Below are 56,301 nucleotides of genomic sequence, written 5' to 3'. Positions count from 1 at the left end.
CCAAGGTCGCCCCACATTTCGGCAGTCGAGAGATCTTTCTGGCGGCGCTTCTAGGTATCATCCTTGTCGTGCTGGCCCACCGAGGGCAGATCATGGCTGCCGGCATGATGGCCTGTTTCGGCATTCTTCTGGCGACCATCGGTCTTGAGCCCGTGAACTATTCTCAGCGCTTTACCTTTGGGCAGAGCTGGCTGAGTTCGGGCATGAATGTGATCGTTGTAGTTCTGGGACTATTTGCTCTCAGCCAGGCGTTCCTGTTGTTGCTTGAACGTGACCATGCACCTGATGCTGCCAAGGTTGAGGGGAATCTGTTTGGCGGTGTGAAAGAGCTGATGGGGCACAAACGTGTGGCCTCTGTCTCGGCCAGCTTTGGGGTGCTGATGGGCATGATCCCCGGCGTGGGCGAATTCACCGCTCAGTTCCTATCCTATACCTACGCCCAGAAAACCTCGAAAAAGCCCGAGCTGTTTGGAAAAGGTTCTCCGGAAGGTCTGGTAGCCTCGGAAACCGCCAACAACGCCGTGCCTGCCGCTGCAATGATACCGCTGCTGGCGCTTGGTATCCCCGGCGAGGCGCTTACGGCGATGATGTTGTCGGTGTTCTATGTGCACAACGTTCTGCCCGGTCCGCAGCTATTCGAGCAGCAGATGGACTTTGTTGTCGCGATCTATATCGCACTTCTGGTGCTGAACGTATTGGTGCTGGGCTTCTTGATGGTGTCGACCAATAAGCTGCTCAAGGTGGTGCAGATCCCGACACGGTTCCTGGGCGTGTTGATCCTGACGCTTAGCTTTGTCGGCGTGTACTCCCTGCGTAACTCGTTCACCGACTGTGTGATTGCCTCGGGGTTTGGGGTTCTGGGTCTGATCCTCAAGCGTCTGAACCTGCCGATTGTGCCGATCATTCTGGGTATGGTTCTGGGTGGCATCATGGAGACCAAGCTGCGTACCGCGATGCCACGGCTGAAAACGCCACTCGATATGATCGACCGGCCGATCTCATTCATTATCTTCAGCATTATCGTGGCGGTTCTGATTATCCACGTCCGGGTGCTGGTTATCGAACACCGCAAAAGGAACCAGTCTGATGGCGATGACGCAGACCGACTTGAACGCACTACGCGCTGAGGTCATCCCCCCCAAAGGCCACTTCATCGACGGCCAAATGACCGATGCCGCTAGCGGCGCTCGCCTTGATGTGATCTCGCCCATTGACGGGCAGGTGATAACAACGCTGGCCGCCGGTGGTGCGGAGGATGTCAATCGTGCAGTCACTGCCGCCCGCCGCGCTTTCGACAGGCGCGTCTGGGCCGGCCAGCCACCTGCTGCCCGGAAAAAGGTGCTGCTGCGTCTGGCCGAACTGATCGAACGCGAAGCGCTGGCGCTTGCTGTACAGGGTGTGCGTGACAATGGCACCGAGATCGGCATGGCCTTCAAGGCGGAAAGCGGCTCGGCCGCAGGAACCTTCCGCTATTATGCCGAGGCGATCGATAAGGTTTATGGCGAGGTCGCACCAACGGCAGAGAATGTTCTGGGTCTTGTCCATCACGAACCGGTGGGCGTTGTGGGCGCAATCCTGCCGTGGAACTTTCCTTTGATGATCGGCGCTTGGAAGATCGCGCCAGCGCTGGCAACCGGTAACTCGATTGTTGTGAAACCCGCCGAAAGCGCCTCGCTCTCTATTCTGAGACTGGCGGAACTGGCCGTCGAGGCTGGCGTGCCCGAAGGCGTGTTCAACGTCGTAACCGGCAAAGGTTCGGTGGTGGGCGAAGCCATTGGCCTGTCGATGGAAGTGGATGTTTTGGTCTTTACCGGATCGGGCGGCGTGGGTCGCCGTCTGTTGGAGTATTCGGCCCGCTCGAACCTTAAGCGGTGCTATCTGGAACTGGGCGGAAAATCCCCCAACATCGTGTTTGCCGACGTCAAAGATTTGGATCACGCTGCCAAAGTGTCGGCGAACGGTATCTTCCGCAACTCGGGGCAGGTGTGCGTAGCCGGGTCACGGCTGGTGGTTGAGCGTTCGATCCATGATCAATTTGTCGATGCGCTGATCCGTCATGCGCGTAAGCTGACAGTTGGTGATCCTCTGCATCTGTCATCGGATGTGGGCGCGGTACACTCCAAGGTGCAGCTGGAGCAGGATCTAGGATTCGTTGATAAGGCACTGGCCGAGGGCGCTGATCTGGCGCTTGGCGGCAAACGCATTCTCGAAGAGACCGGCGGGTTTTATATGGAACCGACGGTGATGACGAACGTCGGCCGCAACGACACCCTGAACCAACAAGAAGTATTCGGCCCCGTGCTGGCGGTGACCCCGTTTGATACCGAGGAACAGGCCGCCGATCTGGCGAACTCCACTGTCTACGGATTGGCGTCGGGGCTCTGGACCGCAGACCTGAGCCGGGCGCATCGCATGATCCGGTCCATTCGCGCTGGTGTTGTGCATGTGAACACCTATGGCGGCTCGGATGGCACAGTACCTCTGGGTGGTGTGGGGCAGTCCGGCAATGGTCACGACAAGAGCCTTCACGCATTGCATAAATACGTCGATCTGAAATCGGCCTGGATACAGCTCTGACAAAGATCGGGCAGGGAGGAACACATGAGCGACAAGACAATCCTGATCGTCGGCACATATGACACCAAGGATGATGAGCTGAACTATCTTGCAGATTGCATCCGGGGGCAGGGCGGGCAGGTTTTGTCCATGGATGTGAGCGTGTTGGGTGACCCGTCTGCGCCCACCGACTATTCCAAACATGATGTCGCCGAAGAAGGTGGATCATCGATTGCCGAAGCAATTGCTTCGGGTGACGAAAACACTGCAATGCAGATCATGGCGCGCGGATGCGCTGCATTGGTTGCGCGTCTGTATGATGAGGGGCGGTTTCACGGGATCATCATACTGGGTGGCTCCATGGGTACTGACCTTGCGCTTGATGCCACTGCAGCGCTGCCGTTGGGAGTGCCGAAATTCATCGTCTCCACCGTCTCGTTCTCCCCCTTGATGCCGCCCGCACGTCTGGCAGCGGACGTGCAAATGATCCTGTGGGCCGGGGGACTCTACGGGTTGAACTCGGTGTGTAAATCTTCGCTGTCTCAGGCGGCTGGTGCGGTGTTGGGTGCGGTTCGAGCGGTGGAAAGGCCGCAAAGTGACAAACCGCTTATCGGTATGACATCGCTGGGCAAATCTGCCCTGAAATACATGGTGCCACTGAAGCCTGCTCTTGAGGCGCGGGGTTTCGAAGTAGCGGTGTTTCATGCCACAGGCATGGGCGGTCGCGCGTTTGAGAGCCTTGCAGCGCAAGGTGCATTCGCCTGTGTGATGGATTTCTGTACGCAGGAACTGGGCAATCATATCCACGGATCCCGTATTTCAGCCGGGGCGGATCGTTTGACGAATGCGGGACTGGCAGGAACCCCGCAGATCGTGGCACCCGGCTGTTATGATCTGGTTGATATCGTCGGCTGGGACGATCTGCCCGAGAAATGGGTCAATCACCCACGTCATGATCACAACCGGTTGATCCGATCGATCGTTCTGAACAATGAAGAACGCCGTGCCGTGGCGCAGGCGCATTCCGAGCAGATGGCGAAATCACAGGCACCAACGACTCTGATCATGCCTTTGGGTGGATGCGGTGAGTGGGACCGCCCCGGTGAAGATCTGAACGACCCCGAAGGTCTGGAGGTGTTCATGCAAGAGCTTCGGAAGACCTGCCCGGAAAATGTCTCAAGGGTCGAGCTGGATTGTCACATCAATGATGCGGCATTTGCTGAACAGGCACTGGCAATTTTTGATCAATGGATTGCTGATGGGGTCGTGCGCACTTCCCCGTGAGCAGGTTTGCCCTATCGGACGCGCGCGGTCAGCGATTGAGATCGTTGAAAGGGCAGACATCATTTTCGAATGGTACGTGCCGTCGGCGAAATGACCACTCTTCATTGACTATGGGTTCGCTGATGCGGTCCATACGAAAATGGCGGAAGTCGTTTCGGGCAGGATCCCATGCCACGAGATACCACAGAGGCGGCAGGATCAGCATCGCCTGCGGTTCCACCTCGCGGTGTGAAATCACGCCTTTGGCGTCACGATAGCTAAATCGCAAATGACGCCGTTGCAGGAACGTCGTCTCAAATGCGGGCAACAATGCGGGGTCGATCGAACCCAGATCCCCGATGTCCTGTTTGGGGGATAGCTGTCCGACATGCAGGCAATCCAGAATACTGCGCAGATCCTTGACTTTATCAGCAGGCAGGGCCTTTTCGATTTTTGCTAGCCCGGCATCGGCGAGGTCGGAAAAGGGTAAGGTGCGCGCCGCTCGCATTGCCGCGACGCTGATGAGAAGTGCGAAGACTTCGGTCACTGACAGACGTGCCGTGGTCTGAACGGATTGCGGGTCAAGCTGCAGGCCACCACCCCGGCCGCATTCGGAATGGATAACAAACCCCTGATCCCGGAGAGAACTGATATCGCGCAGAACCGTGCGTCTCGATGCGCCGACCGCGTTGGTCAGCTCGTCTACAGTCGACGTTCCCTGACGCCGCAGGGTACGAACAATCTCTTCTTGGCGGGACCGAATATCCATTTTCAGCAATCCAGATATATGGTGACAGATTGTGACACCGTTTCTTTCTATATGCGAGGTCATCGATTACTCAGCAAGGAGAAACAGCATGACACATCAGGATCGGATTACAGCTAAAACATCAGAGCACACGCCGGTCATCGTCAATCCATCGCATCTTCACGATCCGACGCCCAACGGTTACAGCACCGCGGTGATCACCCCGATTTCCGGTCGTTTGGCTTTTATCTCGGGGCAGGGCGGACAGGACGAAACCGGTGCGCTGTCTCCGGATTTCGATGTTCAGGTTGCTCAGGCCTATACCAACCTGAGGACGGTGATTGAAGCACTCGGTTCGGACGTCTCCCGGGTGGTTAAGCTTACGGTGTATGTGGTTGACCATGACATGTCGAAGTTGGCGACGTTGACCAAGCATGTCGTGGGGATGTTTGGAGACACACTACCAGCACAGACGCTGGTCCCGGTGCCGAAACTCGCGATTGATCCCATGTTGTTCGAGGTCGAGGCCGTAGTCGCCTTGGACTGATTGCACGATGGCGGCCTGTGGGGTGTCCTTGGTGACGCCCCATAGTTTGCACAAATTGAAAGACGCCCTAGATATCATGCAATGTATTGTAATCACTAAGATGTAGAGGCCAATCGGGTGCGGGCGGGTCGATCAGGCAAGAAATTGCGCAATCATCAAATCACAATGCCTGCAGCGGGCCTTTTACGAACCAGCTGTCTCAGATATGAGGGAACAAGCGCCTGCGGAGCATCGCCGGCCTTCAAATTTCGCGTAAGCAATTGGGAGCCAGTAATGTTGTTTCGTCGCTTCGCTTTTGCGGCACTGTTCGCCACTGCGATCCCGGCTGTTGCCTTGGCGCAGTCCGCAGAACAGCCTTCGCCTGATCTTTCGGTCGAGCTAAACACGGTTGAGGATATCGACAGGGGTTGCCTGTTGACGTTTTTGGTATCGAATAAAACCGAAGTGACGATCGAAGACGTCATGTTTGAGATTGTGGTGTTCGATGCCTTGGGAAGTGTCCAGAAATTGGTGACCTATAATATGGGTGAACTACCGGTTGACCGGCATCGTGTACGTCAGTTTGTTCAACCAGATACGACTTGCGACAACATGGGTCGTTTGCTGATAAACGATACCGGTACCTGTCTTGTGGATGGCACAGAAAGCGAAATTTGCAGTGATGCGCTGTCGCTGAGCAGCCGGGTAGATGTGGAGCTCTTCAGATGAACCCACTTGTTTCACTCCGGGAAATCCTTGCGCTGGGCGGGCCGGTCGTTGCAATTCTGATTGTTATGTCAGTGCTGACACTTGCAGTCGCTATATACAAGCTCTGGCAGTTTGCGGCCTGTGGTGTCGGTCGGCACCGCGTGCTTTCCGATGCACTGGCAGCCTGGGATGCGGGTGACCGAGGCGCGGCGCGTGCACGCCTTGAACAAAGCAGCAGCTATCTTGCTCCCATCGTGGGGGCAGCGATGGATGCGTATGATACGCCCGGCATTGATGATCGGTTGGATGCCGAGGCAGGGCTAGCGCTTGCGGGGCTAGAACGCGGTTTTCGTCTGCTCGACACCATTGCACAACTTGCGCCATTGCTTGGTTTGTTCGGCACGGTTATCGGGATGATCAATGCATTCCAGAGCCTTCAGTCAGCGGGCTCTTCGGTTGATCCATCCCTGTTGGCAGGCGGTATCTGGGTTGCTCTGGTTACCACTGCTGTGGGGCTTGCGGTCGCCATGCCGACCTCGATGGTTCTGTCTTGGTTCGAAAGCCGAACGGCGCGCGAAAGGGTGTTTGCGGATAAAGCACTGCGCACCATTCTGGTGCCAGGCCAGTCACTCAACAAAGCGGCGGGCGCTGAAGGCCACTCAGCCGCGCCTGAGCATGCGTAACAAAGCGCCCTTTGTCCGGCGTCCAATGTCGATGACACCTCTCATCGACGTAATCTTTTTGCTTTTGCTCTTCTTCATGCTGTCGTCGACGTTTTCAAAGTTCGGTGAAATCGAACTGGGAAGCGCAACATCCGGGGCCGCGTCATCTGACACACCTGCTGAGCGTGCCTTTGTGCAACTGGGCGCGGATCGACTGATGCTGAACGGCACCCCAATAACGCTGGAGGAGTTAGAGGCGCAGGTCGAGACTGGTCAGGTTATTGTCAGCCTCGACGAGGAGACATCGGCACAGCGATTGGTGGATCTTTTGGTTCGGTTGCGCGGGCGCGACGGGCTGACGGTCACGGTGCTGGAGTGAGCAGATGATCCGCTATCTTCGCCCACGCCGCAAACGCGATTCAACAATCCCTCTGATCAACGTCGTATTCCTGATGCTGATCTTCTTTCTGATCGCGGGTACGGTTGCGCCACCCCTCGATCCTGATCTGGATCTTGTCGATACCTCCGAGCTTGCGGGTCGTGAGCCGCCGGACGCTCTGGTCCTGCATCAGGACGGAACTTTGAGCTTTCGGGGCCTGCCGACCGATCCTGATACATACATGATTGGTCACGGTACGGGCCCGGTGCGGATCGTTCCTGACCGGAATGCTTCCGGCCCTCGTTTGGTTGAAATCACAAGCGCTCTCCGCCGATTGGGTGCTTCTTCGGTGTTTCTTGTGACCCGGCAGGCTCTGGAATGATCCGGAAGTCCGCCTTTGTTGCGATTTTAGCCATCGTGCTGTCGCTGGTGGTGCATCTTTTGGCTCTTAGTACCACTTCGTCGGGTCTGGCCGAGAGGTCTTCTCAACAGGCCAAGCCGAACACAGTCGAATTGAACAACACCTTTGAAGATCTTGCCGAAACGCCTGCCGAGCCAGTCGAGCCCGAACCCGCCGAGGTGCCGGAGCCAGAGCCGCCTGTTGAAACTCCGCCAGAACCTGAACCGGCTGAAATTCCTACAAGTGAAGCGTTGGTCGCATCACCGGATCCGCAACGCGTTTATGCCCCTGATACAGGGTCCGCTCCGATTGTTCAGCCAGAAGCGCCCGAGCCTCAGCCGTCAGAGCCAGCAGATCAACCGGATGCCGAGGAACAGGCCAGCGACAGTGCAACTGAGACACCCCCGGCCGAAACTGGCGAGGTCGTTGAAATACCCGAAGGTGACCCAGACGCAATTCCGCCTGCCACGGCCCCTGAGCCAGAGGCGCTTGCAGCTTTGCCTGCTACCGAAGCCCCTCCGGTCCCCGTTGTTCCGCTCGAAAATGAGGCAGTTGATCCCGAAATTCCTGACGCATCAACTGAACCTGAGACAGAAGCATCGGAGCAGGCGGTGGTCTCTTCTATCCGTCCACGTCTTCCGGAACGCCCGCCGTCAACAGAACCACAGGGTGCATTTTCAGGTTCAAAAAAGTTTGATGATCTGCGCTTTCCTCAAGAGGTGATTGAATCGCCACTGCGCGCCTATCAGCGAGAGGGTCTTGATGCCTTCAAGAAAAGAACGGGCCGAACTGCGTCGGGGGGGCGCGGGCCCGGTAACTCGGACGTCACGAACTATGCTGGCGAGGTGCTTGTCCATTTGAACCGGACCCCGGTTGTTTATGTGTCGGCCCGGGGGTTTGCTCAGGTGTTCTTCGAAATCAATCCTGACGGTACCTTGGCCTGGGTTGATGTTGTCGACAGCTCGGGTTCGGCGGAGATTGATCGTGCTGCGAAGGATCAGGTTCGCAGAGCATCTCCCTTTCCACCGCCGCCGGGCGGTGTGAGTCGTAAACTGTCGTTCTTCTACCAAAAGTGACTGGAACCAGTTGTCGCTAGTCTCGGTCCGACCGGAATGAAAAGTGCCTGGGAGTTATTGACTTCACGTCATTGGCGACTTGGTTTCAGCAAGGCAATAAAAAGCTGAAAATTGCTCTCTTGGCAGAACGATATTCCAATTGTTTGCCGAAATGTACGTAGGCATTGGCCTGGATCAACAAATTATCACACGGGCAAGATAACTTGTGCCGGACAGATTCTAAAACTCAGTCGGGTAACGACCAAAAATGAGATATCACAACAAACCCTATGACCAGCTCAAGGTCGGCGACAGCGCCGAGCTAAGACGGATTTGCACAGAGGATGATTTCTTCGTGTTTGCGTCAAACTCGGGCAATCACAATCCACTCCATCTGGCCAATGAAGATGGCGACGGGGATACCGTGAACGAAGCCATCGCGCCGGCGATGTTCGTTGGGGCGCTGATCTCGGCGGTGCTTGGTAACATCCTTCCCGGCGCGGGCACCTTGTATAAATCGCAGAGTTTCGAGTTCGTGGATCGTGCCCATGCAGGTGATGAATTATTGGCGCGGGTAACCGTTGCCCGGAAATGCGATAACCGCGAGGTTGTAATGGATACGGAAGTCATCCGTCCTGACGATGGCGCTGTAATCGTAACGGGTAATGCAGTTGTGATAGCACCGGAGAAAGAGCTTTCGTTCAGTGACATCGAAGTACCCGGTCTGGTGGTGCAGCGACACCGGCACTTTGATGCACTTGTGGATCGATCTCGTCCCCTGCCACCCATTGCCACCGCGGTGGTTGCGCCAGAGGAGCCGAATTCACTGGGTGGCGCCTTGCTGGCTGCGAAAGAGACGATAATTGATCCGATACTTGTCGGTGATCCCGACAAGATCCAAGCGGCGGCACATGAGATAGATTTGCCATTGGGAAATGCCGAGATCGTGCCGGTGCGGGATCACTTTGATGCCGCAGGTGTAGCTGTCGATCTGGTTGTCGAGGGGCGTGCCCAAGCCCTGATGAAGGGACATCTGCATACCGACGATCTGTTGCGCGCCGCTTTGCGCAAGGAGCACGGTCTTCGTGCGGGCAGGCGGTTCACTCATGTTTTCGTCATGGACGTGCCGGGACAGCCGCATCCTTTGCTGGTGACGGATGCCGCGATCAATATCGAACCTGATCTTGAGACAAAGATCGACATTACCCAGAACGCCATCGACCTGGCCATCTCAATCGGTATCGAGCCTCCGAAGGCCGGAATATTGTCAGCAGTTGAAACGGTGAACCCTGCCATCAGATCGTCGATAGATGCGGCGCTGTTGTCCAAGATGGCCGAGCGGGGTCAGATCCGAGGCGGGCTTGTGGATGGACCTTTGGCAATGGACAACGCGGTCAGTCTGGCCGCAGCCCGAACCAAGGGAATTGTATCCGAAGTGGCTGGCCGGGCGGATATTCTGGTGGTGCCTAACCTTGATGCCGGGAACATGCTGGCCAAGCAATTGACTTACATCGCGCATGCCGAAGGGGCAGGCGTTGTGCTGGGGGCTAAGGTGCCGATCATCCTGAACAGCAGGGCTGATGACGACAAGGCGCGGTTGGCCTCATGCGCGGTCGCGGCGTTGCACGCTGCCCGAATGGCGGAGCGGATCTGATGACCCATGTTGTGACCCTGAATTCGGGTTCGTCCTCTCTGAAATTTGGTTTGTTCTCGATGCAGGGGGACGAGCCCGAGGCGATATGTACAGGTGAAGTTGATCGCATTGGCAGCCCGGCTGCACATATTCAGGCGACGGCCTTGGATGGCCGGGACCTGATTGATGAAACGTCCGAGGCGATTGTAGATCACCACAGCGCGCTCGACCACGTTCTGGATCTGGTGGTTCGGCAGTTTCCGGGCGTTACCATTTCAGCCGTTGGACATCGCATCGTGCATGGCGGACCTGACAATGACGGCCCGGTTCTGTTGACACGGAACAGTCTGAAGGACCTTGAACGTTTCTCACCCTTTGCGCCGCTGCACCAGCCGTTCAACATCGCCGGAGCCCGCGCAGCGATGGAGCGGTTTCCGGACGCGGTTCAGATTGCGTGCTTTGATACTGCGTTTCATCGCAATCATCCGTGGGTTAATGACACCTTCGCACTGCCCGCCGAGTATTATGACATGGGAGTACGACGTTACGGGTTTCATGGGCTCAGCTATGATTACATTTCGAACCATATGGCCAAGAATGCGCCCCTGTTGCACAGCGGTCGCGTGATCGTTGCTCATCTTGGGAACGGGGCATCGATGTGTGGCATGATCAGCGGTCGTTCTGTCGGCTCGAGCATGGGGTTTTCGGCTCTGGATGGTTTGCCGATGGGAACCCGATGCGGGCAGCTGGATCCGGGCGTTGTCCTGTATCTGATGGAGCAAAAGGGCATGTCCGCCGACCAGATAACCCAACTGCTGTACCGCGAGTCCGGTTTGCTTGGGATGTCGGGTCTGTCAAATGATATGCGCACGCTCGAGAAAGCGGATACTCCGGCAACACGCAAAGCGATCAGCTATTTCAATTTCCGGGCACGCCGTGAACTGGGGGCGCTTGCCGCCGTTCTGGGCGGATTGGATGCGGTTGTGTTCACCGGGGGCATCGGTGAGAATTCGTCTCTGGTACGAGAGCGTATCTGTGCGGATATGGGATGGTTGGGGATTGAATTAGACCCCGACGCGAACGCCGACAGCGCACGGGTTATCTCAACCCAGCTCTCTCGGGTCCAGGTCATGGTTGTTCCGACGAACGAGGAACTGGTTATTGCGCGCGCTGCCGCGCAAATCTGTCGGTCGCCATCGAACTGCAGTGTTTCTGAACTGGAATTCAGCAGTCACATCTGAGCTAAAAAACCGGATTTGAAGACGATGCTGGCAGATAAGGACCTCGGGCCTTTCTGTCAGAAAAAATGCCCGCCTACGGGAATCCCCCAATTTCGCGCATCGGCGCTGCAGGCTATCTTGATCTTAACAGGGTCATTCCTGACCAACCACTTTCCCCGATGAGGGGCTGGCATCTTACCCCCTCAGCCGGCCCCTCAAAAACCTTCTGACATAAGAAAACTGGCCGTTGCCCAAAACAATTTTCGGATTGGGTTAATCCGTTCCTGCCAAGTATTGGCCAACAAGTGCAGGCAATTTGGCGCTGTCATCGTAACTGATAGTATGCGGAATTTCAGCTACTGGTGACTTGCGATACCCTTCTGTGAACAGCAGAAACGGTACCTCGGCGCGTTTGGCTGTTTCGGCATCTACTTCGCTGTCACCAACAAACAGTCTGGGCCCTGAGCAGCCCAACGCATCAAAAGTTTCGTTTAAATGCTTGGGGTTAGGTTTGCGGACGGACAGTGTGTCACCGCCAAAAACAACATCAAAGTGATGGGCGAGATGCAGTGCTTTCAACACATGGCGTGCCGGTTCTTCAGGTTTGTTGGTGCAGACACCAAGGCGGTGTCCCTGCCCGCGTAACTCTGCCAATGCTTCCATGACGCCGGGATAGGGCACGGTCTGATCACTGGATGCTTTGTTGTAGTGATCCAAGGTCAGCTTCGTCAGCTCACCATGGCGGTTCATGTCGATATCGCAATGGCGAATTGTTCGTTCAACCAGCTTGGGCAGGCCATTTCCAACGAATCGCCCGATAATGGTTTGAGGCAATGGCGCGTGCCCAACATCGCCCAACATGCGATTCACGGCTCCGGCGAGATCAGCAAGGCTGTCTACCAACGTACCATCAAGGTCGAATACGATTGCTGCTGACATCTATTTGCACGCCTCTACCACCTGTTTAACAAGGCGTAACTCATTCAAACTACAGGCGCAAATTGCAAGTTTCTGCGCAAGCAAAATCCAGGCCTTGACATACCTTACTATTTTAATCAGATTAAGCGATGAAACAACAGCCAACCCAATCCAGGGTCAGCCAGATCAGTGAATGCGAACAGATAAGGCGTTTCGCCTGAACAGCCCTGGAGATGTCCCGATGAACGCGCAGAACCCGAACCCCAGCCAATCCTATGCGGTTTCTATGCTTCCTTCCCACAAGGCCGAGGATCTGACTAAAGGTGGCAACCTGGCCCATATCGAGTTGGGCGACCAGCTTTACACTCTGCGCATCACCCGCGCCGGTAAACTGATCCTGACAAAATGAGCGCTCCAAACTCACGCGGCGGAGCTGCCGTCGGGCGGCTATCCGACCTGAGCCCATTGGAGGCGGGTGCAGTCATGTATCTGCGACTGTGGAGCGAAGGGGTCGACGGGCGGGCAGATGCGGCCAGCGATTTCGATATCGCGCTGGGCGCGGATCAGGGACGTGCAGCAATGCTGACACTTGATCGTTTGTGCTCGCTGTGTGCCCATCACGGACGCCGCCCGCTGGTACGTCATGGGCTTGGTTGTGCGTGTCTGGGTGCTGACGAGAACTGCTTTGCCCAGATGATCGCAGCCGCCTCGGAAGGTGCGCGCGAGGATGCCATGATGATGGCCTCGCTTATCGTACGCCCAGATTTCGCTCCGGCACTGGCGTCGCTTTCCGAAGAGCTTGGGCTTGCATTACGTCGAATGACAACCGCGATACCGCTGCCAACAACCGGGCACAAAACCCCCTCGACCGTGTTGCACTGACAGGAAGATCGCAAAACCCCGGCCCACAAGAGCCGGGGTTTAGTTTTAGCAGCAGCCACATCCTGCGTGATGGTGATCATGGTCACAGGCCAGGGCGGGTTCGAACGCCCCAACCTCGCTCAGAACATCGCGCAAGGCCCAAAGGATCATGTCAACGTCTTCGGCTTCGATGGTCAAAGGTGGCCTGATTTTAAGGATGTTGTCCTTTGGCCCCTCGCTGCCGATGAGAATGCGATGATCGCGCATCCGGTTCTTGACGTATTTGCAGATTTCGGTGCCTTCGGAGCCATCGGGATTAGTGAGCTCAACACCCAGAAACAGCCCCATGCCCCGCACATCGCCAACACAGCCGTACTCGGTTTCGATTTGGCGTAGACCGGCCATCAGGCGTGCACCCATCGCGCTTGCGTTGTCCTGCAGGCCTTCGTCATCAACAATATCCAGAACCTCTTTGCCGATACGGCAGGACAGGGTTGAACCGCCAAAGGTCGAAAAGAACTCGATCCCGTTGTTGAAACTGTCGGCAATCGCCTTGGTCGTGACCAGAACGCCCAGCGGGTGACCGTTTCCAATGGGTTTCCCCATGACGACGATATCCGGCAGTGCCCCCTGATGTTCGAAACCGAAGTAATATTCACCCAACCGGCCCAGGCCAGTCTGAACCTCATCGGCGATACAGACACCTCCGGCAGCGCGGATTTTCTCGTAGACCGCTGGCAGATACCCTTTGGGTGGAATGATCTGACCACCCACCGAAGGGAAGGTTTCAGCAATGAAGCCAGCAACACCCTGACCCCGTTCGCGAAGCGCTTCAATCGCCGGATCCACCAGATCAGCGAATTTTGACGCACGTTCCGGATCGTCGCGTTTGAACGATCCGCGATAGTCGTCTGCAACCTCCACCAGCTCGACCCAATCGGCCTTGCCAATTCCGCCCGGCTTGTTGAACTTGTAGGCCGAGATCGCCACCGCAGCATTGGTATTGCCGTGATAGCCATGATCAGGCGTTACGATCCCTTTCGCACCGGTATGAGCACGGGCCAGACGCAGAGCCAGTTCGTTTGCTTCTGTACCCGAGTTCACGAAAAAGCAGACCTCGAAATGATCGGGCAGCTTTGACAATACCTTGTCGGCAAACGCGGTTTGCGCCGGGTGCAGGTATCGGGTGTTCGAGTTCATACGCTTTAGCTGATCTGCAACAACAGCCTGAATTCGGGGATGAGCGTGACCCACATGCGGGACGTTATTGTAGGCGTCCAGATAGGGTCGGCCCCATTCATCAAACAGATGATGTTTCCAACCACGCACCAGCATGACCGGATCGTCATAGGTCAACGACAGATTTCCACCGAAATGGTCGTGCCGTCCCTGCAGGATCGCCTGCTTGTCCGTCGGGTGATAGAAAACCTTGTCATCTGGCAGGTTCAGCAGCGCCGCCGGGTTTGGGCAAACCGCGTGCCACAGATACATCTCATCCGGATCGCCAACGCCAGGCCAGTCAGCTTCCATTCCAACGGTCGTGAGCGCCAGTTGGAAATGTACATGCGGAGCCCAGCCGCCATTCTGGCTGGCATCCCCAAGCCGGGCAAAGGCCGCACCTTGTGCCACAGGGTCGCCGGGTTTCAGACGGTCGCAGACTTCTGGGTCCAGATGGCCGTAGAGCGTATAGAACGGATCACCTTCGGGCGTTTCGTGATGCAGGATCACGACACCGCCATAGTCGAGGTGACTGTCTCGGTTCTCGACAACTTCTACCCGGCCACTCATCGGCGCGTGTAGCACAGTGCCTGCCGGTGCGAACACGTCCACCGCCAGATGTACCGTCCGGCGATCGGATGCTTTCCATGGTCCCTTGCGGAATCCGGGCTCGGCATAGATGAGACGCGGCTCGCTGTAATAGCCCAGCCACAGACCATCGCCAAACTCTTCACCCACGCGCGCAGCCTCTTCCAACGGCATGTGGAACGGGTTTTGCGGCCACGTTGAGTTCTCAACTGACAGTGAGCCCATTGGAGTGTCGCTCAGGTCCTGTCCGAACATTTGGGCAAACTGACCACGGTGTTCGGAGAGATAGGCGTGTATGCGTTCAGCACCATCCGTCACCGGCAACCCACAGGCGGCTCGCAGGCGCGCGGGCATCAGGCCGCCATTGACCGATGTGTTCTCCAGAAAGCGCCAAGCCGGAGCCTGACTGATGGTTACATAAGGATCTTCGGGGTTTTCGATCGCCATCAGTGTCGAGTTCACGACGGAAACGGCCAGTCGCATGCGCAGAAGAGGCCAGATCAGGTCAACTTCTTCCGGTCGCAACCTGTTGGCTGCGTGATAACCACGTACCAGTGCAGTCAAGGCGCGCTCGGGCTTTGGATGATCCAGAACGATATAGGCCCCGGCGATGGCCAGATCGCAGATGCGTGGCGCTGCGCACATGTCGCCCAGGTCGATCAGGCCAGAGATGCTCTGCCGTTGCCCCAATTCGCCCTCGACAAGGATATTGTAGTCGTTGGCATCATTGTGGATGGCTTGTTTCGGCAGCTCGGTCAGCTTGCCGGATATCGCAGCAAACCCGTCGGCGATTTCCTGCAGCAAAGATCGTCTGTCGGGATCTGCAATCGCATCCAGCTTGTCATTGATCCAGCCAGCCTGAACGAGATCCCATTTGAAATCCGAGCGATGCAGGCCGTCATGCGAGAACCGTTCCAACGCGCGGCCAGTGGCGCCAAGAGTACGCCCCAGTTTCAGGATCAACTCTTCCCGTTTGGGGGCCGCTTTTGCGTAGCATTCCCCTGGCAGGCGTTCGAGCAACCAGACCAATCTGGTTTGGCCCGCCTCATCTTCGATGCCGGGCAGCAGATTTCCCTTCAGATCAGGAAACACCTTGGGAAATGGCAATCCAGGCGCTTCTGTCGCGATATGTTCAAGGGCTTTCACCTGCAGATCGACGAACTCAGCTTCGCAATCTGCCCGCATGACCTTTAGCACATAGTCCTGACCATTGGTTGCCTGAACCAGAAAGTTGAGGTCATATTCGCCATCCAGCCGCGTCAGCTTGGCTTCGTGACCCCAATGCCTGCGCAGGGCGCCTGCCCAGAATTCTGTCAAATCGCTCATCAGCCTGAGTGTCCTTTAGTCCAGCGCCCGCAGCCGTTTGATCAGCGAGGATGTGTCCCAACGCCCGCCGCCCAGTTTCTGCACGTCTTTGTAAAACTGATCGACCAACGCCGTGACCGGTAGCGAAGCGCCGTTTTCATTGGCTTCATCGAGGCAGATACCAAGATCCTTGCGCATCCAGTCCACTGCAAAGCCATAGTCGAAATGGTCGTCCAGCATGGTCTCGTGACGGTTTACCATCTGCCAGCTGCCAGCAGCGCCCTGACTGATGACTTCGACAACTGCGCGGCCATCCAGCCCTGCTTTTTCAGCGAAATGAATAGCCTCACTTAGACCTTGAACGACACCAGCGATGGCAATCTGATTGCACATTTTGGTCATCTGGCCCGCTCCGCTGTCGCCAATACGGCGGCAGACTTTCGAATAAACCTGCATCACTGGCTCGGCTTTGTCATAAGCCGCCTGATCGCCACCACACATGATCGAAAGCACTCCGTTTTCAGCCCCGGCCTGACCACCTGAGATCGGCGCGTCGACAAAATCGATGCCCTGCGCGGCGGCCGCATCGTATAACTCGCGTGTAACTTTTGCGGAAACTGTGGTGTGATCGACGAAAATTGCGCCCTTTGACATGCCCCCAAAGGCACCGTTTTCACCAGTGCAGATCATTCGCAGATCGTCGTCATTTCCAACACAGGCCATAACGAATTCTGCACCCTGTACCGCTTGTTCCGGTGTCATAGCCATCGCACCGCCATGTTGTTCAACCCAGGCTTCGGCTTTGGCTGCAGTGCGATTATAAACAGTGACTTCTTGACCCGCTGCCTGCAGGTGACTGGCCATGGGATAACCCATGACGCCCAGGCCAAGGAACGCGACTTTTGCCATTTGGTGATCCTCTCCGCTGTCCGGCCTCTCCCTCTGCTTTGCAGCAGGCCGGATTGTTCAGCAGAGACAAAGCAAAGCTGGGGCCAAAGGGCAACCCCGGGTCACGTTTTACGACCAAGATCCTGCTGAATTGGGTAATTCGGGCGATCATCGCCTGCACTGGCGTCAATCAGGTGGCTGAACTGTGCCACCGCCAAGTGTCTCTAAGGTCTCACTGCCCGCGAATGTTTCGCTCCATCAAATGCTGGTACAGGCGCGGGGACAGGCGATTGAGCCACCATGCAAGCCGTGCGACCCGTCCGACAGGTATGGATGGCTGCGATTTGTCCAGACCACGCAAAATGGTGGCTGCTGCATCTGCGGGACTCATTTCATCCATCCCGTCCGCCGCTGATCCCGGACGCGCCGTTCCATCTGCTTGCCTGTCGGCGTTGCCCGGATTGGTCGAAACAAAAGAAGGCGCCGCGAGATGGACCTGAACGCCATGCGGTTTTTCTTCTGATCGCAGCGATTTAAAGAACCCTTCCAAAGCGTGTTTGGACGCAGCATAAGCAGTACGATGATACAAGGGTGCAAATCCTGCCACCGAAGAGATCGCCAAATGGGTACCTTTGGATGCGCGAATTTCTGAAAGAAACGCACGCGCCATGGCGACGGCCGCGAAATAGTTGATCTCGAATACTTTGCGGTGGCTTGCATCATCAGACTGATCGAACCTGCAGATTTGCGTGATGCCTGCGTTGTATATAACCAGATTGATCGTTTCGCTCGTGGCGATGGTTTCTTCGACAGCGTTGGCCAGTTGATCCTGTTTGGTCAGGTCGCACGCGATCGGCAGCTGCGAGGGCGTTGCCGATAAACCTGACACGTCCAAGTCAAGCAACACAACGCGCCATCCGCGCGCTTGCAGCGCCGCTGACAAGGCCTGACCCAATCCGCCGGCTCCACCAGATATCACTGCTGTCTTCATAGGCCTGCCTGCTGCTTCCAGAGATCAAAAACTTCGGCGCTGGTCTTTTCGGGCGTATAGCCGAATTCGGATTTCAAAGCGGTATTGTCCAGAACAGGGCGGTATTGCAGAAACCTGACCTGTTCGGGGCCATAGCGCGACAACCCAAGCGGACGTGCGATCGAGAGGGCAGCCTTCAGCGACCAGGGCGGCAAGCGCAGAACGGACTTGTTCATAGCTTTGGCCAGATCACTGACACCAAGCGCTCCATCTCCGGCCACGTTATAGATGCCGGCGGGTCCGTCGGTCGCTGCACGTTTGAGAATGCGGGCCAAATCGCGGGTCCAAATGAAGACAAACGGGCTTTCACTACCTGACACCGCCAGTAGTCGGGGTTTGTGAAACAATGCCGTGATCTGGTTTTCTGTACCTTCGCCCAGCACCGTACCGACACGTAGAACAACCTGCTCGAGTTCTGGCGCAAGCTTTCGTGCCTCGGCCAGCAGCTCCTCGACTTGTCGCTTGTGATCTGAATAGGGAAACTCAGGGTTTCCGCGCAGAGGATCCTGCTCGCGCAACGGAACCCGGTTGTCGGCATGGTATCCATACGCGGCACCAGACGAGGTGACCACCAGCCGTCGGACACCATTGGCAATGGCCGCGTTTACGACCTTGCGCGTTCCTTCGACATCGACCGCATACGCAGTTTCGCGCCCCGTCTTCGGCGGAGGGGTGACGATCGATGCCAAATGCACGATGACGTCTGGCTTGACCTTCGAGATGACCCGTGCGGGTTCACCCGTTGTGACGTCCATCCGCAGATAGGTGACTTCATCCGGCAGGAAGTCCGGGCGATGCAGGTCGGTGGCAAAAACCTGGTGGTCTTTCAGCTCGGACAGAAGTGCGTGTCCTACCATGCCCGCAGCGCCGGTGATAAGGATACGTGTCATTGTGCAGCCTCGGTTCTGGCCATGACGGATGCCAACGCTAAGCCTGAGATCGCATGCCAGATTCCCCAGAACGCTGCGACCACGGCCATTCCCCCCAGCCCGTGGAAAAAGGCGAATATCAATACAAGCCCGAGGCCTGAATTCTGAATGCCCGTCTCAATGGTTACGGCGCGGCGGTCGTAAGGGGACAGCCGGGTCAGAGTGGCAACGACCCAACCGCCCCCCAGAGCCAATGCATTGTGAAGGATCACAAGCCCGGCGACAGCTCCGGCGTAGCTCAGGAAGAACCCCCAGTTGGCCGCCAGAGCGAGTATGATGAAGGCCACGAAGATGCCCATTGAAAGATATTGCAGCGGTACCCGCAGTCGCGCGGTCAGGTCCGGGCGGCGCTGGTTCAGAGTGACGCCCAGAACCAGTGGCAGGATCAGCATCAGCCCGACGATGATCGCGATCTGGACCGGATCGATTTGGGTTTGTTGCAGGATTTCCCGTGTTGGTGGATACAGCCCGCCCCAGAGGGCGATGTTGAACGGTGTCATGACAATCGCACCGACGGTGGCAAAAGCGGTCATTGAAACGGACAAGGCCGCATTCCCACCAGCCCGATGTGTGATGAAGTTCGAGATATTGCCGCCGGGACACGCCGCAACAAGGATCAGGCCCAGTGCAATCGACGGGCGTGGTGCAACAAGCCAGACCAGAGCAAAGGTCAAAGCGGGCAACACGACAAACTGAGAAACCAACCCGACAACAACAGGTTTTGGCGCTCGACGCAGGCGGTCAAAATCCCGAGGCGTGAGATCAATGGCAATCGAGAACATCACAATCGCCAAAATCGCGTTCAACAGCGTCAACGATGCGGGGCTGAAGTTCAGCGTAATCTCGTCGATGCCGGTCATGTCGCGGCTTTCCTGAACCGTTCGATCCAGCCGGTAACCGCTTTGCGATAGGTCGCTTTATCGACATAATAGGCCATGCGGGCGACCTTGAGGTAGTTCATGCCTCCGGTGGCGCGCTCATAGTTTTCTTGTTTTTTGACTTTCAGCTCAGCAGCGACGGGGCAGCCGTTCCGAATGCCTTTTATGTAGCGCGCCACCATTTCGGCCTGCTCGTGCCGTCCCTGCCAGCCCAATCCGGTTGCTTCGATCATGCCCAGAACGAACAGGTCATCGCGTTCCGGGTGCATGGAGTTGAGATAGAGATGAGGTGCATCGCCCTGCCAGTTCAGCAGGTTCGGGTCGATGAAGGGGTAATGCAGCTTGTATCCGGTTGCGGCGAGGATCATGTCGTAATCTTCGCTGCTGCCGTCTTTGAAATGGACCGTTTTGCCCTCGATCTTGTCGATGTCAGGCTGAATGCGCAAATCGCCGTGGCCCGCGTGATAAAGCACCAGAGAATTCACCACTGGGTGACTTTCGTAGAGCTTATAGTCCGGTTTGGGAAAACCGTATTTCTGCGGATCGCCGACGAACCAGCCAAGGATCAAGCTGTCGACTTTGCGTTTTAGCCACATAGGCAGGCGGATCATGCCCCCCATCGTGTCAGCAGGTTTGCCGAAGACATATTTGGGAACAAAGTAATAGCCGCGCCGCATCGACAAATCGCAAAGCTCTGCGTGGTGAATGGCGTCCACCGCAATGTCGCAGCCCGAATTTCCTGCGCCGACAACCAGCACCCGTTTGCCATCGAACTGACTGGGGTAGCGGTACTCTGACGCGTGGATCAGCTCGCCATCAAAGGTGCCGGGAAATTCCGGTATGTTGGGCTCGGACAGGGTGCCGTTGGCGATCAGAACTCCGGCAAATTCAGCTTCATGCTCACCTTCCTGATCGCGCCAGCTGACATGCCAGCCATCGCCGGGTGCACCCAGAGGAGAGACTTTGGTGACCTCGGTGTTGAACTTGTAGTGGTCGCGCAGTCCAAAGTTGTCTGCAAAGGCGCGAAAATAGTCGCGCATCGCACGATGAGATGGGTATTCAGCGACCGCATCCTCCATTGGGAAGTCGGCGAATTCGGTCATCCGCTTGGATGAGATCAGATGCGCCGTTTCGTACATGGTCGATTTGGGTCCATCGATGTCCCACAAACCACCCACATCCGAATGCAGCTCGAACCCCTGAAAGGGGATGCCCTGTTCTTTCAGAACCTTAGCCGCAGCCAGCCCCATTGGACCCGCCCCGATCAAGGCGAATGCCTCACGTGATTGTGTCATGAACCCTCCCCTGTTCTTGAGGTTTAAATTGAACGATCGTATAAAATAAGGCAAGATGAAAATTATGACTCTGAAAAACACCGAAAAACCAAGGAAAAGAGCGCCATCGCAGCGGTCACTGCAGACCAGGGCAAAGATTCTGGATGCGGCTGAAACCCTATTTGCGGAACGAGGATTCGAGGGGGCATCAATCCGCGATATTGCGGCAAAGGCGGGGGTGCAGGTCGGACTGGTGCAGCATCACGGCGGCACTAAAGAGGAGCTGTTTTATAAAACCGTTGCGCGTCGTGCAGACGAACTGGCCGGTCTCAGGATTGCGGCACTGACTGAGGCGAAAGCCAAAGGGGCGCTGACCGTGCGCCAAATTCTGGATTGTTTCATCAGACCCTATGTGACGCTGGCCGAGGCAGGTGGACCCGGATGGATGTCTTATGGGCGTCTGGTGGCACATGTTTCGGTCGATCCACGCTGGCGCGAAATTGCAGCCGAGTGTTTTGATCCGACGGCGCAAAGGTTCATCGCGGAGATTTCAGACTTGTATCCCGGCGTCGATCCCGCCTTGTTGGCAAGCGGGCAGATTTACTCTGTATCGGCTGTGCTGGCTCATCTGAACAGTGCTTGGCGAGTGGAAGCTTTGTCCAAAGGCGGAGAGTTGAGTGGCATCGATCAGCTTGTTGAATTTTGTACTGCGGGTATTGAGGCGATGGCTGCTTCTGCCCAGAACGACTGAGCCGAGGGCCTTTTATTGCCGCTTTAGCTGATCCAGCAACAATGTATTGTAGAGAGAGGGCGGCGATGTTCGTACGGCTTCTGGTGATGCGAAAAAACCAAACATCATAATGGCAATTGAAAACGCGCAGCCAACCAGTGCTATGGCGGCAACATTCAATGCTGATCGTAGCATGACAAACAAACCTTTTTTCTAAAATTACTTTCGGTATTGCGGATCATCGGGACTGATCATGCCCGCTTGGCCAGCTCTTGCTTAAGGCGCTCATTTTCGTTTTGTAGCTGAGCAAGTTGTTGCCCTAGTGTGTTAAGGTGGGGGCGCAGCTCAGCTTCGGTAAACCGGGGCGTAATATGGCGCGGACAATTCCAGTCTAGCGCTTCGACCCGGATGAGAACGGCGCGTTCTGCCGGAGCATCCGCGTCCTCCGGGTACAAGCTGGCTGCCGCAGTTTCACCTTCGGTGAACTCAACCCGCCCCAAAATCTTCAGGCGACGTTGGTTGGCATAGTCCATCAGGATCATTGCGATCCGATCGTTGCCGTCCAGATTTCCCCGAGAAATATACTGTTTGTTGCCAGAAAAATCGGCATATCCGATAGTGGTCGAACCCAGCACCTTCAGAAATCCGATCGGTCCGCCGCGATACTGTACATATGGCCACCCGGTTTCGGAAACGGTGGATTGATAGAACCCATCCCGCGCTTGGATGAATGCCTTTTCGGCGTCACCGATCTGATGACCCTGCTGTGGGCCGCCTGCAATGAACTTTGAATAGGACGCGGCTGAACCCATACGCTCCTGATGGGCGCGGACGGCTGGGGTAAAGGTCAGTTCGGAAAAAGCGCGGGGCATTGTGTGTCCTTTCAAAGATCCAGTTCAGACAGGCCGGGGTGGTCATCGGGGCGTGGCCCGAGCGGCCAGTGATACAGCCGTTCGCCTTCGGTAATCGGGAGATCGTTCAATGAGGCATGGCGATGCGCCATTCTGCCATCTTCGGCAAACTCCCAGTTTTCGTTGCCATAAGATCGGAACCACTGACCGCTGTCGTCGTGCCATTCATAAGCATAGCGCACCGCAATGCGGTTTCCTGAAAAGGCCCACAGTTCTTTGATCAGTCGATATTCCAGCTCCTTGTGCCATTTGCGGGTCAGGAAGGCATGGATGTCGGCGTGACCTGCCAGAAATTCTGCGCGATTCCGCCATCGGCTGTCATCAGTATAGGCAGGCGTAACGACATCCGGATCACGGCTGTTCCAAGCATTCTCAGCCATTCGTACTTTCTGAATAGCTGTTTCAAGCGTGAATGGAGGCAGGGGTGGTCGTTTCATCTTGGATCTTTCAGGTCAGTGAGGCGGCCAGAAGGGCCAGGGTTAAAAGCAGTGGAAGATACTGAGATGAAAATGGGTTGGGGTAACGGCGCATGGCTTTAATCCTGAGTGTACAGATCAGTAAACTTAAGCAAGTAAATGTACCGATCGGTTAACTTTTTCAAGTATCCTTCGGAAATTTCTTTGAAATTTTAGCTTTGCCTGTGATTAGACTGTTTGGATTCAATGGCTTGCATGGAGTCATTGCAACGTGTCGTTCGCAACAATATGTACTGATCAGTACACCAAGGAGCCGAATCATGCGCCCTAACAAACGAGATGAGCTGGTGCGAAAGGCGTTGCAGGTCTTTTATCGCGATGGATTTCACGCAACCGGCATGGACAAGCTTGTTGCTGAAACCGGGGTGTCAAAAACCTCGATGTACAAACATTTCCGCACCAAAGAGGAGCTTATTCTGGCAGCCCTGAGGTTGCGGGACGAAAACTTCCGCAACTGGTTTCTGCGCCGGATTGAGGAGCTTGCCGATACGCCTGCTGAACAACTGATTGCCAGTTTCGATGCGCTGAAAGAGTGGTTTGAGGAAGACAGTTTCCGGGGCTGCATGTTCATCAAGGCAGGCGCTGAATATCAGGATAAAGATCATCCCATTCATGTACAGGCCGCCGAACACAAGCGGGTTTTGTTAGAGTATTTCACAGAGCTCGCCCGCAACGCGGGCGCACGAAATCCCGAAAAGCTGGGTTGCCAGTTGCTGCTCCTGAAAGAGGGGGCAATCGTGACGGCGGTGCTGCTGAAAAGCTGCGATCCAGCACAGGATGCCAAAGAAGCCGCGCAGGTTCTGCTGGATAACGCACTGGCGTGACGGATCAAACCTAGCTGAAATCTGCAATTTACTGATTTTGTGGAAGACCTGAGCCGGTTTGTCCGTCCATTCATTGAGTTTAAAGAACGTTACGTTGCGAAGATGCTGGACGCCACGTCACACGGATTGGCTGGAATCGCGGTGAAAGGTAGCCTTCCGGTAACTTTAGATCGGAGACGAGATATGTCGCTTTTTTCCAGCACCGCCGCATGGGTTACTGACGAACACCGGATGTTTGCCGAGATGGCAGGCCGGTTCATGGATGATGAACTGGTTCCCAACATTGAAAACTGGGTCGACAATGGCGTTGTGGATCGGGATTTCTGGCACAAAGCAGGTGCAGCCGGTCTGATGGCTGGTGCCATTGACGAAGAATACGGCGGCGTTGGCGGTGGCATGGGCTTTGACTCGGTCACGATCTATGAGCAGACCTCTCGCGGGGATGCCGGTTGGGGATATGGCATCCAATCGATTGTGACCCATTACATCACCGCCTATGGCAGCGAGGACCAAAAGCAGAAATGGCTGCCTAAACTGGCATCCGGCGAAATGGTCGGTGCGATTGCTATGACCGAGCCCGGCACAGGGTCGGACCTGCAGGCTGTTCGGACGACAGCTGAAAAAGATGGTAACTCATATCGCATCAACGGCTCCAAGATTTTCATCACCAATGGACAGACTGCTGATCTGGTGATCGTTGTCGCCAAGACTGACAAAACTCAGGGTGCCAAAGGCGTTTCGCTGATTGCAGTCGAAACTGACGGTGCCGAAGGGTTCCGCCGAGGGCGAAACCTCAAGAAGCTTGGCATGAAGGCAAATGACACGGCCGAGCTGTTCTTTGAGGACGTCAAAGTTCCGATGACCAATCTTATCGGCCCGGAAGAGGGGCAGGGCTTTTATCAGCTGATGAAGCAGTTGCCCTGGGAGCGCCTGACAATCGGTATCATGGCGCTGGGCGCGATCGATTTTGCCATCGCTGAAACCGTGAAATACGTGCAGGAGCGCAAGGCTTTCGGTCAGCGCGTCATGGATTTCCAGAACACGCGGTTCAAACTGGCCGAGTGCAAGACCAAAGCCGAAGTTCTGCGCAGCTTTGTCAACGATTGCATCGCCAAGCTTGAGGCGGGCGAGTTGGACGCGGCAACCGCGTCGATGGTCAAGTACTGGGGTTCGGAAGTTCAGAACGAGGTCATGCATGAATGCCTGCAGCTCTTTGGTGGCTACGGCTTCATGATGGAATATCCCATCGCGCGTCTTTACGCGGATGCCCGGGTGCAGATGATCTATGGCGGAACAAACGAAGTGATGAAGGAGCTCATCGCACGCTCGATGGACATCTGAGGCAAAGTCCCTCGTATCATGCGCCACACGCGCTCTTTCGGCCAAGCTTCTGGGATGAAGCTTGGCCGATACTATTCAGGCTGATCAAGCTGCCCTTTCAACCATTTCAGAAATGACTTCAGTGGTTCCGACTCTGCCTGCCGTTGCGGCCAGACAAGATAATAGTCTCCAAGGCTCACTGGGGGGCCATCCCATGCAAGCACCAATCGTCCAATTTTAAGATCTTCGGTCACAAGATAGCTGGGCAGTAGTGCGACGCCCAACCCGTGAATGGTTGCCTGGATCATGGTCGAGAACTGATCAAACAACATGCCGCGAACGCCTTCAGCGGGCTGGCCCTGCGCCATGAACCATCTCTCCCACGCGTCCGGGCGCGTATCGAGATGCAGCAATGGCGCATCATGTAGCCAGTTTATGTCGCTGGTATTCTCCGGCAACAGATCGGGGGCACAGACCGGTAGAACCTCTTCCCGCATGATGGGCATATAGTTGACACCGGCCCAATCCTGCTGGCCAAAGTGGATTGCGGCATCGAAGGGCTCAGCCTCAAAATCAAATGGTTTGAGGCGTGTATTCAGGTTTACCGTCACCTCCGGGTGCCGACGGGCAAAATGCTGCAATCGGGGTGCCAGCCAGTGCATGCCGAACGCAGGCAAGATCGACAGATGCAGCGACCCGCCGGTTGGATTTGCCTTCAGCTTTAGTGATGCCTGCGCAAGTTGCTGCAGCGCCGATCTTGCGATTTCCACATACTCTTTTGCAGCCGGGGTTAGGTTCAGACGCATCTGTGTTCGCTGGATCAGTTCAACCCCCAACTGTTCTTCCATGGTCTTGAGCTGACGGCTGATTGCGCTTTGCGTTAGGGACAATTCCTCCGCCGCTGCTGAAGCACTGCCAAGTCTGTCCACAGCTTCAAGAGCCAGCAGAGACGAGATTGAGGGCAGAAACCGACGGGGCGCAATCATATGACTTATCCTCATACCTTTTGGATGGAATATCACTGGCAATTCGGCTTTTCCAGCGAGATACACACCATACCTGACCGTTACGCGGAGCTTGCGCCATGATCCTTCAGAACAGTGTTGATGAATTCCAGCGGGCCGAGCGGCTTGAAGGGATCGAGCTTTCCGAGATCGTGCAGATATCCGAGCACGCCGCAAGATTGCGTGTACAAGGTGTGGATGTCATTGCGCTCAGTACGGGTGAGCCTGATTTTCCCACACCGCCCCATGTGGTTGACGCGGCGCATCGCGCGGCGCTTGAAGGACAGACCAGATATCCAGCTACCGCTGGAACACCTGCTCTGCGAGCAGCCATCGCGGGTCAGGTCGGCGTAGAACCGGCAAATGTGATCGTGTCGACCGGAGCCAAACAGGTTCTGTCAGCCGCGTTCATGGCGACGCTCAATTCCGGGGATGAGGTGATAACCACGGCTCCGTTCTGGACCAGCTACGCGGATATGGTGAAGTTGGCTGGCGGTGTGCCCGTCGTATTGGATTGTCCTGTTTTACAGGACTTCAAGCTGACGCCTGAACAGCTGGAAAATGCGATCACACCAAGGACCCGCTGGCTGCTGCTGAATACACCATCGAACCCAACCGGCGCAGTATATTCTGAGGCTGAATTGCAGGCGCTGGGCAAGGTTCTGGAAAATCACCCACAGGTCTGGGTGATCTCGGACGAAATCTACCAGCACCTTACCTATGTGCCCTTCACGCCCTTTGTTAAGGCCGTTCCCGCCCTGACAAATCGAACGCTGATTGTGAATGGTGTGTCCAAGGCTTATTCGATGACCGGCTGGCGCATTGGCTGGGGGATTGGTCCTGCGCCCTTGATCAAGGCGATGGTGGCTGTACAGGGTCAAATCACATCAGGCGCCTGTTCCATCGCGCAGGCTGCAGCACTCGAGGCGATTACCGGTCCGCAAGAGTTACTGGCCAAACGTCGAAGCGAAATGCAAACGCGCCGGGATCTGGTCGTCGATGGACTAAACAAAGCCGGGCTTATCTGCGCGACACCGGACGGAGCCTTTTATGTATTCCCCAAGACACCCGCGCAAATGCCGGTCGATCATGAGTTCTGCCGGTATCTGCTGGATGAGGTAGGTGTTGCTCTGGTCCCCGGTCGTGCCTTTGGGATGCCGGGACATTTGCGCCTGTCCTTCGCCTATGCAACGGATAGCCTGACCGAAGGGCTTGCCCGCATCACACGCGCTGTTGCTGCGCTCTGAAACAATAATATTTAAAAAAGGCCGAGCCATGGACCGCGCCCAGATCGTTCACGAAAACTTCCTGACCCGCGTTGCAAAGCGTGATCTTCCTGAAGGTGTCCCGCCAACACCGGGCCTGAGTGATGCAGAAGCCGTTTCGCTCTATCGCTCACAGGTTCTCAGCCGTGCTTTGGATCGCACCAGCCGGGCCATGCAGAAGGCAGGGCAGGGTTTCTATACGATCGGCTCGTCGGGGCATGAGGGGATGGCGGCAGTTGCGCATGCGCTGCGCCCGACTGATATCGCGTTCCTGCACTATCGCGATGCGGCGTTTCAGATCGCGCGCGCAGAGCAAGTGCCCGGTCAGCAGATCGCTTGGGATATGTTGCTGAGTTTTGCCTGTTCAAAAGAGGATCCGACCTCGGGCGGGCGGCACAAGGTGCTGGGTTCCAAGGCGCTGACGATCCCGCCCCAGACCTCGACAATCGCCAGCCATCTGCCGAAAGCCGTCGGTGCGGCCTACAGCCTCGGCGCTGCGCGCCGGCATGATCCTGAACACCGGGAACTTCCCTCAGATGGGATTGCCATGTGTTCTTTCGGTGATGCTTCGGCCAATCACTCTACAGCACAAGGGGCGATCAATACCGCAGGCTGGACCAGCGTGCAGTCCACGCCATTGCCATTGCTGTTCGTGTGCGAGGACAACGGAATTGGCATTTCGGTGAAAACGCCGAAAGGCTGGATTCAGGCCTCGATGGAGCACCGACCGGGTATCCGGTATTTTCAGGCCAATGGTTTGGACATCTACGAAACTCATGCGGTCGCCAAAGAGGCCGCCGAATATGTCAGGACCCGTCGCAAGCCAGCCTTCCTGCATCTAAAAACCGTGCGTCTTTATGGTCATGCCGGGGCGGATGTGCCAACCACCTATCTGAGCAAGTCCGAGGTTGAAGCGGATGAAGCCAATGATCCACTGCTGCATTCAGTGCGCCTACTGGATCAGGCTGGTGCGTTGTCGCCGGATCAGGCCCTCAAGATTTATGAAGACACCTGCGCGCGCACGGATCGCATAGCTGCTGAGGCAGCATCCCGCCCGCATCTGGCAGATGCACAGGAAGTGATGGCCAGCCTGATCCCACCCAAACGCAATTGCAAGCCTACCAACGGCCCCAGCGCTGAGGCACGCGCCAGTACATTTGGCGGCGATATGCGCGCAATGGATGAGCCGCAGCCGATGAGCCGTCTGATCAACTGGGCGCTGACCGACCTGATGCTGGAGCATGGTGAGGTCGTCTGTATGGGCGAGGACGTGGGTCGCAAGGGCGGTGTTTATGGTGTCACGCAAAAGTTGCAGCAACGTTTTGGCCCCGACCGCGTGATCGATACGCTGCTGGACGAACAATCCATTCTGGGACTGGCCATCGGCATGGGCCACAATGGGTTCGTTCCGATCCCCGAGATTCAATTCCTTGCCTATCTGCATAATGCCGAGGATCAGATCCGGGGCGAGGCAGCGACATTGCCGTTTTTCTCGAATGGTCAATTCACCAACCCAATGGTGCTGCGCATTGCCGGGCTTGGCTATCAGAAAGGGTTTGGCGGGCATTTCCACAATGATAACTCGCTGGCAGTACTGCGCGACATCCCTGGCGTGATCATTGCATGCCCGTCCAATGGTGCGGATGCCGCCCAGATGTTACGCGAATGCGTGCGGTTGGCGCGGGAAGAGCAGCGGGTCGTTGTCTTTCTCGAACCAATTGCACTTTATCCGATGCGGGATCTGCACGAACCGCAGGATGCGGGATGGATGACAACCTATCCCTCTCCGGATCAGCGGATCGCGCTGGGCGAGGTTGGCGTGCATGGAGATGGTGCTGATCTGGCCATCGTGACATATGGCAACGGGCACTATCTGTCGAAGCAGGCGTTGCCAGAGCTTGAGGCGGCTGGTCTGAGCACCCGGATCATCGACTTGCGCTGGTTGGCGCCATTGCCAGCGGATGCGCTGCGGGCGGCCACCAAAGGATGTAAGCATGTGCTGATCGTCGATGAATGTCGGCGCACTGGTAGCCAGTCAGAGGCACTGATGGCCCTGTTCTGCGAAGAAGGTGGTGACACTCCGACCGCGCGTGTCGTGGCCGAGGATTGTTTTATCGCGACCGGACCAGCCTATGCTGCACCGCTGCCGTCGAAGGATGGCATTGTTGCCGCTGCACTGTCTTTGACCGGAGCAAAGAAATGACCCGAACAGCCGTCGTAATCTGCCCCGGGCGGGGAACCTACAACAAACCCGAACTGGGCTACCTCCATCGCCACCATCCTGCGCGCATGGATATGTTCCATCGATATGACGATATCCGAGCTGGAGAATCTCAGGAAACGGTCACCGCTCTGGACAGCGCCACGCGCTATACTGTCGGAAAGTACTCTCGCGGTGACGTGGCCTCGCCCCTGATCTATGCGGCATCCCTTGCCGATGCGCACGCGATTGCGGATGATATCGATGTGGTCGCGGTCACCGGGAACTCGATGGGTTGGTACATCGCGCTTGCCGCTGCCGGGGCGTTGAGCCCCGAGAACGGGTTTCGCGTGGTCAACACCATGGGCACGCTGATGCAGGAGCATCTGATCGGTGGGCAATTGGTTTATCCATTCGTGGATGATGACTGGCGGAACGATCCTGCGCGCAAAGCAGAACTTCTGTCGCACGTGGCACGTATCAACGCGTTGGAGGGGCACGATCTTGCGCTATCCATCGATCTGGGCGGTATGCTGGTACTGGCCGGGAATGAGGAAGGTCTAAAGGCCTTTGAGGCATCCCAACCCGTTGTGCAGGAACGTTTTCCGATGCGGCTGGCCAACCATGCGGCATTCCATACACGGCTGCAGGAGCCTGTTGCAAAGGAAGGGCGGGCCCGGCTGGGTGTGGAATTGTTTGGACAACCTGAACGCCCGCTCGTTGACGGGCGCGGCAAGGTTTGGTGGCCTGGAGCGACAGACACAGAAGCCCTTTGGGACTATACGTTGGGGCATCAGGTTACGGAAACCTATGACTTCACGCGCGCCATTCAGACTGCCGCACGGGAGTTCGCACCTGACCTGTTTATCGTGACTGGACCGGGCGCGACGCTCGGCGGCGCGGTTGCGCAGTCTTTGGGTTTTGCGAACTGGCAAGGCATGTCCGGCAAGGCATCCTTTCAGGCGCGGCAAGCAGATCATCCGATGTTGATCGCGATGGGCCGGGATGATCAGAGATCGCTTGCAACAGGCTGACACCGCGCTAATGATCCGCGAAAACTGAACTGAGGTCTGATATGAGCGACCCCGACCATACCCTCTGGCAAAACACCAGCCGCGAGCATGTCGACGCAGACCCGCTGTCCGAAGATATTACGGTTGATCTGGCTATCATCGGCGGGGGGTATACGGGATGTTCTGCGGCGCTCCATGCGGCACAGGCTGGCGCTTCGGTTTGTTTGCTTGAGTCGCATCAGATCGGTCACGGCGGATCAGGGCGGAACGTTGGGTTGGTGAATGCAGGCCTGTGGTTGCCGCCCGATGAAATTCGCGCGCATCTTGGCCAGACTGCCGGAGATCGGCTGATCGAACTACTCGGTAGTGCACCATCTGACGTTTTTCGATTGATCGAGGAACATGGGATCGACTGTGAACCCGTAAGGACTGGAACGCTACACTGTGCGCATTCGGCTGCGGGCTTCCGGGATCTGCAGACCCGCCATACGCAACTTTCGGCATCAGGCGCGCCGGTCGAATTGCTGTCCGCAGAAACAGCGGGTCAACGAACCGGCAGCGCATCGTTTCACGGGGCATTGTTGGATCCGCGGGCTGGCACTATCCAGCCGCTGGCTTATGTACGCGGCCTCGCCCGGGCTGCAATTGCTGCGGGGGCTCAAGTATTTGAACAAAGCCCTGTCCGGTCGATGCATCAGGTGGACGGCGTCTGGAGCCTGAGCACACAAGGCGGAACCATCCGCGCAAAGTCCGTGATACAAGCAACCAATGCGTATCACACAGGCCTGCAAGAAACCGCGCCCGATTATGTGCCGGTGTACTATTTTCAGTATGCCACCGCGCCACTATCGGACAATCTGCGTGCCAGCATTCTGCCATCTGGCGAAGGGTGCTGGGATACCGGATTGATCATGACCTCGTTCCGCATGGACCAAAGCGGGCGTCTGATTATCGGGGGGATGGGTGATCTGAAGCGACCCGGTCGGATGGCGCATGTTGGCTGGCTGCGACGCAAGTTGGCCGAGCTCTATCCTCAGCTATCGGACCAGCCGCTGGTCGAGGGTTGGCATGGGCGCATCGCAATGACCTCGGATCATATACCCAAGATCACACGGATCGGACCCAATGCCCTGTCTGCGCACGGATTTTCTGGCCGTGGAATCGGGCCGGGCACCGTGTTCGGACGTCAGATGGCGGCAAGCCTTTTGAACGATGATCTGACCGAACTACCAGTGTCTGAAGTCTCCGAATATCACGAGAAGTGGACAGGACTTCGCCGCGCTTATTTTGAAACAGGCGCGGCGCTGACGCATCTCATCAAGGCACGGTTCTGAAACTTCAGACCGACCGGGTAATACCGCCGTCCACGCGGATATTCTGTCCGGTGATGTATGCGCCCCCCTCGGAAGCAAGCAAAGCAACGACCGAAGCGATTTCGTCATAGCTTTTGCCATACCGGCCCATCGGGATTCGGGAGCGGAATTCTTCCTTTTCCGGCAAGCTGTCGATGAAGCCGGGCAGGACGTTGTTCATGCGGATGTTCTCGGCTGCATGTTTATCGGAATAGAGCTTGGTGAAGGCTGCAAGCCCCGCACGAAAAACGCCCGATGTCGGAAAAACCGGATCAGGCTCGAATGCGGCAAAGGTCGAGATGTTGATGATGGAACCACCACCCTGTGCCTGCATGATCGGGGTGACAAGCCGTGTCGGTCGAACGGCATTCATGAAGTAGACATCCATCCCTGTATGCCAGTCCTCATCGGTCAGCTCCAGAATTGGTGCGCGCGGTCCGTGGCCGGCGGAGTTGACCAGAACGTCGACACGCCCCCAATGCGACATGGCCGCTTCGACCAGTTTCTTGAGGTCATCATTGGATTGGTTGGATCCTGTAACGCCGACGCCACCAAGCTCATGCGCTAAGGCCTCACCTTTGCCCGACGAAGACAGGATGCCAACTTTAAATCCATCTGCAGCCAGCCTGCGGGCGGAATCCGCACCCATGCCACTGCCGCCTGCGGTGATCAGAGCAACTTTTTCAGTCATTGTTCTCTCCATTAAACCATTAAAGGTCTGCAGTCAAAATGTGCATTCCGGGTGGGTTTGACCAATCAGTTCTCCTGCCTCTATGCTGTAGAAAATCTACTGCTTAGTGTCATGATCGCTCTTCCCCCACTCAACGCCATACGTGCCTTTGAAGCATCCGCCCGACATCTCAACTTTCGCCTGGCCGCAGAAGAGCTTGGGGTTACTCAAGGTGCGGTCGCCCAACAGGTGCGCGCGCTGGAGGCAAGGCTGGGGCAACAGCTATTTGATCGCTTGCCACGCGGATTGCGGCTGACTGAGGCGGGTCGCCGCTTCCATTCCCCGTTGCGCAGAGCCTTTCGCCTGATCGAAGAGGCTGTCGAAGATCTGTCGGATAACCGAAAGATTGCGATATCTGTGACGCCAAGCTTTGCCTCGAAATGGCTGGTACCACGAATATCGGATTTCACGGCAAAACACCCGGACATCTCGGTTCAGGTGGACGCGCGGGAACGTATTGCTGACTTCCAAAGTGACGGAATCGATATTGCCGTTCGCCAAAGCAGGGCACCATTCGCTGCTGATCTTGAAGCCACACCGTTGTTCACCTCTGCGTTTGTCGTGGTTTGTAATCCTGAACTTGCACAGAGCGTATCGCAGCCGTCTGAGCTGATGGATCATCTGCTGCTCAGCGACTCGCATGGTCTGTGGCCATTGTTTCTTGAACGGGCAGGCGTAGTTGGCAGACCGCGAATGATGAGTTTCAGTCAAACCAGCCTTGCAATAGATGCGGCAATCTCGGGTCAGGGGTTTGCGCTGGCGAATGAGCCGCTTGTGGCATCCGAGCTTGCATCGGGCGATTTGGTGCAGCCGTTGCCAGAAGTGCTGCTGGAAGACCTCGAGTTTTTTGTCGTTAATCCCAAAAAACCACGGCAGCCGGAATTGGTGCGATTGATGCGCGAGTGGCTTGTTTCTCAGGCCTGAAGATCTGCCGTGATCGCCTCGATGCGTTTGCGTAGCCATCGATGTGCCGGGTCATTTGTCGAACGCTGATGCCAGACCATGTAGATCGAAACAGGTTCACACGCGAAAGGTAGCGGCGCGCAATCCAGTGACGCCAATGGGCCGTTCTTCATCAATGCCGTGTCGGTCGAAATCAGGTCGCTGCCTTTTACGAAGGATGGGATCGCGTTGAAATTTGGCAGTGTTACGGTCGCGGGGCGGATCTGACTTTGATCGACGCCACGCATCACGGCCCTTGCATTGCGTCCATCTGCAAAGCGCACTTCGACATGTTCACTTTCACAATAAGATCGCCAGTTGTCTGGCGGCGCGCGCCGGTCGCCATCGTAGAAAACCATGAGCGGACTGGTGATAAGGAGCTTCTGAAATATGTCCGGGCCGTCCGGTGGCAGAGGCGTCAACATCAGCTGGCATCTGTCACTACGCAAAATGTCAGCGGACGGTACACCTGACGGGATGAAGCCCAGTTTCAGCCTTACCCCATCGGCACGTGCCGTCCGCAAAAGTTCCGGAAATACCAACTCGCGCGGCATGTCGTTAGTGGCGATCTGGACGCTGATCTCTTCTGACAGGGGGTCGAAAGGCCGCCCTTCCATCAAGGCGCGCAGACCATCCAGTACGTGTTGAACCGGTTCTTTCAGCGACAGGGCGCGTTCGGTCGGGGTCAGCCCCTGACCCGAGCGGACAAACAGTGGGTCGCCCAGAACCAGTCTGAGCTTCGCCAGCGTATGGCTGATTGCCGATTGCGTGACGCCCAGTCGGTCTGCAGCTTTTGATACCGAACTCTCTTCGAGGATCGTCAGAAAGGTGCGCAGGACTTTGCCATCGAGGTCAGTAAAATCAGTTTTGTTCATATCATATATGACTAGTCATGAGTGGTTTTGTTGTCCACCGGGCTATAGGTGACTGTCATCCAAAGGAGGCGCGCGATGGGGATCCGCTTTTTCTCAGACAAAAACCGTCCGGTTCATATGGGGTCATATCCGCTGGAGCGACTGGCGCGTCAGTCCGATATGCCGGATCTTGGCACGGTGCCATCTATGCCCGACCTTAGCTTTCATCGCCCTGAGCAACCCGAAAGCATCGTAAACGCGATGGGTGAGTTTCAGGCCATGATGGATGCAATCCGAGACGGATTTGTAAATACGGTGATGTCTGAGGTCCCCGCAGATCCGCTTGAGCGGGCAAACCATCTGAAGGCCTTTGGGTATTTCAATGATGCCTCGATGATTGGATGTGGGCCCCTGCCAACCCAGGCGCTGCTGGACACACCGCGCCGGAACCCGGATATCGACCGGCTGGCCCATGCGCTGAGGACGCGTCAAACCAAAACGCTGGCTTCTGGCATCGATGTGATCATGGCCGATCTGAAAGAAAGCATGGAGGCGACGCCGGGTTCGATCGACACACATCGTCATGCCATCGTATTTCTGTATGAACACAACCGAGATCCCGATCCATCTGAGCCTGGCGCGGATTGGATACTGGATGCTCAGGATCATCGGGCGTGTCTGCTAGCGACTGAAAACGCCGTCGTCATTGCCAATTACATTCGCCTGCTTGGCTTTGATGCACGGGCACATACCGCCATGTCGTCAGAAGTTGACCTGGGCAAACTTGCCGTGGCTGCCGGGCTGGTATCGTCAGAGGTTGATGGGCTGGTCGCACCTTGGTTAGGGCGGCGATTTGGTTTGGCGGCAGTCACGACCGAGATGGATATCGCCCACGACCTGCCGCTGGCCCCGATGGCGCAACAGCCCTGGTTTCGAACGCAAGGCCCGGCCTGGTGGCTGGGGGCAGGATTTGCCAAGAATGCCCTGAACCGCGATCCCTACGCTAAGCGACGATACATGGATGGCGCGCATCCGTTTGAGAACCTCAAACGTGTCGACGATCCGACCACTTACATCGACGAAGCAAATGTCGCGCGGGTACCCAAGCGCGCCGATATGTTCGCGCGCGCCCAGTTCGGCGATATGGGTAAGACACTGCAGGACAGCGCCAAGGGTGGTTATTATGTGCGCAAGGCGGCGCCCAGCTTTGCACAGCGTCGGGCCTTGGGGGCGTTTGTCCTGTTGCAGGATGGCGAAAGCGCCGAGGTCAGCAAGCCCGGAAATTACGAGCGTAATGCCGCGAACCTCAAGGCAGCAAGCTATTTTCTGGGTGTTGATGCCGTTGGCCTCAGCCGTTGCCCGGAATGGAGCTGGTATTCTCACGACGCGACGGGGGAAGAGATTGTACCACCCCATGATCAGGCGATCAGCATGATCATTGATCAGGGCTATGAAACCATGGAAGGCGCCTCGGGTGACGACTGGATCAGTGTTGCGCAATCCATGCGGGCTTATCTGCGGTTCTCGCTGCTGGGCGGCGTGATTGCTCAGCAGATCCGCAATCTCGGCTACAAGGCCAAGGCGCATACGGTGATGGATGGTGAAGTGCTGCAACCACCACTGTTGCTGCTCAGCGGATTGGGAGAGGTCTCGCGCATTGGTGAGGTGATCCTGAATCCCTATTTGGGCCCACGCCTCAAATCCGGCGTCGTGACAACCGACATGCCGATGGAACATGACAAACCGATTGATTTCGGCCTGCAGAGCTTTTGTGAAAGCTGCAATAAATGCGCACGCGAATGCCCTTCGGGTGCGATCACCGCTGGACCGAAACTGATGTTCAACGGCTACGAAATCTGGAAATCCGACAGCCAGAAATGTGCCACCTACAGGATCACCACGCCGGGGGGCGCGATGTGTGGACGCTGCATGAAAACCTGTCCGTGGAACCTCGAAGGTATTTTCAAGGAACGCCCGTTCCGTTGGGCGGCGATGAACATTCCGTCTGCAGCTCCGGTTCTGGCGAAGCTGGACGATGCCGTTGGCAACGGTGGGCTGAACGATACCAAGAAATGGTGGTGGGATCTGGAGGTGCAGTCAGACGGTGCCTATCGACCGACAGAGCAGCCGCTGAACCGGCGCGATCTGCAAAGGGATCTGGATCTGAAATATGAAGATCAGACACTGGCAGTCTACCCGGCATATCTCGCCCCACATCCTTGGCCTTATCCATTTGCGATGGATCGCGAAGCTGGAATTGCCGCTTACGAGGCGATGGTCACTGCGGACGAATACAGATCCCGCGTAGCGGCAGGCGATATGTCAGTTGTTCATCGATACCAGATTGCTGGCGATGCACCGGTAATGCGGGTGGAGCTGACCAAAGTCGATAAGATGACCGCTGATGTGACCAAGTATGAGTTCTCGGCGATGAACGGTGCCCCGCTTCCGGAATGGACGGCAGGGGCGCATCTGGACGTGCTGGTGGCGCCGGAATTTCTGCGACAGTATTCAATGTCGGGTGATCCGTCTGATCGCAGCACATACCAGATTGGCGTGTTGCGAGAGGATGAAGGCCGCGGTGGATCGGCATTGCTGCACCGTATCTTCAACGAAGGGCGCAAGGTCTTCATCTCGAAACCCATCAACCATTTTGATCTGGATGAAACTGCTGCAAAGACGTTCCTGATGGGGGGCGGTATCGGCATCACCCCGATGATTGCTTTTGCGCATCGCCTGTATGCGCTGGGCAAAGATTTTGAACTGCACTATTCTGCCAGCACACGACAGGGAGCCGGTTACCTGGATGACCTTGCCTCTATGCCGTGGGCCGATCGCGTACACTATCATTTCTCGGATGAAGGTACCCGTGCGGATTTGGATGTTGTTCTGTCAGGGTATCAGCCGGGATGGCATGTCTACACCTGCGGGCCCGATCGCTATATGGATGGAGTCATCCAGGCCGCTGAAAAGCAGGGTTTCCCGGACGAAGCGCGACATCTTGAGTATTTCTCAGTTCCGGAGCAGCCGGAATATGAGAATCATCCGTTTACGCTCAGGCTCAATCAATCGGGTCGCGAGCTTCCAGTGCCAGCCGATAAGGACGCAGCACAGGTACTGAATGAGGCGGGCATACATGTGGATGTCAAATGTGCAGACGGGATTTGCGGTGTCTGTAAATGCGGCGTGATTTCCGGTGAGATTGAGCATCGCGACTTTGTCCTTTCCAATAAACAGCGCGAAGGTGCGATGATCCTGTGTCAGAGTCGCGCTGCCGAAGCCGGGGGCGTGGTCGAGATCGATCTTTGAGCTTGGTCAGGAAACGACATTTCGGCTGTGAAAATTTGGTCGCTCCTGCCATGGACGCGGCAGGGTTGCTGCACTAACGTCCACCTCGAACCCCAGTGAACCCTGACCAACAGGCGCGAGGTAAATTCATGGACTATCACAGCCCCGCCAGTTTCGCCGAGGCATCGGCTCTGGCAGCGAACGCGACGGGCGTAACAAGATTTCTGGCAGGCGGCACCGATGTTCTGGTGCAGTTGCGATCAGAACTTGTGACGCCTGATACGCTTATCGACATCAAGAAAATCAACGGTGTATCGGATATCACCCGCAATGCAGACGGCAGCTGGACACTGGGTGTCGCGGCTACGGGGGCAGAGATGAGCGAACATGCCGAGTTGGCTAGTGATTGGCCCGGAGTAGTCGAGGCGATGGATCTGATCGGTTCGACACAGGTTCAGGGGCGTGCAACCCTGACCGGTAATCTGTGCAATGCCTCACCGGCTGCTGATTCCGTACCGGCGATGGTGGCGGCCGGGGTGACCGTTACGGTGACCGGCCCCGACGGCACACGCGAGGTCGCTGTCGAAGATATTCCCACCGCCCCGGGCCGCACCTCGCTGGCCAAAAGCGAGTTGATATCTGCTGTGAACATTCCGGCGCGCGGCGCAAATGGTGGCGATGCGTATCTGCGCTTCATCCCACGCACCGAGATGGACATTGCTGTCGTCGGCGTTGGGGTGAACCTGCGTCTGGATGGGGATACAATCGCTGAAGCCCGAGTATCACTGGGTGCGGTTGCGCCGACTGTCTTGCTGGTTGACGAATGCGCCAAGGCGATCATCGGCACCACGCTTGATGACGCAGCGCTTGAAACTTTGGCTGCGGCTGCTTCAGCAGCCTGCAACCCGATCAACGACAAGCGCGGTACTGTTGAATTCCGTACCGAAGTTGCAGGTGTGCTTACCAAGCGCGCCGCAAAGATTGCCTATACCCGTGCGAAGGGAGAGCAAGCATGAGCAAGTTCCACGTAGCCACGACTGTGAACGGAGATACGGTCGAATATCTGTGCGATCCACGCGAAACCCTGCTGGATTGTCTGCGCGACAAGCTGAACCTGACCGGCGCCAAGGAAGGCTGCGGAACCGGGGATTGCGGGGCCTGTTCGGTCACGGTTGATGGCCGTCTGGTGTGTTCCTGCCTGATGCTGGGGGTTGAGGCCGAGGGCAAGCAGATCGAAACGGTCGAAGGCATCTCCGATGGCGATGTTCTGCACCCGCTGCAGAAGAACTTTATCGAACATGCAGCTCTTCAGTGTGGCGTTTGCACCCCCGGTGTTCTGGTCGCGGCCAAATCGCTGTTGGAAAAGAATCCCAACCCGACCGAGGAAGAAGCGCGTTACTGGCTGGCGGGCAATCTTTGCCGTTGCACCGGGTACGACAAGATTATCCGCGCCGTGATGGATACGGCTGCTGAACTGCGGGAGGCTTCGTAATGGCACTCGATGATCGCAAATCAGATTTCAAATTTGTAGGAACACGCCCTGACCGTCCTGATGGCCTGGACAAGGTGACCGGCCGTGCCAAGTTCGGAGCGGATGCCTATGCGCCCGGCATGTTGCACGGTGCCATTCTGCGCTCACCCCACGCACATGCACGTATCATCAGTATCGATACTTCGCGGGCCGAAGCGCACAAGGATGTGAAAGCCGTCGTCACCCGTGCAGATTTTTCCGACAAGGTTGAGTTCAAGCCCGGTCTCGAAGGCGAGTTCTGGAACGTTCTGGAAAACGTCATGGCGGGCGAAAAGGCGCTGTATGACGGCCATGCCGTGGCAGCAATTGCAGCGACTTCGGCGTTGGCCGCGCGGGACGCGCTCAAGCTGATTGAAGTGGAATACGAAGTCCTGCCTCATGTGACCGATGTGGACAAGGCAATGGAACCCGACGCGCCGGTCATCCGCGAAGGCGCGGCCGATTACTCGGTTCCCGAAGGGATGCATCCAAATGTCGTGCGTTACCATGAAAGTGGTCATGGCGATGTCGAAGCCGGATTTGCTGAGGCCGATCTGGTTATTGAAGACAGCTTTGTCACCGAGGCAACGCACCAAGGTTATATCGAGCCTCATGCCTGCCTTGCGACGCTGGGCAATGACGGCAAAGGTGAGTTGTGGTGTACAACGCAGGGACACTGGATTGCGCAGAAAACCTGTGCTGCTCTGCTGGGAATTGAGACCTCGCAGCTCCGTGTGACCGCATCTGAAATTGGTGGCGGATTTGGCGGCAAGACCACAGTTTTTATCGAACCCGTTGCTCTGGCCCTGTCCCGCAAGGCAAATCGCCCGGTCAAGATCGTCATGAACCGCTCCGAAGTGTTCCGTGCGACCGGACCGACCGCATCGGCTTCGATGGACGTCAAAATCGGCATGAAGAAGGATGGCACGATAACTGCTGCGCAAGGCGTATTCCGCCTGCAAGGCGGGGCCTTCCCGGGTGCACCCGGCGATATGACCGCTATGTGCGCCTTTGCGCCCTACAACCTGACCAATGTACGGCAGGTAGGTTATGACGTGATGTCCAACCGTCCCAAACAGGCCGCGTATCGTGCGCCTGGTGCGCCAATGGGCGCGTTTGCAGTGGAATCGGTTCTGGATGAGCTGTGCAACAAGCTGGGGCTCGATCCGGTGGATGTGCGTCTGAAAAACGCGGCACATGAAGGAACCAAAGCCAGCTATGGCCCACGGTATGAACGTATCGGGCTTGTTGAAACGCTGGAGGCCGCCAAGGCGCATCCGCATTACTCAGCACCGCTTAAACCGGGGCAGGGGCGCGGCATTTCCTGCGGCTTCTGGTTCAACCACGGGGGTGAGACATCAGTCTCGTTAGCACTGTCTGAGGATGGTTCTGCACAGTTGATGGTCGGTACGCCGGATATTGGTGGTTCGCGCGCCTCAATGGCACTGATGGCAGCCGAGGTGCTGGGCATCCCTTATGAGAACATCCGTGTAACGGTCGCGGACACCGCAACGCTGGGCTATAACGACGTATCCCATGGCAGCCGCGTGACCTATGCCAGTGGTTTGGCGACAATCAAGGCCGCGCGTAGTGCTGTCGAAAAGCTCTGCGAACGGGCGGCGGCCAAATGGGGTATCCCTGCCGACGCGGTGAAATGGGAAAACGGCCATGCCGTGCCTTCTGGCCCGAATGCAGGTGACTTCGATCCCATGCCGCTGGCTGATATCACCGCAGACATGGGTTCAACGGGTGGGCCGATCTCGGGACATTTTGAGGCTACCCCGGAAGGCGCAGGCGTCTCTTTCGGTACGCATATTGTCGATGCCGAGGTTGATCCAGAAACCGGCAAAACCAGCGTAACCCGCTACACCGTCATTCAGGATGCAGGTAAGGCGATCCACCCAGACTACGTCGAGGGGCAATATCAGGGTGGTGCCGCACAGGGCATCGGCTGGGCGCTCAACGAAGAGTATGTCTATGGGGATGATGGTCGCTTGCAGAACTCGATCTTCCTCGACTACCGCATCCCTGTCGCCAGCGACCTGCCAATGATCGACACGGTGATTGTAGAGGTGCCCAACCCGGGCCATCCATTCGGCGTACGAGGTGTGGGTGAAACCGGCATCGTGCCGCCGCTGGCAGCGATCGCTAACGCGGTGTCCAATGCTGCAGGTGTCCGCATGCGGCAGTTGCCAATGTCCCCACCACGTATCCTTGCTGCGCTGAAGGAAGATGGTTGAGGTTCACCTTTGGTCTGGCCTCCGGTCTTTGACCGGGGGCAAGCAGGTGGTCGAGGTCGAGGCCGCCACGACAGGAGAATTGCTGCGTGCTTTGGTGCGGGTTTATCCACAGTTGCAGGCCCCGATCGACGCGGGTGTTTCCGTAGCCATCGACGGGCGCATCATCGCCAGCGGCTTGTCAGAGCCGATCCCGGAAGGGGCTGAGATTTATCTGATGCAAAGGCTTCGGGGCGGATAGATTGGTCGAATTTTGTTAAGTCGGGGGAGAGCTGTGTACAGCAGTTTGGAATGCCAACACGCTCTCACCCCTGATCCCGCCGAAGTACCCCCTCGTTAAAAAAACACCAACAAACAGCTCGGCGGGGTTGATCTCATATGTATTGCAATATTGGCATAAGTATTGCGAGAACTTGTCATATATTTGTGACTTTCTAAATTTCTCGCCGTAAATCGCATGCCCCAATGACGCTCGCGGATGTGTAGGACAGGTTCCTGGCCGCGAACTGTCCACATAAAGAAGCCTCACAAAGCCTGTCACTTAACCGACAAGTTCATGATCGAGCGTCTCTTACAAAACGCTCAGCACAGTGCTGAACGGGACGGCGTGTCACCCGGCGATTGCTAATTGTCTTAGCTCCACTTCTCTGGGCGCCACCAATAGGCGCTAGGTTTAGAGAGAAGGTGAGGCGGGCGCCAAAACAACGGCCATTCGAGAACTATTGATCATCGCCGCTTTGGATTTCGGATCAAAGGTATTCGCCGCACCCACTCGCGACGCAACCTGTTCGGGTGGGGGCTAAGATCTGTGCGACATCCTGAGATCGATGAACGCTGCAATGCGGAGCTGGTGGTATACCTACACCGGTCAGGATTCTTGAGAATCGCCGATTGAGTTGGACAAAGCCAGTATAGTGAGCATTGAAAAGCCGTGTTCCTTTGCCAAGGAATAGCGGGAAAGTGCAATATGATGAGTAGTACGCTGCCAAACATCCTGTGGCGCGATATCTACTAGCGGATTGATTTTCAATGAAAGTCGATGGTGGGTGATGAGAGACTCGAACTCCCGACATCTTCGGTGTAAACGAAGCGCTCTACCAACTGAGCTAATCACCCGTGAGGGGGGATTTAGCCAAGCCTGAGGGCGGGCGCAAGAGGGTCAGGCACAAATTCTTGCACAAGTTTTGCATAAAATAACTGATTGCGGGTTTGTGCCAGTGAATGTGTCCGCAATTTGCGCCCGAACCATCGGGATGTGCTGTTTTTTCCGCCGCATACACCTTTGTGTTCCGCAAATGACCTTGCTTGTGCCCGGCTGCCTCCGATATTCCCTGAGAAAGTTACTTTCCTAACGGGAGAGCACAGGATGCAGCCCGGCGCATGCCGCCATCTGTTCGCAATGCTGTCGATTTGCGCTTTGGCCTTGTTCCCGATTCGGGCAGCAGCCGAAGAAATTCTGGTATTTGCAGCGGCCAGTCTGAAAACCGCGCTGGATGAGATTGCCGCAGATTTTGAAGAACAATCGGGGCAAGGCGTCACGATCTCTTACGCGGCATCATCGGTTCTGGCACGCCAGATACAGCTTGGTGCCCCTGCGAATGTGTTCATCTCGGCCAATGTCGAATGGATGGATTATCTTGAGGATCACGACCGGATCGATGCTGATTCCCGGATTGATCTGCTAAGCAACGGTTTGGTGTTGATTGGCGGTTCGGGTCAGTCGGACCCTGGCGAACTCAGCGCGGATTATGACCTGCAATCAGAGTTGAAGGGTGGCTATCTGGCGATGGCCCTTGTCGATGCCGTGCCGGCAGGGATCTATGGAAAGACAGCTTTACAGAATCTGGGCCTTTGGGATGGTGTTCAAGGCAAAGTCGCGCAGGCAGACAATGTTCGTGCAGCTCTTGCGTTGGTTGCCACCGGGGCGTCACCTCTGGGCATCGTTTACCGTTCTGATGCGCAGGCAGAGGAACAGGTCCGTGTTGTTGGGACGATCCCCTCCGGGTCCCATGCACCGATCATTTATCCGGCGGCACTTACGAAATCCGGCGCATCGGATGCACAGGACTTTCTGAGCTATCTGCAGTCCGAAGAAGCGCAGGCCGTCTTTCTGGAGCAGGGGTTTTCTCTGCCGGGTGCGCAATAATGGGGTGGCTTGGCCCTGCAGAGCTGGAAGCGCTGAGGCTTTCGCTGCGCGTATCCTTCTGGGCGACGCTCGCAACGCTCCCGTTGGGAATATTTGTGGCCTATGCCCTTGCTCGATGGCGGTTCCCAGGGCGGCAACTGTTGAACGGTCTTGTGCACCTGCCGTTGATCCTTCCTCCTGTAGTGACAGGCTATCTGTTGCTTTTGACATTTGGTGTGCAGGGACCGTTAGGGAAACTTCTGGCGGAAATCGGCATCGTTGTTGCCTTCCGTTGGACCGGAGCTGCGCTTGCAGCAGGGATCATGGCATTTCCGCTGATGGTGAGGGCGATCCGGCTGTCGATCGAAGCGGTCGACCCCAAGCTTGAACAGGCTGGTGCTACCCTTGGGGCCTCGCAACCGTTTGTCTTTGCCACCGTGACCTTACCCATGATTCTGCCGGGGATCATTGCTGGTGCGATCCTCGCTTTCGCCAAGGCGATGGGTGAGTTTGGGGCGACCATCACATTCGTGTCGAACATACCGGGTCAAACGCAGACATTACCTTCGGCTGTCTATGCCTTCTTGCAGGTGCCGGGAGGGGAGGCGGCGGCGACCCGGCTGGTCATCATTTCCATTATCATTGCGATGGGTGCCTTGCTGCTGTCTGAGTATGTTGGTCGGCGTGCGGCTGCGCGGGTGGCCGGATCATGAGCTTATCCGTCCGTTTGAAACACAGCCTGCCGGGGATCGAACTGGATCTGAGTTTTGATGCACCGCCTGGCGTAACGGTTCTATTCGGACGATCCGGTTCGGGTAAGACGACGATCGTTGATGCGGTCGCCGGATTGCTGCGAACACAGGCAGGTCGGGTTGCCGTAGATGACTGGGTTCTTTTCGACACCGATAAAGGATTGTGGCTGCCACCGCATCGGCGGCGTCTGGGATATATCTTTCAGGAAGGTAGGCTGTTTCCGCATTTGACGGTTCGCCAAAATCTGGCATTCGGGCGCTGGTTCGCGCCCAGAAATGCGCAACGCGAAAACCCGGACAAAGTTATCGAAATGCTGGGGATTGGTCATCTTCTGGACCGCCGCCCCGCTAAACTGTCGGGCGGTGAGAAACAAAGGGTGGCGATTGGTCGTGCCTTACTGGCCAGCCCCCGCCTAATTTTGGCAGATGAGCCTTTGGCAGCGCTGGATGATGCCCGAAAGGCGGAAATCCTCCCTTATTTCGAGCGACTGAGGGACGAAGTGTCAGTTCCGATCCTTTATGTCACGCATTCGGCCGCAGAAGTTGCGCGGTTGGCTACTTCGGTAGTGGCGCTGCAGGACGGAAAGGCTCTGCGTCATGGTCCGGCGTCCGAGGTGTTGGCTGACCCCTCCGTCGCTCCTGCGGGTGTTCGAGCAGTAGGTGCGGTGTTGCGGGTTAAGGTTGTGGAACATCATGCGGACGGGCTGACCGAGCTTGAGGCAGGGGGTAGCCGTTTGTTCCTGCCAAAGATTCCGCATCGCGTTGGGGAACAGTTGCGTATCCGCATTCCGGCCCAAGAGGTCATTCTGTCAGATCGAAAACCGGAAGGTCTGTCGGCGCTGAATGTGTTGGAAGGAACAGTCGATACGATCCGGGCAGGCGAAGGGCCGGGGGCAATCGTGTCGGTTCAAACGCCGGCTGGTGCCATACTGGCGCGCGTGACACGCCGTTCGGTTTCGGCGCTCGGGCTTGCGCCCGGTCGCTCTTGTTATGCGGTTATCAAGACGGTCGCGCTGGCCCCGCAGGATGTTGGCGGGCGCGTTGCTGCGAACGGGCAGGCCTGATCTCAGGCCAGTGCCCGCGCTTCGTGTTCACGCAGAATGACCCGCGCTGCGCGCCCAAAGCTCATTCCGTCAGAAGCTGGCCGGTCAGGAAAGATCTCGGCCAGTTCCTGCAACCCATCCGACGATAGTGTGTGCAGCGCTTCTTCGCCCAGAAACAAACTCTCGGCCGGGGCGCCTTCGGCCATCAGGATTTCGTGACGATCCAGCAGGATATGCATGTATTCAACTGGCGTATCCGATATATCGACGGAAATCCCGGGCCACGAGCACAAGTGCTTGGCAGCAACCAGAGCTTCGGATGCGCCAAACAACAGCTCAACTTTGGGGCCACGGACTAGGACACGGTGCTGCTGCGACACGAGCAAATCACGCTTTGGCAAGCCGGGGCCAAGACTTCCTGCAGCAATTCGAACCGGTCGCATCGCCGGGTTTGCGCGTAGGTGTTCAGCACTCATCTGACTGCCTTCGATCCAACGGATCGGTTGCAAACCGTGATCTTCGGTGACGACAAGATCGCCTACGCGCAAGTTTTCGATGAGACACGGGCCGTCCCGCGCATTTATCAGCGTGCCTGCGGTGAAGCAGACGCCTTCAATGGTGATTGTGATTTGCTGCGTTTGGATGTCCTCAACCGGGAAGCCAAACACGCTGACAACTGCAGTTACCTGCACGGTGAACGTGTCGGTAACGATCTCTCCATTGTCCAGATCATCAAAGAAAGTAGGATCAACGGTATAGGTCCATTCTCCGGTCGCAGGATCAATGGTCGCTGTGCCGAATGCAGGCGGCGTTTGAATTTCCCAGTCCTGAGAAATGATCGGGAACCCGCTGGTTATGCCCAGATCACCGTCCGCAACATTCGGTGGGTCACCGGTTACCGAACCTGTTGTGTCGCCGATGATTGAGACCATTCTAGGATCCTTCCTCTTTCAGCGCCTGTGCGAACTCCTTTTTCTTATACAGCCGCATATGTACTTCGCCTGCGTCGTCCCGGGTCCATTCAACGATCCTGTTCCGGGTCAGATCGCTATCCATTCTGTTGGTTCGGACGCGCGGATGGGGGATTTCACGTTTGAGAATATCCACCATCTGGCTGGTCTGTCCAAACGGGGCAACAAGATCGACAATCCAGAATGAAGATCCGCTTGTGAAATCCGTGTCTGTCAACGCTTTTTCCTGAACCGCATATTTGTATTCGGCATCGGGGCTGAGGCCGGCAAAGGTAACGAACCCGCGGGGAAAACCGTTCTGACGAAAGATATGATACTGGCCCAGTCGAAGAGGTGTTTCAAAGGCATACAGAACCTGAGCAAGGCTGCGCTTTTGATGCGTTTTGGTCAGTCCGGCAAGATAAAACAAAGCACCGAAATCCGCGTATTTCTCGGGCGAAATATCGAACCAGTCCTTTGGAAACGTCTTGCTCAACATGCACCTCAACAAACAAACATATCGCGATGTTAGCGCGCAAATTGTTGAAATGATAGCTTTTTGGCTGAGCGCGATTTGGGTCAATGACCCTTGCTCGTGGCCTGTCCGGCTTTACTCACCCGGCGCGCCATCTATTATCGATCTCAAACAAGAATTCTTGGGATTGGATTTATTATGAACCGCTTGGTGAAGATAAGCACTTTGATCTCGCTGATTTTGGTACCGGGATTTGCGTCCGCCATAGGGTTTGGCGTCGGCATACGGCCCGCCTACCAGACAACGGTTACTCCGATGGATGGCGGTGTTTACGAAGTGGCAACCAGCGGTAGCACCGCGCCCGTCACCTATTGGTGCGGGATCGGCGATTTTGCCATCCGCACCCTCAGAACGTCTGCCACGCAGCGCATCTATATCTACAGGGCATATGAGCCTGGCGTGCGGACGGTCCAGTTCTCCCTGACACCGCCGGCCGGGGCTGACACAAGTCCAGGCTATTCTGTCACCGTCAAACGGGTAGGGGCGAACATGACGGCTGCGTCTGCGCAGGGGTATTGCTACGACAACTTCATGGATCTGGGTTTCTGAGCCCGAGGTTCAGACCCATTTGGCCAGAGGTGGCAGGCTCATCAGAACCGCGTCCGGATCGTGTCCGGTTTCCAGCCCGAATTTGGTGCCCCGGTCATAGACAAGGTTGTATTCGGCATAGAGGCCACGGTGCACCAGTTGCGTGTTCTTGTCGTCTTCGCCGAAGCCCTGAACTCGGCGCTTTTCGACGAGGGGCAGGAAGGCCGGCAGAAACGCACGCCCGATATCCTGCGTCAGCGCAAAGTCGGCCTGCCAGTCCCCGGTGCAATAGTCGTCCATGAATATGCCGCCAACTCCACGTGCTCGCTTGCGGTGCGGGATGTAGAAATACTCGTCAGCCCATTCCTTCAGACGCGGGTAGTGGCCGGGGCCATGCGGATCCAGATGCGCCTTTTGCGTCGTGTGGAAATGCGCTGTGTCGTCATCATACTCGATGCACGGGTTCAGGTCGGACCCGCCGCCAAACCACCAGGCATGGGGGGTCCAGAACATACGCGTGTTCATGTGGACCGCCGGGACATGCGGATTCTGCATATGCGCGACCAGACTGATCCCCGAGGCCCAGAACCTTGGGTCATCCTTCATGCCCGGAATGCCCTTGCGCGCAGCCATTGCTTGCTGGGCGCGCTCACCCAGTGTTCCATAAACGGTCGAGACATTGACACCGACCTTCTCGAATACACGTCCACCGCGCATCACCGACATTAGTCCGCCGCCTGCGTCCGAACCGTCATCGGATTGGCGTCTGGTTTCCTTGACTTCGAACCGGCCGGGCTTTGCGTCCGAGAACGGTCCAGCCTCGTGGCTGTCTTCAAGCACTTCAAAGGCGGTGACGATGTCATCGCGCAGCTCACGGAACCAGGCTGCAGCAGTGGCTTTTTCAGTTTCAAACATGGGTCTTAATGTGCAGGGGCAGCGACCGGGTCCAGCAGGGTGCGGCCGCCGTCGATTGTCAGGATTTGTCCGGTCATGAAACCCGCCGCGTCCGAGGCCAGGAATTGTGCGGTTTCAACCAGTTCATTGGGCGCAGCGATACGCGCCAACGGTGTGTGCTTTTCGATATCGTCCCGGAAATCCCGGTTCTCTTTCAGGGTGGATTGCAATGATGCGCTCATTACCGAACCCAGAGCGATTGAGTTCACGCGAATCCGGTTCGGGGCCAGGGCAACAGCCAAAGACCTGGTCATCTGATCCAGAGCTGCTGTTGAAACCGAATAGGCCATCAGGTCCGGATGAGTGCGACGCGCGGCAATTGAGGACAGATTGATGATGGAACCGGCTGGGTTTTCATCATTGTCACCAGCCTGCTTGATCATACGCTTCGAAACCAGCTGGCTCAGCCGCAAGGCCGGCATGAGGTTCTGGTTTAGCAGGGTGCGAACCGAGTCGTCCTCCATGTCCAGCGGATCAGAGGGTATGACCTGCCGGGCACCGTTGATCAGAATATCGACCTGATCGAAGGCGTCCAATGTCGCTGAAAGCAGGTTCGCGATTGTCAGCTTTTCACGAAGATCGCCTGCAAAATAGCGGATATTGCTGTCATCGGCCTGTTCACCCAACTCTTCAAGCAGGCGCTTTTCATCCATGTCGGCGAACATGACGTTAGCCCCGGCATCCGCAAAGTGACGCCCAATGGCCAGGCCGATCCCATTTGCTCCGCCGGTAACGATTGCTGTTTTGCCAGCTATGGAAAAGGACATTCGAATCCTCCTGAGTTGTGGCGCAGGTTAGCGGGCCTTATCGCCGAGGGCGAGAGGCATGAAAAACCTTGAACCGATTGTCTCCGGCTACCTCATCGACCTGCGCAAACATGTCGCTCAGGGTTGCTTCGTAGGGCAGGTGGCGGTTGGCCACCATCCACAGGTGACCCGAACGGACCAGATTGCGCGCTGCCGCGCTGATGAACCCCTGTCCAAGTGCCGGGTCAGCACTGCGGGATGTGTGGAACGGTGGGTTCATGATGACGGTATCTATCGGTTCCGGAGCGTTCCATGTGACGGCATCTGCCCAATAAAACTGGGCACGAGAATCTGTCACGTTGGCGCGCGCACAATCCAGGGCGGTATGGTCTGCCTCGACCAGATGCAATGCACGGATGCTGTCGTCCTTCAGCAAACCTGCTGACAAATATCCCCATCCGGCGCCCAGATCGGCGACCCGCGAACCCAACTTTTCGGGTAAGGCTTCCAGTAACAGAGCAGAGGCCGGATCGATCCCATCCGCAGAAAACACGCCGGGAGCAGTCTGAAACCCATCCGCCTGCTGCGTTTCTGCTGCGGCCCAATCGGAGAACGCCGCTGGGTCGGATTGAAACCAGAAGATTTTGCCGTGGGCCTTGGCAATGGGTCCTTCAACTGGAACCCGCTTGCGAATGTCTTTCAGCAAACTGTCCACGCCATCGGTTTTTGCACCGTCCACGACGACAGTCCCACCGGCGCGGTGACACGCCTGATGCACCAGAGCACGGGCAAGCGCCTTGGCGCGAGGGAGAAAGACAATCGCATCCTGACAGGGGTCATCCGCTGAAGGCGTGGCTGCAAAACCCTGCGCCCCGAAATGATCGTGAAAAGGCTTGAAGGGTTGAACCACCTGCGTCTCGCGCGGCAATTCAGACAGGTCGTGATCTGGTGTGGGGGCCAAGACTGACACGGGCTGTGACAACGTCAGACCGCTTTCCAATGCAAGGCTGAGGCGAGGGGACATAGATAATTCCTGCAAAAGGTCTGGCGCGCGCTATCGCCCGCTCTGCCGCCTTACTCTTCCCGTTCCATTGTGCACTGAAGCGGATGTTGATGCCGACGCGCAAAATCCATCACCTGACCGACCTTGGTCTCGGCGATTTCGTGACTGAACACGCCCACGACGGCCACACCTTTTTTGTGCACCGTCAGCATGATTTCAAACGCCTGCGCATGCGTCATCGAGAAGAAACGCTCGAGAACGTGCACGACGAATTCCATCGGCGTGTAATCGTCGTTCAGCAGCAGAACTTTGTACAACGGAGGACGCTTGGTCTTGGGCTTCGTCTGAACAAGGATTGACGTATCGCCTTCCTCGTCCGACTTGTCAGACATCATCCACTGGGTTTCGAGCATTTCTAGTGAGTTTCCGATTCAAGCTTCGGTTTATCTGTTGGCTTATATAACGTCACCGTATCCAGAGGAAAGAGGGACTGGACGTAATCGGAATGGAAGACAAGCTGACCACCATAGGCTTCGATGCAGACGACACTCTTTGGCATAATGAGCGGTTTTTCCAGCTGACGCAGGCGTATTTCGCGGATCTGCTGGCCGATCATGCCGAGCGTGATCACCTGATGGATCGATTGCTTGCGGCGGAAAAGCGCAACATCCGGCACTACGGGTATGGAATCAAAGGCTTCACATTGTCGATGATCGAAACTGCGATCGAGGTGACTGAGGATAAGGTGCCTGCAGCCGTTATTCGCCAGTTGGTCGAGGCCGGGCAGGAGATGCTGGCCCATCCGATTGAACTGCTGCCCCATGCTCGGGAGGCGATCGAATCTGTCGCGCACTCGTATCGTGTGTTGCTGATAACCAAGGGAGATTTGATCGATCAGGAACGCAAGCTAGCGCAATCGGGTCTGGGTGAACTGTTTGATGAGGTCGAGATCGTCTCGGAAAAGACATCCGATTCGTATCGGACGATCTTTGAGCGCCACGGTGACGGGCCGGAGGCGTCGATGATGGTGGGTAACTCGGTGCGGTCGGACGTGGTTGCGCCGATACAGGCCGGGTGTTGGGGCGTTTACGTCCCGCACGGACTGGTATGGGAGATCGAGCACGCTGATGTTCCGGTTGATAATCCCAGATTTCGCGAACTGCGGAATCTGGGTGGTCTAGCATCGCTTGTTCGGGAGATTCCCTGATCTGTTGCGCAATGGTCTCAGTTTTGAAAAATTCGAAATCCCACTACGCCTTGTTTTCGGCAATATCGCCTGTTTGGTAGGTCACGCATGCTCAATCGCCAGATATAGTGCTACCTGAAACGATAACATTGGTGTGGAAATTTCACCTTTCGGTTTATTTCGGCCACTCTCTGTGTTAGCCTGAACCATAATAAAACAAGATTAGCTGACCGGGAAAACCCGGCGGCGCGAGGCAGACAGAGGCAAAGATCGTGCAGATTCGGCGGACAGTTCCGGCCCGAATGGGCTTTATCCTTATAGCTATGCTATGGCTGCTAGTTCTGGCGCCATTGCAGGCTATCTCGGCACCTTATGCGGCGATGGTAATCGATGCGCGTACCGGAGAGGTATTGCATTCCCGCAATGCTGACACGCGGCTGCATCCGGCATCGCTGACAAAAATGATGACGCTCTACATCGCATTCGAAGCGGTGCGGAATGGCGAGATCACCCTGGACACACCGGTTCGTATTACCAAAAAGGCCTCATCCGAACCGCCGTCGAAACTGGGCTTGCGTACAGGGCAGACCATTGCATTTCGTTATCTGATCCGCGCTGCGGCCGTGAAATCGGCCAATGATGCGGCAACCGCAATCGGAATCGCGATCAGCGGATCCGAGGCCGCCTTTGCACGTCGTATGACCCGCACGGCCAAGGCGATGGGGATGAGCCGCACCACCTTCAAGAACGCGCATGGTCTGACTGAATCGGGCCATCTTTCGACCGCACGCGACATGACTACACTGGGCCGTCACCTGCTTTATGACTACCCGCAGTACTACAACCTGTTCTCGCGGCAATCGACTCATGCGGGTATCAAAACAGTTCCGAACACGAACCGCCGTCTGTTGGCAGCCTATAAAGGGGCGGACGGGATCAAGACTGGCTACACCCGTGCAGCCGGGTTCAATCTGGTTGCGTCGGCCAAGCGCAAGGATGAGCGCATCATCGCCACCGTCTTTGGTGGCAAATCTGGTGCTTCGCGCAACGCCAAAGTAGCTGAGTTGCTGGACCTGGGTTTCCGCCGCGCACCTTCGCGCGCACCGATCCGCAAACCGTCGCGCCCTGCTTATGCCGGCAACACCGGCCTTGGTGACGCGACCAAGATTGTGCGCCTGGTTGGCGCGCCCAAGAAAAGCTTGCGGCCAGTTTTGCGGCCCGGTGCCGGTGCAGGCCTTCAGGTTGCCAGCGCTGTTGCGGAAACCGCCGCCAAGAATGGCGCGCGTATTCAGGATGGTATTGCGGCCGCCATTGCGGCAGCTGATATAGCACCAACAGCCCCGCCTGTTGAAAATGCTGATACGCGACCCGCGCTGCGGCCTGACAATCTGGTGCTCGCATCAACCCAACCCGCCGAGCAGCCGGAACCCGAACAAGAGGTTGTAACACGCCTGTCTACGTCAGGCGGGCATCTGTGGGGCGTCAATGTAGGTCGCTACACAACCCGCTACGAGGCGGAAAAGATCTTGCTGAAAACCGCACTGTCAGAAATGACCACTCTGGAAGGGACACTACGCAAGGTGAATCAAAGCTCTCGTGGTTTCGAGGCGACTTTTCAGGGTATGACCCGCGAACAGGCAGATCTGGCCTGCCGCCGTCTTCAAGCGCGCAACGTTACCTGTTTCATGATCGGGCCATCATAAGGCCCGGCATTCTCTCCTGGATGGTGATTGGCTGCGAAAGGAATTTCGCAGCCCTTTTTTTGCTGCAAGACTACCGCGTGAATTTGGTAACCTCTACACCACCTGCAATCAGGTTTTCACGAACGGATTTTGCGATCTGAACTGCGGTTGGTCCGTCACCATGCAGACAGATCGTGTCGATCGAGGTTTCCAGCCGCTTACCGCTTTCGGTGATAATTGCACCTTCACGGACCATGTTCAGAATGCGCGGACCGGCAATCTCGGCATCATGAATCACCGCACCCGGCAGGCTGCGATCGACCAGGGTGCCGTCATCATTATAGGCGCGGTCGGCAAAAATCTCGCCCACCCATTTGCACCCCAGTTCGCGCACGGCCTCTTCCTGTTTGGTAACCGCCAGGACCATGATGATGATGTCCGGATCCACATCCAGCGCGCCCTGATAGCAGGCGCGCGCCATATCCACATCAACCGAGCACATGTTTGCCAGTGCTCCATGCAGTTTCAAATGGCGTACTTTTGTACCGACGGCCGTTGCCATACCCATGGCAGCGCCCAGTTGATATCGCACCAGATTCCGCAAACTGTCATGCGGCACTTTCATGTTGCGGCGTCCAAAGCCCTGGAGGTCCGGAAAACCGGGATGCGCGCCAATGCCGACCCCGTTTTCGGCTGCAGTGGTCATCGTCTTGGCCATCACATCCGGGTCACCCGCGTGGAAGCCGCAGGCGATGTTGGCGGAGGTGATGATTTTCAGCAGGCTTTCATCGTCCCCCATTTTCCAGGGGCCAAAACTTTCACCCATATCGGCATTCAGATCGACGCGAGGCATCGGCAAATCTCCTTAGTCGGTGGCAGAGATCACTCCGCCGATCAATTGGTAGGACAGCAGGTCCGGGATGTCATGTGGATCGCGCACCAATGCCTCGACCCGGTTTGGCAGGCGCGCAAGCTCTGCCCGATAGGCGGACTGAAGCGCCACGGCTTCTTCCAAGGTTACAAACTCAAACCGCAGGGTGCCACCTGCCGGTGTTTGCGCGGCGCGGGGCAGGTCACAGGGCAATACCGTGGCGATGCGGGGATAACCGCCGGTGGTCTGACATTCCGGAAGCAGGATGAACGGGTTCCCCGTTCCCGTCATTTGAATGTCTCCGGGCGTGATCACTTCGGACAGAATGTTCAACTGGCCTTTTGCGGCAAAGCCTTCGCCTTCGCTTTCCAGCTGCATGCCCATCCGATTAGCTCGAGCGCCGCGTTTAAACTCGGTGCTGGTAAAGCGATCCAGGGTGGTGTCGTCGAACAGGCCGGTCTGAAAACTTTTGACGACTCGTAGCAAGCCACCTGAAAACCGCTCGTCAGGGCGCAGTTTCATGCCCGTTTCTCCGGTATCGGTTCCTTTGGGAATGGTGTCACCTGGCTGTACTGCGCGACCGATCTTGGCGGTCAGATGGGTTGAGCGGGAACCCAGAAAGACCTTGGTATCAATCCCACCTCCAAGATGCAGATAGCCATAGTTACCTTGTAGCGTCGCCCCGATCACCAGTCGCTGTCCCTGCTCCAACAGGTGTGAGGCATTCCAGGCAATCGGACTGCCATCGATGCTTGCCTGCATCGGTGTACCGGTAAGGGCGACGCGGGTGTTTTGCGTCGCTTCGAACTCACCACCCATTCCCGCCATTTCCAGAGCTGCATGGCTCGGGCTCTGTCCCAGCAGCGCTGCCCCTTCTTGCAGGGCTGGAATGTCCGCTGCACCGGAACGGGACAATCCCTGATCCAGATACCCCGATCGACCCTGATCCTGAACAGTGCAAGCAGGGCCTATGCGATGAACGACCAGACTCATTCCGCAATCTCCTGACAGGTAGCGCCACCGGTGCCATCAGTGTTGTTGGCCTTAATGTGTTCCAGCTGTTCCTTTGAAATGGCTTCAAACTGCATTTCATCCCCCGGGTTCAGGGCAAAGCTCTGATCGCTATCCGGCTGAAAGCAGCGAAATGCCGTCTGGCCAACATGACGCCATCCTGTCGGGGTGGGGCCGGAGAACAAAACGAATTGAGAAATTGCCAGAACCAATGCGCCCTCAGGTACCATCGGTGTCAGTTCCTGCAGTCGGGGAATGTTGAACTCGGGACCCAGAGGTCCAAGATAAGGTTGACCTGGTGCAAAGCCGATCGTCAGTACACGTACCCGAGACTGCCCGAGCCGCTGGATCGCCTCGGCGGGTGACAGGCCAGCCGCTGCGGCGGCCTCTTCAAGTTGGGGGGCGAGGTCGGTGCCATAAACGGTCGGCACCCGCCACAGCTTACGCCCCGATGGAAGGGGGGCACTGTACCAATCCTGATGAGCCAGCAATCCGTGAACGCGGCTCTCTACATCACTATGAGGCAAAAGCTGGGGGTCGAACCTTATGTAGGTCGACGCGAGCGAAGCTGAGGTTTCGATCACACCTTTCCATTGTTGTCGTTCAACCTCTGCTCGAAACGCAAGCGCTGCTCGGTTCGAAGGTTCTGTCATCGTATCGGCGTAGGTCACAAGAATGCCGTCAAAGCCAACAGTCCGTACCAGTGGAAAGGGATCAGCAGGTGTCATTGTTGTTCTGCAGCCGGTTCAGTTTCGATTGTTCGGGAACCTGACCGCATCATTGTCGCGTGTGCAAGACATTGCCGCAGCAAGATACAAATTTATGAGCCAATGAGTACGTGCAGATCTATGGAGTGAACTCGACGGAGTATCCGAGCGTTGATTGTCATTTTCAGGGCTTTGGAATCGCAAGACTCGCTACGACTCGCCCAATCTGACTCGCGGCTTCTTGTGGGGCCTTTGCGTCGATCCTCTATATCTTGTGCTGATCCCTTTTCGTCCAATCTGATCAAGCTTAACTGTTGTGGGGTTAATCGTACTTTTGATGGTTATCGACTATCGTGACGCGGGTGTAACTTATTGTTTTATTTATACTTAAACGAAAAAAGCAAAAAAATCGCGCAGAACGTAATTTTCCACTTGCGGCTTTTGTTGGTTATCCTTAGAACCCCCTTCACCGGCGCTGCTGAGGCGGTGCTGACGGGTCGGAGAGACGGCCTG

54 protein-coding genes and 1 tRNA gene (1 of these 55 only partly in view) are annotated in these 56,301 nt (G+C 56.6%); 32 read left to right on the top strand and 23 right to left on the bottom strand.

Going from position 1 to position 56,301, the window contains the following annotated elements:
- The 3 genes in view from ACR0IO_RS22000 to ACR0IO_RS21990 are tightly spaced (at most 24 nt apart) and all read left to right on the top strand, a layout consistent with a single transcriptional unit that may run on beyond the window.
- Positions 1-1,127: the 3' portion of a tripartite tricarboxylate transporter permease gene (locus ACR0IO_RS22000; protein ID WP_480744824.1), read on the top strand. 397 nt of this gene lie to the left of the window's left edge; 1,127 of the gene's 1,524 nt are visible here — the last part of the coding sequence; its start codon lies beyond the left edge, outside the window; its stop codon occupies positions 1,125-1,127.
- Positions 1,093-2,577: an aldehyde dehydrogenase gene (locus tag ACR0IO_RS21995; RefSeq protein WP_480744854.1), complete on the top strand. Its 1,485-nt coding sequence runs from the start codon at positions 1,093-1,095 to the stop codon at positions 2,575-2,577. Before ACR0IO_RS22000 ends, ACR0IO_RS21995 begins: the two co-directional genes overlap by 35 nt.
- 24 nt (positions 2,578-2,601) lie before the next feature.
- The gene (locus ACR0IO_RS21990; RefSeq protein WP_480744821.1) at positions 2,602-3,840 is read left to right on the top strand and encodes a Tm-1-like ATP-binding domain-containing protein; all 1,239 of its coding nucleotides are present in this window, start codon (positions 2,602-2,604) and stop codon (positions 3,838-3,840) included.
- A 28-nt stretch (positions 3,841-3,868) separates the two neighbouring features.
- On the opposite strand, the gene ACR0IO_RS21985 is transcribed toward ACR0IO_RS21990, so the two are convergent.
- A complete protein-coding gene (locus tag ACR0IO_RS21985; protein ID WP_480744817.1) occupies positions 3,869-4,588 on the bottom strand; it encodes a helix-turn-helix transcriptional regulator in 720 nt (239 codons plus the stop codon).
- 88 nt (positions 4,589-4,676) lie between these two features.
- Here ACR0IO_RS21985 and ACR0IO_RS21980 point away from each other — a divergent pair, with 88 nt between their 5' ends.
- The 8 genes from ACR0IO_RS21980 (at position 4,677) to ACR0IO_RS21945 (ending at position 11,171) form a co-directional block, all read left to right on the top strand.
- The gene (locus ACR0IO_RS21980; RefSeq protein WP_480744815.1) at positions 4,677-5,114 is read left to right on the top strand and encodes a RidA family protein; all 438 of its coding nucleotides are present in this window, start codon (positions 4,677-4,679) and stop codon (positions 5,112-5,114) included.
- A gap of 273 nt (positions 5,115-5,387) precedes the next feature.
- A complete protein-coding gene (locus ACR0IO_RS21975; protein WP_480744813.1) occupies positions 5,388-5,822 on the top strand; it encodes a hypothetical protein in 435 nt (144 codons plus the stop codon).
- A complete protein-coding gene (locus ACR0IO_RS21970) occupies positions 5,819-6,484 on the top strand; it encodes a MotA/TolQ/ExbB proton channel family protein (RefSeq protein WP_480744810.1) in 666 nt (221 codons plus the stop codon). Before ACR0IO_RS21975 ends, ACR0IO_RS21970 begins: the two co-directional genes overlap by 4 nt.
- The gene (locus ACR0IO_RS21965) at positions 6,477-6,842 is read left to right on the top strand and encodes an ExbD/TolR family protein (RefSeq protein ID WP_480744807.1); all 366 of its coding nucleotides are present in this window, start codon (positions 6,477-6,479) and stop codon (positions 6,840-6,842) included. The genes ACR0IO_RS21970 and ACR0IO_RS21965 overlap by 8 nt, the downstream gene beginning before the upstream one ends.
- 4 nt (positions 6,843-6,846) lie before the next feature.
- Entirely contained in the window at positions 6,847-7,224 is a 378-nt protein-coding gene (locus tag ACR0IO_RS21960) for an ExbD/TolR family protein (protein ID WP_155142921.1), read from the top strand.
- Positions 7,221-8,318, top strand: a complete 1,098-nt coding sequence (locus tag ACR0IO_RS21955) for an energy transducer TonB family protein (protein ID WP_480744803.1) — start codon at positions 7,221-7,223, stop codon at positions 8,316-8,318. Before ACR0IO_RS21960 ends, ACR0IO_RS21955 begins: the two co-directional genes overlap by 4 nt.
- A gap of 247 nt (positions 8,319-8,565) precedes the next feature.
- The gene (locus ACR0IO_RS21950; RefSeq protein WP_480744800.1) at positions 8,566-9,951 is read left to right on the top strand and encodes a bifunctional enoyl-CoA hydratase/phosphate acetyltransferase; all 1,386 of its coding nucleotides are present in this window, start codon (positions 8,566-8,568) and stop codon (positions 9,949-9,951) included.
- On the top strand, positions 9,951-11,171 hold the full coding sequence (locus ACR0IO_RS21945; RefSeq protein ID WP_480744798.1) for an acetate/propionate family kinase: 1,221 nt from the start codon (positions 9,951-9,953) through the stop codon (positions 11,169-11,171). Before ACR0IO_RS21950 ends, ACR0IO_RS21945 begins: the two co-directional genes overlap by 1 nt.
- A 252-nt stretch (positions 11,172-11,423) precedes the next feature.
- Here ACR0IO_RS21945 and gph read toward each other — a convergent pair whose 3' ends face one another.
- Positions 11,424-12,089, bottom strand: a complete 666-nt coding sequence (gph, locus tag ACR0IO_RS21940; RefSeq protein WP_480744795.1) for a phosphoglycolate phosphatase — start codon at positions 12,087-12,089, stop codon at positions 11,424-11,426.
- A gap of 220 nt (positions 12,090-12,309) precedes the next feature.
- Here gph and hemP point away from each other — a divergent pair, with 220 nt between their 5' ends.
- Both hemP and ACR0IO_RS21930 read left to right on the top strand, forming a co-directional pair.
- A complete protein-coding gene (gene hemP, locus ACR0IO_RS21935) occupies positions 12,310-12,477 on the top strand; it encodes a hemin uptake protein HemP (protein ID WP_155143008.1) in 168 nt (55 codons plus the stop codon).
- Complete coding sequence (locus tag ACR0IO_RS21930) at positions 12,474-12,950, top strand: hypothetical protein (RefSeq protein WP_170337056.1); 477 nt, start codon at positions 12,474-12,476, stop codon at positions 12,948-12,950. The genes hemP and ACR0IO_RS21930 overlap by 4 nt, the downstream gene beginning before the upstream one ends.
- A 45-nt stretch (positions 12,951-12,995) precedes the next feature.
- On the opposite strand, the gene ACR0IO_RS21925 is transcribed toward ACR0IO_RS21930, so the two are convergent.
- From ACR0IO_RS21925 to ACR0IO_RS21900, 6 genes are all read right to left on the bottom strand, one after another.
- A complete protein-coding gene (locus ACR0IO_RS21925; RefSeq protein ID WP_480744793.1) occupies positions 12,996-16,061 on the bottom strand; it encodes an aminotransferase class III-fold pyridoxal phosphate-dependent enzyme in 3,066 nt (1,021 codons plus the stop codon).
- Between the two features lie 15 nt (positions 16,062-16,076).
- The gene (locus tag ACR0IO_RS21920) at positions 16,077-17,003 is read right to left on the bottom strand and encodes an NAD(P)-dependent oxidoreductase (protein WP_480744850.1); all 927 of its coding nucleotides are present in this window, start codon (positions 17,001-17,003) and stop codon (positions 16,077-16,079) included.
- Between the two features lie 157 nt (positions 17,004-17,160).
- The gene (locus tag ACR0IO_RS21915; protein WP_480744791.1) at positions 17,161-17,919 is read right to left on the bottom strand and encodes an SDR family NAD(P)-dependent oxidoreductase; all 759 of its coding nucleotides are present in this window, start codon (positions 17,917-17,919) and stop codon (positions 17,161-17,163) included.
- Positions 17,916-18,848 carry an SDR family oxidoreductase gene (locus ACR0IO_RS21910; protein ID WP_480744788.1) on the bottom strand — a complete coding sequence of 311 codons (933 nt, stop codon included), beginning with the start codon at positions 18,846-18,848 and terminating at the stop codon, positions 17,916-17,918. Before ACR0IO_RS21910 ends, ACR0IO_RS21915 begins: the two co-directional genes overlap by 4 nt.
- Positions 18,845-19,747 (bottom strand): bile acid:sodium symporter family protein, encoded by a 903-nt coding sequence (locus ACR0IO_RS21905; RefSeq protein ID WP_480744786.1) that lies wholly within the window; start codon positions 19,745-19,747, stop codon positions 18,845-18,847. The genes ACR0IO_RS21910 and ACR0IO_RS21905 overlap by 4 nt, the downstream gene beginning before the upstream one ends.
- Positions 19,744-21,060 carry a flavin-containing monooxygenase gene (locus tag ACR0IO_RS21900; protein ID WP_480744784.1) on the bottom strand — a complete coding sequence of 439 codons (1,317 nt, stop codon included), beginning with the start codon at positions 21,058-21,060 and terminating at the stop codon, positions 19,744-19,746. Before ACR0IO_RS21900 ends, ACR0IO_RS21905 begins: the two co-directional genes overlap by 4 nt.
- Before the next feature lie 55 nt (positions 21,061-21,115).
- Between ACR0IO_RS21900 and ACR0IO_RS21895 the strand changes: the two genes are divergently transcribed.
- Complete coding sequence (locus ACR0IO_RS21895; protein ID WP_480744783.1) at positions 21,116-21,790, top strand: TetR/AcrR family transcriptional regulator; 675 nt, start codon at positions 21,116-21,118, stop codon at positions 21,788-21,790.
- Positions 21,791-22,020: 230 nt separating this feature from the next.
- Here the strand turns inward: ACR0IO_RS21895 and ACR0IO_RS21890 are convergent, their stop codons facing one another.
- Positions 22,021-22,641: a pyridoxamine 5'-phosphate oxidase family protein gene (locus tag ACR0IO_RS21890; protein ID WP_480744780.1), complete on the bottom strand. Its 621-nt coding sequence runs from the start codon at positions 22,639-22,641 to the stop codon at positions 22,021-22,023.
- Between the two features lie 11 nt (positions 22,642-22,652).
- On the bottom strand, positions 22,653-23,117 hold the full coding sequence (locus tag ACR0IO_RS21885; RefSeq protein WP_480744776.1) for a nuclear transport factor 2 family protein: 465 nt from the start codon (positions 23,115-23,117) through the stop codon (positions 22,653-22,655).
- A gap of 299 nt (positions 23,118-23,416) precedes the next feature.
- On the opposite strand from ACR0IO_RS21885, the gene ACR0IO_RS21880 reads away from it, so the two are divergent.
- Together ACR0IO_RS21880 and ACR0IO_RS21875 are read left to right on the top strand one after the other, a co-directional pair.
- Positions 23,417-23,980, top strand: coding sequence for a TetR/AcrR family transcriptional regulator (locus ACR0IO_RS21880; protein ID WP_480744774.1), 564 nt, complete (start codon positions 23,417-23,419; stop codon positions 23,978-23,980).
- A gap of 183 nt (positions 23,981-24,163) precedes the next feature.
- Positions 24,164-25,321: an acyl-CoA dehydrogenase family protein gene (locus ACR0IO_RS21875; protein WP_170337036.1), complete on the top strand. Its 1,158-nt coding sequence runs from the start codon at positions 24,164-24,166 to the stop codon at positions 25,319-25,321.
- A 71-nt stretch (positions 25,322-25,392) separates the two neighbouring features.
- Here ACR0IO_RS21875 and ACR0IO_RS21870 read toward each other — a convergent pair whose 3' ends face one another.
- Positions 25,393-26,286 (bottom strand): LysR substrate-binding domain-containing protein, encoded by an 894-nt coding sequence (locus tag ACR0IO_RS21870; RefSeq protein WP_480744772.1) that lies wholly within the window; start codon positions 26,284-26,286, stop codon positions 25,393-25,395.
- 98 nt (positions 26,287-26,384) lie between these two features.
- Here ACR0IO_RS21870 and ACR0IO_RS21865 point away from each other — a divergent pair, with 98 nt between their 5' ends.
- From ACR0IO_RS21865 to ACR0IO_RS21850, 4 genes are read left to right on the top strand one after another with little or no spacing between them, the layout of a single operon-like run.
- Positions 26,385-27,551: a pyridoxal phosphate-dependent aminotransferase gene (locus ACR0IO_RS21865; protein ID WP_480744770.1), complete on the top strand. Its 1,167-nt coding sequence runs from the start codon at positions 26,385-26,387 to the stop codon at positions 27,549-27,551.
- 28 nt (positions 27,552-27,579) lie between these two features.
- Positions 27,580-29,772 carry a dehydrogenase E1 component subunit alpha/beta gene (locus tag ACR0IO_RS21860; protein ID WP_480744768.1) on the top strand — a complete coding sequence of 731 codons (2,193 nt, stop codon included), beginning with the start codon at positions 27,580-27,582 and terminating at the stop codon, positions 29,770-29,772.
- Complete coding sequence (locus tag ACR0IO_RS21855; RefSeq protein ID WP_480744765.1) at positions 29,769-30,803, top strand: ACP S-malonyltransferase; 1,035 nt, start codon at positions 29,769-29,771, stop codon at positions 30,801-30,803. Before ACR0IO_RS21860 ends, ACR0IO_RS21855 begins: the two co-directional genes overlap by 4 nt.
- A gap of 41 nt (positions 30,804-30,844) precedes the next feature.
- Positions 30,845-32,116, top strand: coding sequence for an NAD(P)/FAD-dependent oxidoreductase (locus ACR0IO_RS21850; protein WP_480744763.1), 1,272 nt, complete (start codon positions 30,845-30,847; stop codon positions 32,114-32,116).
- Positions 32,117-32,120: 4 nt separating this feature from the next.
- On the opposite strand, the gene ACR0IO_RS21845 is transcribed toward ACR0IO_RS21850, so the two are convergent.
- A complete protein-coding gene (locus tag ACR0IO_RS21845; protein WP_480744761.1) occupies positions 32,121-32,825 on the bottom strand; it encodes an SDR family oxidoreductase in 705 nt (234 codons plus the stop codon).
- A 111-nt stretch (positions 32,826-32,936) separates the two neighbouring features.
- Between ACR0IO_RS21845 and ACR0IO_RS21840 the strand changes: the two genes are divergently transcribed.
- Positions 32,937-33,788 carry a LysR substrate-binding domain-containing protein gene (locus ACR0IO_RS21840; protein WP_480744759.1) on the top strand — a complete coding sequence of 284 codons (852 nt, stop codon included), beginning with the start codon at positions 32,937-32,939 and terminating at the stop codon, positions 33,786-33,788.
- Here ACR0IO_RS21840 and ACR0IO_RS21835 read toward each other — a convergent pair.
- On the bottom strand, positions 33,779-34,681 hold the full coding sequence (locus ACR0IO_RS21835; RefSeq protein WP_480744757.1) for a LysR family transcriptional regulator: 903 nt from the start codon (positions 34,679-34,681) through the stop codon (positions 33,779-33,781). The genes ACR0IO_RS21840 and ACR0IO_RS21835 overlap by 10 nt on opposite strands.
- 75 nt (positions 34,682-34,756) lie before the next feature.
- Between ACR0IO_RS21835 and ACR0IO_RS21830 the strand changes: the two genes are divergently transcribed.
- The 5 genes from ACR0IO_RS21830 (at position 34,757) to ACR0IO_RS21810 (ending at position 41,936) form a co-directional block, all read left to right on the top strand.
- Positions 34,757-37,969, top strand: a complete 3,213-nt coding sequence (locus tag ACR0IO_RS21830) for a reductive dehalogenase (protein ID WP_480744755.1) — start codon at positions 34,757-34,759, stop codon at positions 37,967-37,969.
- 128 nt (positions 37,970-38,097) lie between these two features.
- A complete protein-coding gene (locus tag ACR0IO_RS21825) occupies positions 38,098-38,964 on the top strand; it encodes an FAD binding domain-containing protein (protein WP_480744752.1) in 867 nt (288 codons plus the stop codon).
- The gene (locus tag ACR0IO_RS21820) at positions 38,961-39,440 is read left to right on the top strand and encodes a (2Fe-2S)-binding protein (protein ID WP_480744750.1); all 480 of its coding nucleotides are present in this window, start codon (positions 38,961-38,963) and stop codon (positions 39,438-39,440) included. Before ACR0IO_RS21825 ends, ACR0IO_RS21820 begins: the two co-directional genes overlap by 4 nt.
- Entirely contained in the window at positions 39,440-41,698 is a 2,259-nt protein-coding gene (locus ACR0IO_RS21815; RefSeq protein WP_480744748.1) for a xanthine dehydrogenase family protein molybdopterin-binding subunit, read from the top strand. Before ACR0IO_RS21820 ends, ACR0IO_RS21815 begins: the two co-directional genes overlap by 1 nt.
- Positions 41,691-41,936 (top strand): MoaD/ThiS family protein, encoded by a 246-nt coding sequence (locus ACR0IO_RS21810; protein ID WP_155142993.1) that lies wholly within the window; start codon positions 41,691-41,693, stop codon positions 41,934-41,936. Before ACR0IO_RS21815 ends, ACR0IO_RS21810 begins: the two co-directional genes overlap by 8 nt.
- Before the next feature lie 799 nt (positions 41,937-42,735).
- Here ACR0IO_RS21810 and ACR0IO_RS21805 read toward each other — a convergent pair.
- Positions 42,736-42,811 (bottom strand) — tRNA-Val (locus tag ACR0IO_RS21805).
- A 250-nt stretch (positions 42,812-43,061) separates the two neighbouring features.
- Here ACR0IO_RS21805 and modA point away from each other — a divergent pair.
- From modA to modC, 3 genes are read left to right on the top strand one after another with little or no spacing between them, the layout of a single operon-like run.
- Entirely contained in the window at positions 43,062-43,841 is a 780-nt protein-coding gene (gene modA, locus ACR0IO_RS21800) for a molybdate ABC transporter substrate-binding protein (protein WP_480744745.1), read from the top strand.
- Positions 43,841-44,533, top strand: a complete 693-nt coding sequence (gene modB / locus ACR0IO_RS21795) for a molybdate ABC transporter permease subunit (RefSeq protein ID WP_480744743.1) — start codon at positions 43,841-43,843, stop codon at positions 44,531-44,533. The genes modA and modB overlap by 1 nt, the downstream gene beginning before the upstream one ends.
- On the top strand, positions 44,530-45,636 hold the full coding sequence (modC, locus tag ACR0IO_RS21790) for a molybdenum ABC transporter ATP-binding protein (RefSeq protein WP_480744739.1): 1,107 nt from the start codon (positions 44,530-44,532) through the stop codon (positions 45,634-45,636). The genes modB and modC overlap by 4 nt, the downstream gene beginning before the upstream one ends.
- Before the next feature lie 2 nt (positions 45,637-45,638).
- On the opposite strand, the gene ACR0IO_RS21785 is transcribed toward modC, so the two are convergent.
- Both ACR0IO_RS21785 and ACR0IO_RS21780 read right to left on the bottom strand, forming a co-directional pair.
- Positions 45,639-46,547 carry a Hint domain-containing protein gene (locus ACR0IO_RS21785; RefSeq protein ID WP_480744737.1) on the bottom strand — a complete coding sequence of 303 codons (909 nt, stop codon included), beginning with the start codon at positions 46,545-46,547 and terminating at the stop codon, positions 45,639-45,641.
- 1 nt (position 46,548) lies between these two features.
- Entirely contained in the window at positions 46,549-47,064 is a 516-nt protein-coding gene (locus tag ACR0IO_RS21780; protein ID WP_254436940.1) for a toxin-activating lysine-acyltransferase, read from the bottom strand.
- Positions 47,065-47,250: 186 nt separating this feature from the next.
- Between ACR0IO_RS21780 and ACR0IO_RS21775 the strand changes: the two genes are divergently transcribed.
- The gene (locus tag ACR0IO_RS21775) at positions 47,251-47,649 is read left to right on the top strand and encodes a hypothetical protein (RefSeq protein ID WP_367646994.1); all 399 of its coding nucleotides are present in this window, start codon (positions 47,251-47,253) and stop codon (positions 47,647-47,649) included.
- 9 nt (positions 47,650-47,658) lie between these two features.
- On the opposite strand, the gene hemF is transcribed toward ACR0IO_RS21775, so the two are convergent.
- Genes hemF through clpS form a run of 4 tightly spaced genes read right to left on the bottom strand, consistent with a single transcriptional unit; the run spans position 47,659 to position 50,744 of the window.
- Positions 47,659-48,543 carry an oxygen-dependent coproporphyrinogen oxidase gene (gene hemF / locus ACR0IO_RS21770; protein ID WP_480744734.1) on the bottom strand — a complete coding sequence of 295 codons (885 nt, stop codon included), beginning with the start codon at positions 48,541-48,543 and terminating at the stop codon, positions 47,659-47,661.
- A 5-nt stretch (positions 48,544-48,548) separates the two neighbouring features.
- Positions 48,549-49,349, bottom strand: a complete 801-nt coding sequence (locus tag ACR0IO_RS21765; protein WP_480744731.1) for an SDR family NAD(P)-dependent oxidoreductase — start codon at positions 49,347-49,349, stop codon at positions 48,549-48,551.
- A 37-nt stretch (positions 49,350-49,386) separates the two neighbouring features.
- Entirely contained in the window at positions 49,387-50,352 is a 966-nt protein-coding gene (locus tag ACR0IO_RS21760) for a class I SAM-dependent methyltransferase (protein WP_480744729.1), read from the bottom strand.
- A 50-nt stretch (positions 50,353-50,402) separates the two neighbouring features.
- On the bottom strand, positions 50,403-50,744 hold the full coding sequence (clpS, locus tag ACR0IO_RS21755; RefSeq protein ID WP_480744727.1) for an ATP-dependent Clp protease adapter ClpS: 342 nt from the start codon (positions 50,742-50,744) through the stop codon (positions 50,403-50,405).
- 92 nt (positions 50,745-50,836) lie between these two features.
- On the opposite strand from clpS, the gene ACR0IO_RS21750 reads away from it, so the two are divergent.
- Both ACR0IO_RS21750 and ACR0IO_RS21745 read left to right on the top strand, forming a co-directional pair.
- Complete coding sequence (locus ACR0IO_RS21750) at positions 50,837-51,538, top strand: HAD family hydrolase (protein WP_480744725.1); 702 nt, start codon at positions 50,837-50,839, stop codon at positions 51,536-51,538.
- Between the two features lie 281 nt (positions 51,539-51,819).
- Positions 51,820-53,220, top strand: a complete 1,401-nt coding sequence (locus ACR0IO_RS21745; RefSeq protein ID WP_480744848.1) for a D-alanyl-D-alanine carboxypeptidase family protein — start codon at positions 51,820-51,822, stop codon at positions 53,218-53,220.
- Positions 53,221-53,290: 70 nt separating this feature from the next.
- On the opposite strand, the gene ACR0IO_RS21740 is transcribed toward ACR0IO_RS21745, so the two are convergent.
- The 3 genes from ACR0IO_RS21740 to ACR0IO_RS21730 are packed head-to-tail and all read right to left on the bottom strand — an operon-like array spanning position 53,291 to position 55,809.
- Positions 53,291-54,052 carry a LamB/YcsF family protein gene (locus ACR0IO_RS21740; protein WP_155143003.1) on the bottom strand — a complete coding sequence of 254 codons (762 nt, stop codon included), beginning with the start codon at positions 54,050-54,052 and terminating at the stop codon, positions 53,291-53,293.
- Between the two features lie 12 nt (positions 54,053-54,064).
- Positions 54,065-55,063, bottom strand: coding sequence for a 5-oxoprolinase subunit C family protein (locus ACR0IO_RS21735; RefSeq protein ID WP_480744722.1), 999 nt, complete (start codon positions 55,061-55,063; stop codon positions 54,065-54,067).
- Positions 55,060-55,809, bottom strand: coding sequence for a 5-oxoprolinase subunit B family protein (locus ACR0IO_RS21730; RefSeq protein WP_480744720.1), 750 nt, complete (start codon positions 55,807-55,809; stop codon positions 55,060-55,062). The genes ACR0IO_RS21735 and ACR0IO_RS21730 overlap by 4 nt, the downstream gene beginning before the upstream one ends.
- Positions 55,810-56,301: the final 492 nt, after the last annotated feature.

It is taken from the genome of Ruegeria sp. CE12, assembly GCF_056537525.1.
The sequence above is the reverse complement of the archived record's forward strand: the minus strand, read 5'-3'. Positions and strand labels throughout refer to the sequence as shown.

Bases quoted from the DNA above. Each gene is read 5' to 3' on its own strand.
- clpS (WP_480744727.1), bottom strand. From the start codon at position 50,744: ATGCTCGAAACCCAGTGGATGATGTCTGACAAGTCGGACGAGGAAGGC.
- ACR0IO_RS21865 (WP_480744770.1), top strand. From the start codon at position 26,385: ATGATCCTTCAGAACAGTGTTGATGAATTCCAGCGGGCCGAGCGGCTT.
- ACR0IO_RS21845 (WP_480744761.1), bottom strand. From the start codon at position 32,825: ATGACTGAAAAAGTTGCTCTGATCACCGCAGGCGGCAGTGGCATGGGT.
- ACR0IO_RS21835 (WP_480744757.1), bottom strand. From the start codon at position 34,681: ATGAACAAAACTGATTTTACTGACCTCGATGGCAAAGTCCTGCGCACC.
- ACR0IO_RS21985 (WP_480744817.1), bottom strand. From the start codon at position 4,588: ATGGATATTCGGTCCCGCCAAGAAGAGATTGTTCGTACCCTGCGGCGT.
- ACR0IO_RS21945 (WP_480744798.1), top strand. From the start codon at position 9,951: ATGACCCATGTTGTGACCCTGAATTCGGGTTCGTCCTCTCTGAAATTT.
- ACR0IO_RS21925 (WP_480744793.1), bottom strand. From the start codon at position 16,061: ATGAGCGATTTGACAGAATTCTGGGCAGGCGCCCTGCGCAGGCATTGG.
- ACR0IO_RS21900 (WP_480744784.1), bottom strand. From the start codon at position 21,060: ATGACACAATCACGTGAGGCATTCGCCTTGATCGGGGCGGGTCCAATG.
- ACR0IO_RS21975 (WP_480744813.1), top strand. From the start codon at position 5,388: ATGTTGTTTCGTCGCTTCGCTTTTGCGGCACTGTTCGCCACTGCGATC.
- ACR0IO_RS21875 (WP_170337036.1), top strand. From the start codon at position 24,164: ATGTCGCTTTTTTCCAGCACCGCCGCATGGGTTACTGACGAACACCGG.
- ACR0IO_RS21880 (WP_480744774.1), top strand. From the start codon at position 23,417: ATGCGCCCTAACAAACGAGATGAGCTGGTGCGAAAGGCGTTGCAGGTC.
- ACR0IO_RS21840 (WP_480744759.1), top strand. From the start codon at position 32,937: ATGATCGCTCTTCCCCCACTCAACGCCATACGTGCCTTTGAAGCATCC.
- ACR0IO_RS21730 (WP_480744720.1), bottom strand. From the start codon at position 55,809: ATGACACCTGCTGATCCCTTTCCACTGGTACGGACTGTTGGCTTTGAC.
- ACR0IO_RS21745 (WP_480744848.1), top strand. From the start codon at position 51,820: ATGGGCTTTATCCTTATAGCTATGCTATGGCTGCTAGTTCTGGCGCCA.
- ACR0IO_RS21760 (WP_480744729.1), bottom strand. From the start codon at position 50,352: ATGTCCCCTCGCCTCAGCCTTGCATTGGAAAGCGGTCTGACGTTGTCA.
- ACR0IO_RS21885 (WP_480744776.1), bottom strand. From the start codon at position 23,117: ATGAAACGACCACCCCTGCCTCCATTCACGCTTGAAACAGCTATTCAG.
- ACR0IO_RS21950 (WP_480744800.1), top strand. From the start codon at position 8,566: ATGAGATATCACAACAAACCCTATGACCAGCTCAAGGTCGGCGACAGC.
- ACR0IO_RS21750 (WP_480744725.1), top strand. From the start codon at position 50,837: ATGGAAGACAAGCTGACCACCATAGGCTTCGATGCAGACGACACTCTT.
- modB (WP_480744743.1), top strand. From the start codon at position 43,841: ATGGGGTGGCTTGGCCCTGCAGAGCTGGAAGCGCTGAGGCTTTCGCTG.
- gph (WP_480744795.1), bottom strand. From the start codon at position 12,089: ATGTCAGCAGCAATCGTATTCGACCTTGATGGTACGTTGGTAGACAGC.
- ACR0IO_RS21930 (WP_170337056.1), top strand. From the start codon at position 12,474: ATGAGCGCTCCAAACTCACGCGGCGGAGCTGCCGTCGGGCGGCTATCC.
- ACR0IO_RS21915 (WP_480744791.1), bottom strand. From the start codon at position 17,919: ATGAAGACAGCAGTGATATCTGGTGGAGCCGGCGGATTGGGTCAGGCC.
- ACR0IO_RS21890 (WP_480744780.1), bottom strand. From the start codon at position 22,641: ATGCCCCGCGCTTTTTCCGAACTGACCTTTACCCCAGCCGTCCGCGCC.
- ACR0IO_RS21855 (WP_480744765.1), top strand. From the start codon at position 29,769: ATGACCCGAACAGCCGTCGTAATCTGCCCCGGGCGGGGAACCTACAAC.
- ACR0IO_RS21830 (WP_480744755.1), top strand. From the start codon at position 34,757: ATGGGGATCCGCTTTTTCTCAGACAAAAACCGTCCGGTTCATATGGGG.
- ACR0IO_RS21910 (WP_480744788.1), bottom strand. From the start codon at position 18,848: ATGACACGTATCCTTATCACCGGCGCTGCGGGCATGGTAGGACACGCA.
- ACR0IO_RS21820 (WP_480744750.1), top strand. From the start codon at position 38,961: ATGAGCAAGTTCCACGTAGCCACGACTGTGAACGGAGATACGGTCGAA.
- ACR0IO_RS21810 (WP_155142993.1), top strand. From the start codon at position 41,691: ATGGTTGAGGTTCACCTTTGGTCTGGCCTCCGGTCTTTGACCGGGGGC.
- ACR0IO_RS21965 (WP_480744807.1), top strand. From the start codon at position 6,477: ATGCGTAACAAAGCGCCCTTTGTCCGGCGTCCAATGTCGATGACACCT.
- hemF (WP_480744734.1), bottom strand. From the start codon at position 48,543: ATGTTTGAAACTGAAAAAGCCACTGCTGCAGCCTGGTTCCGTGAGCTG.
- ACR0IO_RS21765 (WP_480744731.1), bottom strand. From the start codon at position 49,349: ATGTCCTTTTCCATAGCTGGCAAAACAGCAATCGTTACCGGCGGAGCA.
- ACR0IO_RS21895 (WP_480744783.1), top strand. From the start codon at position 21,116: ATGAAAATTATGACTCTGAAAAACACCGAAAAACCAAGGAAAAGAGCG.
- ACR0IO_RS21825 (WP_480744752.1), top strand. From the start codon at position 38,098: ATGGACTATCACAGCCCCGCCAGTTTCGCCGAGGCATCGGCTCTGGCA.
- ACR0IO_RS21960 (WP_155142921.1), top strand. From the start codon at position 6,847: ATGATCCGCTATCTTCGCCCACGCCGCAAACGCGATTCAACAATCCCT.
- hemP (WP_155143008.1), top strand. From the start codon at position 12,310: ATGAACGCGCAGAACCCGAACCCCAGCCAATCCTATGCGGTTTCTATG.
- modC (WP_480744739.1), top strand. From the start codon at position 44,530: ATGAGCTTATCCGTCCGTTTGAAACACAGCCTGCCGGGGATCGAACTG.
- ACR0IO_RS21905 (WP_480744786.1), bottom strand. From the start codon at position 19,747: ATGACCGGCATCGACGAGATTACGCTGAACTTCAGCCCCGCATCGTTG.
- ACR0IO_RS21995 (WP_480744854.1), top strand. From the start codon at position 1,093: ATGACGCAGACCGACTTGAACGCACTACGCGCTGAGGTCATCCCCCCC.
- ACR0IO_RS21740 (WP_155143003.1), bottom strand. From the start codon at position 54,052: ATGCCTCGCGTCGATCTGAATGCCGATATGGGTGAAAGTTTTGGCCCC.
- modA (WP_480744745.1), top strand. From the start codon at position 43,062: ATGCAGCCCGGCGCATGCCGCCATCTGTTCGCAATGCTGTCGATTTGC.
- ACR0IO_RS21990 (WP_480744821.1), top strand. From the start codon at position 2,602: ATGAGCGACAAGACAATCCTGATCGTCGGCACATATGACACCAAGGAT.
- ACR0IO_RS21860 (WP_480744768.1), top strand. From the start codon at position 27,580: ATGGACCGCGCCCAGATCGTTCACGAAAACTTCCTGACCCGCGTTGCA.
- ACR0IO_RS21970 (WP_480744810.1), top strand. From the start codon at position 5,819: ATGAACCCACTTGTTTCACTCCGGGAAATCCTTGCGCTGGGCGGGCCG.
- ACR0IO_RS21780 (WP_254436940.1), bottom strand. From the start codon at position 47,064: ATGTTGAGCAAGACGTTTCCAAAGGACTGGTTCGATATTTCGCCCGAG.
- ACR0IO_RS21955 (WP_480744803.1), top strand. From the start codon at position 7,221: ATGATCCGGAAGTCCGCCTTTGTTGCGATTTTAGCCATCGTGCTGTCG.
- ACR0IO_RS21815 (WP_480744748.1), top strand. From the start codon at position 39,440: ATGGCACTCGATGATCGCAAATCAGATTTCAAATTTGTAGGAACACGC.
- ACR0IO_RS21735 (WP_480744722.1), bottom strand. From the start codon at position 55,063: ATGAGTCTGGTCGTTCATCGCATAGGCCCTGCTTGCACTGTTCAGGAT.
- ACR0IO_RS21870 (WP_480744772.1), bottom strand. From the start codon at position 26,286: ATGATTGCGCCCCGTCGGTTTCTGCCCTCAATCTCGTCTCTGCTGGCT.
- ACR0IO_RS21785 (WP_480744737.1), bottom strand. From the start codon at position 46,547: ATGGTCTCAATCATCGGCGACACAACAGGTTCGGTAACCGGTGACCCA.
- ACR0IO_RS21980 (WP_480744815.1), top strand. From the start codon at position 4,677: ATGACACATCAGGATCGGATTACAGCTAAAACATCAGAGCACACGCCG.
- ACR0IO_RS21850 (WP_480744763.1), top strand. From the start codon at position 30,845: ATGAGCGACCCCGACCATACCCTCTGGCAAAACACCAGCCGCGAGCAT.